Source organism: Methylobacterium sp. OAE515, assembly GCF_041806315.1.
Lineage (GTDB): Bacteria > Pseudomonadota > Alphaproteobacteria > Rhizobiales > Beijerinckiaceae > Methylobacterium > Methylobacterium tardum.
This window is the reverse complement of record NZ_JBGMUV010000001.1, coordinates 4357785-4414201: the sequence shown is the minus strand read 5'-3', so window position 1 is coordinate 4414201 and position 56417 is coordinate 4357785. Positions and strand designations below refer to the sequence as shown.

General features: G+C 68.8%; 52 protein-coding genes, 1 tRNA gene and 4 pseudogenes (2 of these 57 cut by a window edge). 29 read left to right on the top strand and 28 right to left on the bottom strand.

The annotated features are described in order from the left end of the window. A protein-coding gene (locus ABIE45_RS21465) for an MFS transporter (RefSeq protein WP_192708420.1) crosses the window boundary here: on the bottom strand, window positions 1–554 show its 5' end (the start). It extends 769 nt beyond the left edge of the window; only the first 554 of its 1323 coding nucleotides appear in the window; it begins with the start codon at window positions 552–554; the stop codon falls past the left edge of the window. 349 nt (window positions 555–903) lie between these two features. Between ABIE45_RS21465 and ABIE45_RS21460 the strand changes: the two genes are divergently transcribed. Continuing rightward, complete coding sequence (locus ABIE45_RS21460; RefSeq protein WP_192708421.1) at window positions 904–1911, top strand: LacI family DNA-binding transcriptional regulator; 1008 nt, start codon at window positions 904–906, stop codon at window positions 1909–1911. Continuing rightward, the gene (locus ABIE45_RS21455) at window positions 1908–2588 is read left to right on the top strand and encodes an aldolase (RefSeq protein WP_192708422.1); all 681 of its coding nucleotides are present in this window, start codon (window positions 1908–1910) and stop codon (window positions 2586–2588) included. The genes ABIE45_RS21460 and ABIE45_RS21455 overlap by 4 nt, the downstream gene beginning before the upstream one ends. Window positions 2589–2625: 37 nt before the next feature. Here the strand turns inward: ABIE45_RS21455 and ABIE45_RS21450 are convergent, their stop codons facing one another. The 3 genes from ABIE45_RS21450 to ABIE45_RS21440 all read right to left on the bottom strand — a co-directional run bounded on the left by ABIE45_RS21450 (window position 2626) and on the right by ABIE45_RS21440 (window position 4558). Then, window positions 2626–3138 (bottom strand): MmcB family DNA repair protein, encoded by a 513-nt coding sequence (locus ABIE45_RS21450; RefSeq protein WP_192708423.1) that lies wholly within the window; start codon window positions 3136–3138, stop codon window positions 2626–2628. A gap of 105 nt (window positions 3139–3243) precedes the next feature. Further along, window positions 3244–4020, bottom strand: coding sequence for a cobalamin-binding protein (locus ABIE45_RS21445; RefSeq protein WP_192708424.1), 777 nt, complete (start codon window positions 4018–4020; stop codon window positions 3244–3246). 16 nt (window positions 4021–4036) lie between these two features. Next, window positions 4037–4558: a DedA family protein gene (locus ABIE45_RS21440; protein WP_192708425.1), complete on the bottom strand. Its 522-nt coding sequence runs from the start codon at window positions 4556–4558 to the stop codon at window positions 4037–4039. A 123-nt stretch (window positions 4559–4681) separates the two neighbouring features. On the opposite strand from ABIE45_RS21440, the gene pdxY reads away from it, so the two are divergent. From pdxY to ABIE45_RS21400, 8 genes and pseudogenes are all read left to right on the top strand, one after another. After that, complete coding sequence (gene pdxY / locus ABIE45_RS21435; RefSeq protein WP_192708426.1) at window positions 4682–5530, top strand: pyridoxal kinase PdxY; 849 nt, start codon at window positions 4682–4684, stop codon at window positions 5528–5530. Between the two features lie 62 nt (window positions 5531–5592). After that, window positions 5593–6478, top strand: a pseudogene (locus ABIE45_RS21430) (PhzF family phenazine biosynthesis protein). Then, window positions 6471–7181, top strand: coding sequence for an NUDIX hydrolase (locus ABIE45_RS21425; RefSeq protein ID WP_192708428.1), 711 nt, complete (start codon window positions 6471–6473; stop codon window positions 7179–7181). Before ABIE45_RS21430 ends, ABIE45_RS21425 begins: the two are co-directional and overlap by 8 nt. Window positions 7182–7401: 220 nt before the next feature. Then, the gene (locus tag ABIE45_RS21420; protein ID WP_192708429.1) at window positions 7402–8376 is read left to right on the top strand and encodes an ABC transporter substrate-binding protein; all 975 of its coding nucleotides are present in this window, start codon (window positions 7402–7404) and stop codon (window positions 8374–8376) included. 121 nt (window positions 8377–8497) lie between these two features. Then, window positions 8498–10765, top strand: coding sequence for a glycogen debranching protein GlgX (gene glgX / locus ABIE45_RS21415; protein WP_192708430.1), 2268 nt, complete (start codon window positions 8498–8500; stop codon window positions 10763–10765). Window positions 10766–10906: 141 nt separating this feature from the next. Next, window positions 10907–10996 (top strand) — tRNA-Ser (locus ABIE45_RS21410). A 1097-nt stretch (window positions 10997–12093) separates the two neighbouring features. Next, on the top strand, window positions 12094–12411 hold the full coding sequence (locus ABIE45_RS21405; RefSeq protein WP_192708431.1) for a hypothetical protein: 318 nt from the start codon (window positions 12094–12096) through the stop codon (window positions 12409–12411). Between the two features lie 161 nt (window positions 12412–12572). Continuing rightward, window positions 12573–12779 carry a hypothetical protein gene (locus ABIE45_RS21400; protein WP_192708490.1) on the top strand — a complete coding sequence of 69 codons (207 nt, stop codon included), beginning with the start codon at window positions 12573–12575 and terminating at the stop codon, window positions 12777–12779. 76 nt (window positions 12780–12855) lie between these two features. Here the strand turns inward: ABIE45_RS21400 and ABIE45_RS21395 are convergent, their stop codons facing one another. After that, window positions 12856–13218, bottom strand: a complete 363-nt coding sequence (locus ABIE45_RS21395) for a hypothetical protein (protein WP_192708432.1) — start codon at window positions 13216–13218, stop codon at window positions 12856–12858. Between the two features lie 157 nt (window positions 13219–13375). Next, the gene (locus ABIE45_RS21390) at window positions 13376–13693 is read right to left on the bottom strand and encodes a hypothetical protein (RefSeq protein ID WP_192708433.1); all 318 of its coding nucleotides are present in this window, start codon (window positions 13691–13693) and stop codon (window positions 13376–13378) included. A gap of 241 nt (window positions 13694–13934) precedes the next feature. Between ABIE45_RS21390 and ABIE45_RS21385 the strand changes: the two genes are divergently transcribed. Beyond that, window positions 13935–14198, top strand: coding sequence for a hypothetical protein (locus ABIE45_RS21385; protein ID WP_192708434.1), 264 nt, complete (start codon window positions 13935–13937; stop codon window positions 14196–14198). Between the two features lie 452 nt (window positions 14199–14650). On the opposite strand, the gene ABIE45_RS21380 is transcribed toward ABIE45_RS21385, so the two are convergent. After that, entirely contained in the window at window positions 14651–15025 is a 375-nt protein-coding gene (locus tag ABIE45_RS21380; RefSeq protein WP_192708435.1) for a hypothetical protein, read from the bottom strand. A gap of 86 nt (window positions 15026–15111) precedes the next feature. Here ABIE45_RS21380 and ABIE45_RS21375 point away from each other — a divergent pair. The 3 genes and pseudogenes from ABIE45_RS21375 to ABIE45_RS21365 form a co-directional block, all read left to right on the top strand. After that, window positions 15112–15267: pseudogene (locus tag ABIE45_RS21375) on the top strand (rhodanese family protein); the annotation flags it as partial. A 163-nt stretch (window positions 15268–15430) separates the two neighbouring features. After that, window positions 15431–17194 (top strand): PAS domain-containing protein, encoded by a 1764-nt coding sequence (locus ABIE45_RS21370; protein WP_373622522.1) that lies wholly within the window; start codon window positions 15431–15433, stop codon window positions 17192–17194. 72 nt (window positions 17195–17266) lie between these two features. Then, window positions 17267–17488: pseudogene (locus ABIE45_RS21365) on the top strand (DUF2252 family protein); the annotation flags it as partial. Between the two features lie 18 nt (window positions 17489–17506). Here ABIE45_RS21365 and ABIE45_RS21360 read toward each other — a convergent pair. From ABIE45_RS21360 to ABIE45_RS21345, 4 genes and pseudogenes are all read right to left on the bottom strand, one after another. Further along, window positions 17507–18436, bottom strand: a complete 930-nt coding sequence (locus tag ABIE45_RS21360) for a DUF6328 family protein (protein ID WP_192708436.1) — start codon at window positions 18434–18436, stop codon at window positions 17507–17509. A 175-nt stretch (window positions 18437–18611) separates the two neighbouring features. After that, window positions 18612–18857 (bottom strand): annotated as a pseudogene (locus tag ABIE45_RS21355) (histidine kinase dimerization/phospho-acceptor domain-containing protein); the annotation flags it as partial. Window positions 18858–18860: 3 nt separating this feature from the next. After that, window positions 18861–22013, bottom strand: coding sequence for a PAS domain S-box protein (locus ABIE45_RS21350; protein ID WP_192708437.1), 3153 nt, complete (start codon window positions 22011–22013; stop codon window positions 18861–18863). Between the two features lie 4 nt (window positions 22014–22017). Continuing rightward, the gene (locus ABIE45_RS21345; protein ID WP_192708438.1) at window positions 22018–22206 is read right to left on the bottom strand and encodes a type II toxin-antitoxin system ParD family antitoxin; all 189 of its coding nucleotides are present in this window, start codon (window positions 22204–22206) and stop codon (window positions 22018–22020) included. Between the two features lie 224 nt (window positions 22207–22430). On the opposite strand from ABIE45_RS21345, the gene ABIE45_RS21340 reads away from it, so the two are divergent. Continuing rightward, window positions 22431–22931, top strand: coding sequence for an inorganic diphosphatase (locus ABIE45_RS21340; RefSeq protein ID WP_373622521.1), 501 nt, complete (start codon window positions 22431–22433; stop codon window positions 22929–22931). A 283-nt stretch (window positions 22932–23214) separates the two neighbouring features. Here ABIE45_RS21340 and ABIE45_RS21335 read toward each other — a convergent pair whose 3' ends face one another. The 3 genes from ABIE45_RS21335 to ABIE45_RS21325 form a co-directional block, all read right to left on the bottom strand. Then, on the bottom strand, window positions 23215–24099 hold the full coding sequence (locus ABIE45_RS21335) for an NAD(P)H-hydrate dehydratase (protein ID WP_192708440.1): 885 nt from the start codon (window positions 24097–24099) through the stop codon (window positions 23215–23217). Further along, window positions 24096–24860, bottom strand: a complete 765-nt coding sequence (locus tag ABIE45_RS21330) for a histidine phosphatase family protein (RefSeq protein WP_192708441.1) — start codon at window positions 24858–24860, stop codon at window positions 24096–24098. The genes ABIE45_RS21335 and ABIE45_RS21330 overlap by 4 nt, the downstream gene beginning before the upstream one ends. A gap of 245 nt (window positions 24861–25105) precedes the next feature. Continuing rightward, the gene (locus ABIE45_RS21325) at window positions 25106–28342 is read right to left on the bottom strand and encodes a PAS domain-containing protein (protein WP_373622520.1); all 3237 of its coding nucleotides are present in this window, start codon (window positions 28340–28342) and stop codon (window positions 25106–25108) included. Between the two features lie 249 nt (window positions 28343–28591). On the opposite strand from ABIE45_RS21325, the gene ABIE45_RS21320 reads away from it, so the two are divergent. After that, window positions 28592–29038, top strand: coding sequence for a response regulator (locus tag ABIE45_RS21320; RefSeq protein ID WP_373622519.1), 447 nt, complete (start codon window positions 28592–28594; stop codon window positions 29036–29038). A 40-nt stretch (window positions 29039–29078) separates the two neighbouring features. On the opposite strand, the gene ABIE45_RS21315 is transcribed toward ABIE45_RS21320, so the two are convergent. Beyond that, complete coding sequence (locus ABIE45_RS21315) at window positions 29079–31250, bottom strand: PAS domain-containing protein (protein WP_192708442.1); 2172 nt, start codon at window positions 31248–31250, stop codon at window positions 29079–29081. 1306 nt (window positions 31251–32556) lie between these two features. Here ABIE45_RS21315 and ABIE45_RS21310 point away from each other — a divergent pair. Further along, on the top strand, window positions 32557–33543 hold the full coding sequence (locus ABIE45_RS21310; RefSeq protein ID WP_192708443.1) for a hypothetical protein: 987 nt from the start codon (window positions 32557–32559) through the stop codon (window positions 33541–33543). Between the two features lie 761 nt (window positions 33544–34304). Then, the gene (locus ABIE45_RS21305) at window positions 34305–34490 is read left to right on the top strand and encodes a hypothetical protein (RefSeq protein ID WP_192708444.1); all 186 of its coding nucleotides are present in this window, start codon (window positions 34305–34307) and stop codon (window positions 34488–34490) included. 31 nt (window positions 34491–34521) lie between these two features. Here ABIE45_RS21305 and ABIE45_RS21300 read toward each other — a convergent pair whose 3' ends face one another. Further along, window positions 34522–34785 (bottom strand): hypothetical protein, encoded by a 264-nt coding sequence (locus ABIE45_RS21300; RefSeq protein ID WP_192708445.1) that lies wholly within the window; start codon window positions 34783–34785, stop codon window positions 34522–34524. Between the two features lie 141 nt (window positions 34786–34926). On the opposite strand from ABIE45_RS21300, the gene ABIE45_RS21295 reads away from it, so the two are divergent. From ABIE45_RS21295 to ABIE45_RS21260, 8 genes are all read left to right on the top strand, one after another. Continuing rightward, the gene (locus ABIE45_RS21295) at window positions 34927–36213 is read left to right on the top strand and encodes a nucleotide sugar dehydrogenase (RefSeq protein ID WP_192708446.1); all 1287 of its coding nucleotides are present in this window, start codon (window positions 34927–34929) and stop codon (window positions 36211–36213) included. A 26-nt stretch (window positions 36214–36239) separates the two neighbouring features. Beyond that, window positions 36240–36830, top strand: a complete 591-nt coding sequence (locus ABIE45_RS21290; RefSeq protein WP_192708447.1) for a CoA-binding protein — start codon at window positions 36240–36242, stop codon at window positions 36828–36830. A 237-nt stretch (window positions 36831–37067) separates the two neighbouring features. Further along, complete coding sequence (gene rplM, locus ABIE45_RS21285; RefSeq protein WP_160534646.1) at window positions 37068–37529, top strand: 50S ribosomal protein L13; 462 nt, start codon at window positions 37068–37070, stop codon at window positions 37527–37529. A 2-nt stretch (window positions 37530–37531) separates the two neighbouring features. Further along, on the top strand, window positions 37532–38017 hold the full coding sequence (gene rpsI, locus ABIE45_RS21280; protein WP_192708448.1) for a 30S ribosomal protein S9: 486 nt from the start codon (window positions 37532–37534) through the stop codon (window positions 38015–38017). A 176-nt stretch (window positions 38018–38193) separates the two neighbouring features. After that, window positions 38194–39144, top strand: a complete 951-nt coding sequence (gene argC / locus ABIE45_RS21275) for an N-acetyl-gamma-glutamyl-phosphate reductase (protein WP_192708449.1) — start codon at window positions 38194–38196, stop codon at window positions 39142–39144. A 265-nt stretch (window positions 39145–39409) separates the two neighbouring features. Beyond that, window positions 39410–40792 carry a coagulation factor 5 8 type domain-containing protein gene (locus ABIE45_RS21270; protein ID WP_192708450.1) on the top strand — a complete coding sequence of 461 codons (1383 nt, stop codon included), beginning with the start codon at window positions 39410–39412 and terminating at the stop codon, window positions 40790–40792. Window positions 40793–40868: 76 nt separating this feature from the next. Next, the gene (locus tag ABIE45_RS21265) at window positions 40869–42113 is read left to right on the top strand and encodes a hypothetical protein (protein WP_192708451.1); all 1245 of its coding nucleotides are present in this window, start codon (window positions 40869–40871) and stop codon (window positions 42111–42113) included. A 34-nt stretch (window positions 42114–42147) separates the two neighbouring features. Beyond that, window positions 42148–43788: a GDSL-type esterase/lipase family protein gene (locus ABIE45_RS21260; protein ID WP_373622518.1), complete on the top strand. Its 1641-nt coding sequence runs from the start codon at window positions 42148–42150 to the stop codon at window positions 43786–43788. 183 nt (window positions 43789–43971) lie between these two features. Here the strand turns inward: ABIE45_RS21260 and ABIE45_RS21255 are convergent, their stop codons facing one another. The 5 genes from ABIE45_RS21255 to ABIE45_RS21235 all read right to left on the bottom strand — a co-directional run bounded on the left by ABIE45_RS21255 (window position 43972) and on the right by ABIE45_RS21235 (window position 47631). Next, complete coding sequence (locus ABIE45_RS21255) at window positions 43972–44268, bottom strand: hypothetical protein (RefSeq protein WP_373622517.1); 297 nt, start codon at window positions 44266–44268, stop codon at window positions 43972–43974. A gap of 50 nt (window positions 44269–44318) precedes the next feature. Beyond that, window positions 44319–45071 carry an FkbM family methyltransferase gene (locus ABIE45_RS21250; protein ID WP_192708454.1) on the bottom strand — a complete coding sequence of 251 codons (753 nt, stop codon included), beginning with the start codon at window positions 45069–45071 and terminating at the stop codon, window positions 44319–44321. Window positions 45072–45131: 60 nt separating this feature from the next. After that, window positions 45132–45467, bottom strand: a complete 336-nt coding sequence (locus ABIE45_RS21245) for a hypothetical protein (RefSeq protein ID WP_192708455.1) — start codon at window positions 45465–45467, stop codon at window positions 45132–45134. 219 nt (window positions 45468–45686) lie between these two features. Next, entirely contained in the window at window positions 45687–47114 is a 1428-nt protein-coding gene (locus ABIE45_RS21240; protein WP_192708456.1) for a phosphomannomutase, read from the bottom strand. Window positions 47115–47340: 226 nt separating this feature from the next. Continuing rightward, the gene (locus ABIE45_RS21235) at window positions 47341–47631 is read right to left on the bottom strand and encodes a hypothetical protein (RefSeq protein ID WP_192708457.1); all 291 of its coding nucleotides are present in this window, start codon (window positions 47629–47631) and stop codon (window positions 47341–47343) included. Between the two features lie 252 nt (window positions 47632–47883). On the opposite strand from ABIE45_RS21235, the gene ABIE45_RS21230 reads away from it, so the two are divergent. Beyond that, a complete protein-coding gene (locus tag ABIE45_RS21230; protein WP_192708458.1) occupies window positions 47884–48150 on the top strand; it encodes a hypothetical protein in 267 nt (88 codons plus the stop codon). Window positions 48151–49052: 902 nt separating this feature from the next. On the opposite strand, the gene ABIE45_RS21225 is transcribed toward ABIE45_RS21230, so the two are convergent. The 6 genes from ABIE45_RS21225 to ABIE45_RS21200 are packed head-to-tail and all read right to left on the bottom strand — an operon-like array spanning window position 49053 to window position 53600. After that, on the bottom strand, window positions 49053–49712 hold the full coding sequence (locus tag ABIE45_RS21225) for an acetyltransferase (protein ID WP_192708459.1): 660 nt from the start codon (window positions 49710–49712) through the stop codon (window positions 49053–49055). Between the two features lie 13 nt (window positions 49713–49725). After that, on the bottom strand, window positions 49726–50448 hold the full coding sequence (locus ABIE45_RS21220) for an SDR family oxidoreductase (RefSeq protein WP_192708460.1): 723 nt from the start codon (window positions 50446–50448) through the stop codon (window positions 49726–49728). 10 nt (window positions 50449–50458) lie between these two features. After that, the gene (locus ABIE45_RS21215) at window positions 50459–50686 is read right to left on the bottom strand and encodes a hypothetical protein (RefSeq protein ID WP_192708461.1); all 228 of its coding nucleotides are present in this window, start codon (window positions 50684–50686) and stop codon (window positions 50459–50461) included. After that, window positions 50686–51723, bottom strand: a complete 1038-nt coding sequence (locus ABIE45_RS21210) for a ketoacyl-ACP synthase III (RefSeq protein WP_192708462.1) — start codon at window positions 51721–51723, stop codon at window positions 50686–50688. Before ABIE45_RS21210 ends, ABIE45_RS21215 begins: the two co-directional genes overlap by 1 nt. After that, window positions 51716–52027 carry a hypothetical protein gene (locus tag ABIE45_RS21205; protein WP_192708491.1) on the bottom strand — a complete coding sequence of 104 codons (312 nt, stop codon included), beginning with the start codon at window positions 52025–52027 and terminating at the stop codon, window positions 51716–51718. The genes ABIE45_RS21210 and ABIE45_RS21205 overlap by 8 nt, the downstream gene beginning before the upstream one ends. After that, a complete protein-coding gene (locus ABIE45_RS21200; protein WP_192708463.1) occupies window positions 51993–53600 on the bottom strand; it encodes an HAD-IIIC family phosphatase in 1608 nt (535 codons plus the stop codon). The genes ABIE45_RS21205 and ABIE45_RS21200 overlap by 35 nt, the downstream gene beginning before the upstream one ends. A 208-nt stretch (window positions 53601–53808) precedes the next feature. On the opposite strand from ABIE45_RS21200, the gene ABIE45_RS21195 reads away from it, so the two are divergent. Then, window positions 53809–55242: a MaoC/PaaZ C-terminal domain-containing protein gene (locus ABIE45_RS21195; RefSeq protein ID WP_192708464.1), complete on the top strand. Its 1434-nt coding sequence runs from the start codon at window positions 53809–53811 to the stop codon at window positions 55240–55242. 36 nt (window positions 55243–55278) lie between these two features. On the opposite strand, the gene ABIE45_RS21190 is transcribed toward ABIE45_RS21195, so the two are convergent. Beyond that, window positions 55279–55815, bottom strand: a complete 537-nt coding sequence (locus ABIE45_RS21190) for a hypothetical protein (protein ID WP_192708465.1) — start codon at window positions 55813–55815, stop codon at window positions 55279–55281. 351 nt (window positions 55816–56166) lie between these two features. Here ABIE45_RS21190 and ABIE45_RS21185 point away from each other — a divergent pair, with 351 nt between their 5' ends. After that, window positions 56167–56417, top strand: the 5' end (the start) of a protein-coding gene (locus tag ABIE45_RS21185; protein WP_192708489.1) for an acyltransferase. Its footprint extends 352 nt past the window's final position; 251 of the gene's 603 nt are visible here — the first part of the coding sequence; its start codon is at window positions 56167–56169; its stop codon lies beyond the right edge, outside the window.

Below are 56417 nucleotides of genomic sequence, written 5' to 3'. Positions count from 1 at the left end.
GCGCCGTTGAGCGCATCCATGATCCAGCCCGACAGGGGATTGCCGAAGATGCCCGAGATCGGGATCGCCGCCATGAACACCGCGATCACCTTGGCCCGGCGATGGGCCGGGAACCACGAGGTCGTGTAGAGGATGACGCCCGGGTAGAAGCCGGCCTCGGCCAGCCCCAGCAGGAAGCGCATCCCGTAGAAGCTCCACTCGGAGTTCACGAACAGGAACGCGCCGGAGATCACCCCCCAGGTGATCATGATCCGGGCGATCCAGACCCGGGCGCCGACCCGGTGCAGGATCACGTTCGAGGGCACCTCGAACAGGAAGTAGCCGAGGAAGAAGATGCCGGCGCCGAGTCCGTAGACCGTCTCGGAGAACTTCAGCTCCTGGGACATCTGGAGCTTGGCGAACCCGACATTCACCCGGTCGAGATACGCCACCACGTAGCAGAGCATCAGGAACGGCACGAGGCGCCAGAACACCTTCGCGTAGGTGCGGTCGGCGAAAGACTTCTCGTCCGCGGGTGCGGTGGCGCCCCCCAGCGGGGCGGCTTGGACCGGCATGGGCGTTCTCCCTGGTCCGGGCTCTAGGCCCCTGGACATTGGTCTTCACCGCTCGTCGGGCGGCGCTGGGGCGGTGCCATATCGCCTTTTGGCAGCGCTGCCAATCCGGTTGTGCGAGATAATGCAGGCCGCTATGTCAGTCGTCGGTCGCCGAGGACGGTCTTCCCATCGATCCCCCTCATCTTGAGGTGCCGGAGCGCAGCGCAGGCCTCGTAAGAGGCCTCCAGAGGTTGCAGCGCTTTCTGGAGCTCTCCTTCGAGGTCCGCTTTGTGGTCACCTCAGGTTGAGGGGGGATCGATGGGAGGTTCGACGGGCGTCATGAAAAAATCCGCGTCGGGAGAGCGGGGCCATGGACGACATCCAGCCGCCGGGGCGGCTCGTCACCCTCACCGATGTCGCCCGCGCGGCGGGCGTCGGCGAGAGCACGGTCTCGCGGGTCCTGCGCAATCACGGATCCTATTCCAAGCGCGCCGGCGAGCGGGTGGCGGAAGCCGTGGCCCGGCTCGGCTACGTGCCGAACCGTCTCGCCGGCAGCCTCGCGGGGCAGGGGGCGAGCGCGCGGCTCGTCGGCGTCGTCATCCCGTCACTCGCCAACGTGGTCTTCCCCGACCTGCTGCGCGGCCTGACCGCCGCCCTCGACGCCGAGGGTATCCCCTGCGTGATCGGGGTGAGCGACTACGATCCCGACCGCGAGGAGGCGCTCGCCGCCGCGCTCCTGTCCTGGCGCCCCGCTGCGCTGCTGCTCACCGGGCTGGAGCACAATCCCGGGACGGTGGCCCTCGCGAGGGCCGGGGGCGTGCGCGTGATCGAGATGATCGACACGGATGGCGATGGGATCGACACCGTTGTCGGCTTCTCCAACCGGGCGGTAGGCGCGGCGAGCGCCCGCCACCTCGTGGCGCGCGGCTACCGCCGCATCGCCTATCTCGGCCACGACCTGCGCGTCGATCTGCGCGCGGGCAAACGGCTCGCCGGGTTCGAGGCCGCGCTCGGGGAAGCGGGGCTGACGCTCCAGGCCAAGGAGATCCGACCGGGCCCGTCCTCGCCGACCTCGGGCCGCGCCGGGCTGGAGGCGCTACTGGCGCGCGTGCCCGATCTCGACGCGGTCTACTTCTCCAACGACGACATGGCGCTCGGCGGCTACTTCGCCTGCCTGTCGGCGGGGCTGGTGGTGCCGGAACGGATCGCCCTGTTCGGCTTCAACGGGCTCGACTTCGCCGCCGCGATGCCCCAGCCCCTGTCGACGGTGCGCACGCCGCGCCTGGAGATCGGCCGGCAGGCCGCCGCCTGCCTGACCGGCGAAAGCCCGAAAAAAATCGATCTCGGATTCGAGCTGATCGAGGGAGCGACCGCATGAGCGACGAGAGCCGGCTGCGCGAGGAGATCTGCCGCTACGGCCGCTCGCTGTTCGAGCGCGGCCTGACGCCGGGCTCGTCCGGCAACATCTCGCTGCGCCTGCCCGACGGCGGCTGGCTGGTGACGCCGACCAACGCGTCGCTCGGCTTCCTCGACCCGGCCCGGATCTCGCGGCTAGACGAGGCCGGCCGGCTCGTCTCAGGCGACAAGCCCACCAAGGAGATCCCGCTGCACAGCGCGCTCTACGAGAGCCGGATCGAGGCGAAGGCCATCGTCCACCTGCACTCGACCCACGCGGTGGCGGTGTCGATGCTGCCGGAGGTCGACCCGCGGCAGGTGCTGCCGCCGCTGACGCCCTACTACCTGATGCGCACCGGCGGCACGGCGCTGGTGCCCTATTACCGCCCGGGCGACCCGGCCGTGGCGGATGCGATCCGAGGGCTCGCGGGCCGGTACAGCTCGGTGCTGCTCGCCAATCACGGCCCGGTGGTGGCGGGCGACAGCCTGGAGGGTGCGGTCTTCGCCACCGAGGAGTTGGAGGAGACCGCCAAGCTCTATCTGCTCCTTCGCAACCTCAACCCGCGGCAATTGAGCCCCGGGCAGGTGGCCGATCTGGTGCGCCATTTCGGGCTGACCCTGCCGGATCCGGACGACCATGCCGAGCACGATCACGGGTGAGGCGCGGACGCCAATTTTCTCCCGCTCCATCCCCAGCCTACAGCGCTCCCTCCCGCACGGCCCCCGGATCCGCCAGCGCGTGGAGGATGCGGGCGGCGCTGTGGGCGAAGCGCAGCGTCACGGCCTTGCGGCGGGCACCGCTCAGCGGGTGGTCGGGCGGCTCCCGCAGGATCCCAGCACCGTAGGCGTCGGCGACGATCAGGCCGCATTCCTCCGGGATCAGCGATTCCGGGACCTCCTCGGGGATCGCGAAGAAGAACCGGTCGCAGAAGTCGCGGTAATCTGGCCATTTCCGGTCGGCGCGGAAATCCGCCACGCTCGACTTGATCTCCACGATGGTGAGCTTGCCCGCCCCGCACAGCGCGATCACGTCGGCCCGGCGCCCATTCGCCAGCGAGAATTCCGGCAGTGTGACGCAGCCCATCTCGGAGAACAGCCGGCGCACGCCGCGCTGGATGCGCAGGGCCGTGGGCGATTGCCGCCGGTCGACAGGCAGGAGCGCCTCGGCGATCGGGGGCGCGGAATCAGGCAAGCTGAGGGAAGCGGACATCAATCAGGGGGATGCGTCTGTGCCGAATCGGGACATCCTGCCAAGTTGCGCCCGGTCCGTCACCTGCGGCGCGGGATCACTCCGTTGGCCGCCACCCCGAAACACTCATCCCAGGCAGGCCTGGATCGCGTCGAACCCGTCGGTGAGCGCGGCCGGGCCGGGTTGAAGGATCAGCGGCGCCTTGATCTCGTGGATGCGCCCGTCGCGCACCGCCGGGATCGCCGCCCAGCCGGGGCGGGACCGGATGCGCTCGATGTTGACCCGCTTCCCGCACCACGAGGCGAGGATCACCTCGGGCGCTGCCGCGATCACCTGCTCGGACGTGACGATCCGGTCCTTGGCGGCCGCCTGCCGGCTCAGATCGGGGAAGACGTCCCGGCCGCCCGCGAGGTCGATCAGGTCCGAGACCCAGCCGATGCCGGAGATCATCGGTGCGTCCCACTCCTCGAAGTACACGTGCACCGGTCGGCGCTGCCGCGCCGCCGCGGCGGCCTCCGCGAGCCGGGCCTCGAAGCCGGCCGCCAGGATCTCGGCCCGCTCCGGCACGCCGACAAGGGCGCCGAGGGTGCGGATCATCGCGAGGCAGCCCGCCACGTCGCGCTGGTTGAACAGGTGGACCGCCACGCCCGCCCGGGCGAGGTCGGCGACGATGTCGGCCTGGAGGTCCGAGAAGGCCAGGACGAGATCCGGCGCCAGGGCCAGGATCTTCGGGATGTCGGCGCTGGTGAAGGCCGAGACGCGCGGCTTCTCCCGCCGGACCCGGGGCGGCCGCACCGCGTAGCCCGAGACGCCGACGATCCTGTCCTCCTGGCCAAGCAGGTACAGGGTCTCGACCGTCTCCTCGGTGAGGCAGACGATGCGCTCCGGGGGGAAGCGGCGCATCAGCGGTCGAGCCAAGTCATCGGTCGAGCCAAGTCAGCAGCCCGGCTCCGGGCGCCAGCAGCACGAAGGCCCAGACCAGCGCCGATGCGAGGTTGGCGAGCTGGAACGGCAGCCGCGCCAGGCCGAGGATGCCGGCGAAGAGCGGGACCAGCGCCCGGGCCGGCCCGAAGAACCGTCCGAGCGCCACCGCGGCGATGCCCCAGCGGCCGATGAAGGCCTCGGCCTTCGCCATGAGTTCGGGATAGCGCCGCAGCGGCCACTTGGTCTTGGCGCCGGGGCCGAGCCAGCGCCCGGCCTCGTAGGAGATCCAGTCCCCGAGCGCAGCACCCAGCGCCGCGGCGATCACCACCGGCCAGAACGGGATGTCGGCCCCGCCCACCAGGGCGCCGATCCCGACCAGGATCACGGTCGCCGGCACGAACAGCGACAGGACCGCGATCGATTCGCAGAAGGCGAGCCCCCCCGCGATCAGCGGCGTCCAGACCTTGTGCGCCTCGACGAAGGCGAGGGTCGAGGTGCGCAGGGCTTCGATGTCCATGGGGCTCAGCGTGTGACCGGGGATCGGTCCCATCTGAGGTGCACGGGGGAGGTCGGCAAGGGATGGGGGTGCGGGCGGGGCGGGAACCGGCTAACCGTAGCGTGACCACGAGCGAGTCGCGCGTTGAACGTCCTGTCGATCCAGTCCCACGTCGCCTACGGCCATGTCGGCAACGCCTCGGCGGTGTTCCCCATGCAGCGGCTCGGGGTCGAGGTCTGGCCGGTGCACACGGTGCAGTTCTCCAACCACACCGGCTACGGCGCGTGGCGCGGCCCGGTCTTCGATGCGGCGATGATCCGCGACGTGGTGCGCGGCATCGGCGAGCGCGGCGTGCTCGGAACCTGCGACGCGGTGCTGTCGGGCTATATGGGCTCGCCCGAGATCGGGGCCGCGATCCTGGAGGGGGTGGCCGCCGTGCGGGCGGCGAATCCCGCGGCGCTCTATTGCTGCGACCCGGTGATCGGCGACGTGGAGGAAGGCGTCTACGTCCGGCCCGGCATCGAGGCGTTCCTGCGCGAGCGCGCGGTGCCGCAGGCCGACATCCTCACCCCCAACCAGTTCGAGCTGGGCCTCCTCACCGGCCTGCCGAGCCGGACGCTCGCCGAGGCCGGAACGGCGATCGCCGCCCTCCAGGCATCCGGGCCCCGCGTAGTGCTGGTGACCTCGGCGCTCTGCGCCGACACGCCGCCGGACAGGATCGACCTGCTCGCGGGGGCGGAGGGGCAGCTCTTCCGGGTGCGCACCCCGCGCCTCGCGATCGCGGTCAACGGTGCGGGCGACTGCATCGCGGCCCTGTTCTTGGTCCACTACGCCCGCACCGGTTCGGCCGCCGCGGCGCTCGGCGCGGCGGCGGCCTCGGTCTACGGGCTCCTGAAGCGAACCGCCGAGGCGGGGTCTCGAGAGATCCTGACGGTGTCCGCGCAGGACGAGTACGTGAATCCGAGCGAGACCTTCTCGGTCGAGGCGGTCTGAGACACGGTCCGGCCGCGCTGCGCGGCCGGACCGGCACAGCGAGAGCAGGAAGGTCCGACACGATGGCGCGCCGCTTCGTCACCCTGGACGTGTTCACCGAGCAGCGGCTCGCGGGCAATCCGCTCGCGGTGGTGGTCGAGTCCGAGGGGCTCGACGACGCGGCCATGCAGGCCATCGCGCGGGAGTTCAACCTGTCCGAGACGGTGTTCGTGCTGCCGCCCGCGGAGGCCCGGCACCGGGCGCGGCTGCGCATCTTCACCCCAAGTCGGGAACTGCCTTTTGCCGGCCACCCGACGGTCGGCGCCGCGGTGCTGCTGGCGCTGCAGGATCCGGCCCGGGGCGATGCCCGCGCCTTCGGCCTGGAGGAGGGCATCGGGATCGTCCCCTGCGTGGTCGAGACCCTGGCCGACGGCACGGGCGGCCGGGCGCGGTTCCGGCTGCCGACCCTGCCGGAGTTCCTCGGCCCCGGTCCCGAGCCCGACATTCTGGCGCCGCTCCTCGGCCTGACGCCCGGGGACATCGGCACCGGCCGACACGTGCCGAGCCGCCACGGGGTCGGCCCAAGCTTCACCTGCGTGCCGGTCGCCTCGGTGGCGGCCCTCGACGCCGCCCGGCCGGCCCAGGCGCCGGATCCCGCGGACGGGCTCTACCTCTACACGCCCCGATCCCGAGGGGACCGGCCAGAGCTGGCGGGTGCGGATGTTCGCGCCGAATTTCGGCGTCCCGGAGGACCCCGCCACCGGCGCGGCGGCCTCCGCCTTCGCGGGAGTCCTGATGCAGTTCGAGACCCTGGGGGAGGGCACCCACGACGTGGCGATCCGCCAGGGACAGGCGATGGGCCGGCCGAGCACGATCGCGCTCCAGATCACCATCGCGGCGGGTGCCCTGCGGGGCGTCGAGATCGGCGGCGCGGCCGTGATCGTCTCGGACGGCGTCCTGCATGTCTGAGGGCTTCCGCATCACGCGCCTGACCGGTGTCACGGCGCGGATCGTGGCCTACGACTGGGCCTTTCCCCGCGAGAACGCTGCCGCCATCGCCGCGCATTGGCAGGACCGGATCCGGCGGAGCCCCGGATTGTTCGACGGCACTGTCCTCCTGAGCTGCGGCCACAGCGTCGCGGACGGGACCGCCCGGGTCGATCTGTTCGCCGTCCGCTATTCCACCTTCACGGCGTACCGGAACTTCAGGGTCGCGGACCCGCAGGTCGCCAACGCCTTCGCGGCGATCGTGCCCTGGACGGCGGACGGCGCGGTCCTCCTCGGCGAGATGGGCGCCCACACGGCCAATGCCGGCCAGCTCTACTTCCCGTGCGGCACGCCGGACCCGGACGACGTGCGGGGCGACCGCGTCGACCTCGCCGGCAGCGCCGCCCGGGAACTCGCCGAGGAGACCGGCCTGGCGCTGCCCGAGGGCGCCGCCACCGAGTGGGTGCTGCTGGACGGGGAGGGCCAACTCGCCTTCCTGCGTCCGGTGCGCTTCCCGGCTTCGGCCGCGGCGCTCGACGCGCGCATCGGCGCCCATCTCCGCGGCCAGGCCGAGCCGGAACTCGCCAGCCTGCACAGCGCGCGGAGCACCGCGGATATCGACGCCGCGCGGATGCCGGGCTTCGTGCGCGCCTATCTCGCGGACGCGTTCGCGTCCCGATCCTGAGGCGCAACCGCGCCCGGCCCGGCGCGGTTGCGCCGACATGGTCCGCTGGCATCTGCGGGGAGAGACCTAGATCGTCTCGTGCACGTCGGTTCGACGCGATGTTCTTGTACGATGCGCGTGCAATACAGAATCCCATTTCATTGATCGCCGCTGACGCAACCATAAACTCGGCCGTCCCGAAAGGCTCGCGCGTCGCGGGCCGCAGACGGCGACAGGCTTCATGCGCACCGGATCTCACGCTCGTCCCGCCGGCCGCCGGCTCGCGGCCGTCCTGCTGGCCGCCGCCGTCACCGTGGCCTCGGCGGCGGTATCGCTCGCGGCCGACACGGTTGTCCTGCGCGTCGGCGATCAGAAGGGCGGGAACCGGTCGCTCCTGGAGATCGCCGGCGCCGCGAAGGATCTGCCCTACCGGATCGAGTGGTCGGAATTCCCGGCCGCGGCACCGATCCTGGAGGCGCTCAACGCCGGCGCCCTCGACGTCGGCTATACCGGCGACCTCTCCTTCCTCACGGTCTACGCGGCCGGGGCGCCGATCAAGGCGATCGGCGGCACCAAGTCGGATCCCCGGACCCAAGCGATCCTGGTCCGGGCGGATTCGCCGATCCGCTCGGCCGCCGATCTCAAGGGCAAGCGGCTCGCCGGCACCCGCGGCGGCTGGGGCCAGTTCCTGATCAGCGCGACCCTGGAGAAGGCCGGGATCGCGCCGTCCGAGGCCATCTTCGCACCGCTCAACCCGGTCGACGCCAAGGTCGCGCTGATGGCCGGCTCGGTGGATGCCTGGGCGGTCTGGGACCCCTACGTCTCGTTCGCGACGCTCAAGGACAAGGCCCGCCCGATCGCCGACGGCGCAGGCCTGACGCCGACCATCACGTTCATCGTCGCGTCGGACAGCGCCATCGCCACCAAGCGCGCCGCCCTGCAGGACTTCCTGACCCGCCTGAACAAGGCGCGGCTGTGGTCGCTGGACCACCTCGATGCCTATGCCCGGAACACGGCCGAGCTGACCAAGCTGCCCGAGGACGTCCTGCGCGCAGCCTACACGGCGCAGCGGACCAGCCCGGTCGCGATCGACGACGCCGTCGTGAAGGAGGTCCAGGAGGCCTCGGACCGGGCGACCCGGTACGGCATCCTGTCGAAAACGCTCGATGTTGGCCGGGCCGTCGACCGCAGCTTCACGGCCGCGGCCTCGAACTGAGGCGCTGGCGTGCGGCGTCGGTGATTTTTGCGGCAGCGCGGGAGCTTCGCTGTTTTCGGCACGTTCACCAGGGGCTCCCCGCAACGGCACGTGGCCGGGCGGGTCGCGTTCCGGAGTGTTCATGTCCGATACCCGTCGTCCCGCATCGCAGGCCCGCGCGACCCGCTCGCGCATCCAGGAAGGCCAACCCTATCCCCTCGGCGCCACCTGGGACGGGCTCGGCGTCAACTTCGCGCTGTTCTCCGCCTACGCCACCAAGGTCGAGCTCTGCCTGTTCGACGACCAGGGCGAGCAGGAGATCGAGCGGATCGAGCTGCCCGAGTACACCGACGAGATCTGGCACGGCTACCTGCCCGATGCCCGGCCCGGCACGATCTACGGCTACCGGGTCCACGGCCCCTACGAGCCGAAGGCCGGCCACCGGTTCAACCCCAACAAGCTGCTGATCGACCCCTACGCCAAGGGGCTCGTCGGCTCGATCACCTGGAACCCGGCCCTGTTCGGCTACCAGATGGAATCGGGAGACGACCTGACCTTCGACGAGCGCGACAGCGCCCCCTACACCCGCCGCTCGCGGGTGATCGACCCGGCCTTCACCTGGGGGCGGCACCAGAAGCCGCTGATCCCGTGGGAGAAGACCATCGTCTACGAGACCCACGTCAAGGGCATGACCAAGCTCGACCCGCGGGTGCCCGAGAAGCTGCGCGGCACCTATGCCGGCCTCGGCACGCGCGACGTGCTCGACTACATCAAGAGCCTTGGCGTCACCTCGGTGGAGCTGCTGCCGGTCCACGCCTTCGTGCAGGACGATTACCTCGAGCAGAAGGGGCTGGTGAATTACTGGGGCTACAACACGATTTCGTTCTTCACCCCCGCCCGGCGCTACGCGGCGGTGCCGGATTTCGCCTTCTCCGAGTTCAAGGAGATGGTCTCGCGCTTCCACGGCGCCGGCCTCGAGGTGATCCTCGACGTGGTCTACAACCACACCGCCGAGGGCAACGAGAAGGGCCCGACCCTGTCGTTCAAGGGGATCGACAACGCCTCCTACTACCGGCTGCTCCCCAACGAGCCGCGCTACTACATCAACGACACCGGCACCGGGAACACCTTCAACCTGTCGCATCCGCGGGTGCTGCAGCTCGTCACCGATTCACTGCGCTACTGGGCGCAGGAGATGCAGGTGGACGGCTTCCGCTTCGACCTCGCCACGATTCTGGGCCGCGAGCCCTACGGGTTCGACGAGGGCGGCGGCTTCCTCGACACCTGCCGGCAGGATCCGGTCCTGAATTCGGTGAAGCTGATCGCCGAGCCGTGGGATTGCGGCCCGGGCGGCTACCAGGTCGGCGGCTTCCCGCCGGGCTGGGCCGAGTGGAACGACCGGTTCCGCGACGACGTCCGGGCCTACTGGAAGGGCGATGCCGGGCTCCTGCCGGACCTCGCCGCGCGGATCGCCGGCTCGGCCGACAAGTTCAACAAGCGTGGGCGCAAGCCCTGGGCCTCGGTGAACTTCCTCACCGCCCATGACGGCTTCACCCTGCACGACACGGTCTCGTACAACGACAAGCACAACGAGGCGAACGGCGAGGGCAACCGCGACGGCCACTCGCACAACCTCTCGTACAATTACGGCGTCGAGGGTCCGACCGACGACCCGGAGATCCGGGCGGTGCGCCTGCGCCAGATGCGCAACATGCTGGCGACCCTGTTCCTGTCCCGCGGCACGCCGATGCTGCTCGCCGGCGACGAGTTCGCCCGGACCCAGCAGGGCAACAACAACGCCTATTGCCAGGACAACGAGGTCTCCTGGCTGGACTGGGGGGCGATCGGGGAGGAGGAGCAGGACCTCGCCGAGTTCACCCAGCGCCTGGTCATCCTGCGCAACGCCCTGCCGATCCTGAGCCGCGGGCGGTTCCTCACCGGGCAGTACGACGAGGAGTTCGGCGTCAAGGACGTGGCGTGGCTGCGCCCGGACGGGAGCGAGATGACGCCCGAGAACTGGACCGACGGCGGCGCCCGCGCCTTCGCGGTTCAGCTCGACGGCCGCGCCCAGGCCACCGGCCTGCACCGCCGCGGCGGCGACGCGACCCTGCTGATCATGTTCAACGCCCACCACGACCTCGTGACGTTCACGCTGCCCGAATCCGTGGGCGGCGTGGCCTGGACGCGCCTCCTCGACACCAACCTGCCCGACAGCCAGGATGTGGAGAGCTTCAAGTTCGGCATCGGCTACGACGTGACCGGGCGCTCGCTGCTGATGTTCGTGCTGAAGCCCGAGGACAGCCCCGGCGACGGCGACAACGCCATGGAGCGCTCATACCAGCACGTGATGCAGGCCTTCGAGCGGGCGAACGTGGAGCATGTCCGGTTCCACCTCGACGCGGAAGGCTGAAACCCACGGCCGGGCGGTTTTCGCACCGCCCGGCCGTCTCCGCCTTGCGCGCGGCGGCGCACCCGGCTAACAGCACGGCACCGCGCGGCCCTGGCTGCGCCCGGCGCCCCACTTGCGCGCCCGGGTGGCCTGTCCGCGGCTGGAGGGGTGGCCGAGTGGTTGAAGGCGCACGCCTGGAAAGTGTGTATACCGGAAACGGTATCGCGGGTTCGAATCCCGCTCCCTCCGCCAGCCATTATTGATCAGACAAGCTTTTTTGAACTGACAGGGGCTTACCCCCCATTCACCCCACCAGCAGTGGAAGGTCGGGGCAGCGAAGGCCTCCGATATATGAACGGCACGCTCGGGCCGTCATCGACGTGAAGGCATGGCGCTCGACTCGAAAGGCCCCCGAGGAGCGTTCGATTAGTGGTTCGCGATAGCCCGGGCTATGCCAAGATCCCTACACGCTGCGGCGCCTGACAGGGCTGGAATATCCGCCAGCGCATCTTGGACGCCTGAGTCTGATACCGCGACCGAACTCGCTGAACAGGCTGGCCTGCCAGGTTGAAAGCCAACGAGCCCCGCATTCGGGACGCGATGAGTGACCAGCGGCAGCATAGCTAGGTCTCGCTGACGGTGATGTCCGTTTATGGGTCGGCACTCGCCCAGAGCCGACGGGCAGGAAACCACCCATCTGAGACGGTTATGTGCCCAGCGGCACCAGTACCCGCCCGGCCGCCTAAGACTTCACGGCAGCCAAATCCTGCAGGGAGAGATTGATCGCACGGATGAGCCGCTCGGCAGTATCGGTTACGGCCGGGTCCTGCGACATTGCCATTGCGGCTTGCTGCAGCGCGCGGAACTCCCGAAGACGTGCGCCAGGATCAGCTCCTCGGACGATAGCTGACTGTATGAGGCCCTGGACCAGCTTCCGTGACAAGCGCTCATCGACGCCTCACGCCATCCACTCCGAAGGCCGCGGAGAGGTCGTGTTCGTACATTTCTTAGCTGTCGAGCGGGCTGGCCTGCGCCACTTGAAGGGATGCCGGCCACCCACGCGCTCGACCAAGCCTTCCCCCTCCAGAACGTTGCTCGCTAGTTTGACGACCTCGCCCCGCCGCCGCGCCGTGATGCCAACCCGATCCGCAAGTTGCGGATTGCAGCTCGGCTGGTCGGTCAGGACGCGGGCACGAAGTGAGGGTGATCGGCTCATGGTCACACGGACCCCGTTCGACACGATAACGGCGGGCTGCCGTCCAACGTCGCTGCCCCCGCAACGGTTTAGCCGCCTGGACCGTTCATGGACCCATCGAGGAACACCTGCAGCCTGCCGGATGCCTGAGCCGATGCTGACGAAGCGATCTCAAGGAGAGAGCGAGACAGAGGCCCCGACCGGAGCAGGTCAGGCGCTGATGATGGGGGAGGCCGTTGCTGGTGCTTTCGTGGAGAACGGCGGCGAGTTGGGTAAGCTCTGTCGCGAGACGCTTGCCCGCGACCTTGCAGACGTCGTGCAGCCGCTCCTGAGCACGTGCACCAACGCGGAGTGGATTGAGGCCATCAACGCGCGTCTCGACTTGCTGGAACGCGATACCGGCAAGCCGGGCCCCAGGCTTGTACGCTTCGAGGCAAACGGCGTCGCGGAGATGACCGCACCGGCGCGCTGAGATCCGTGTCGGGCAGACTTGGTTCGACCCTCCGGCCTGGCGACATGATGCCGGGCGAGCGGAAACGCGCATCTCAAACCCAAGCTGACCGCATCCATGCATTCATCGCACGGGTGGTATCTGGCACTTGGTATGCCAACGAACGCGGTTCGATGTCATAAATGCTGCACCGCAAACGCCAGCACGGATTGTCCGCCATGATCGCTCTCGCTGTTACCGCTCTCGTCGCCGCCCTTGCCGCTAATGTCGCGCTGGTCCCCTTCGTGGCCGACCGTCTGAGCCCGAAGAGCAGCGCCCCGGCCGCAGTTGGTTCCACGCTCCTGGCGAGCAACGAAAACTATGCTGCCGTGGCGAAGATCGCCGCGTAACCGCGCTATTCCTCGCTGCACTGCAAGCAGATCAGCCCCGCCCGGCCCAGTGCCCGACGGGGCTTTTCATGTCCGCTCAATAATGGCGTTCGCTGCTCTCGCTCATCCGCCTCGGGATGTAATCGCCGGAGCGGGACTGCTGACCGAACACCAGCCAGCCGAGGCCAAAGCCGATCGCACCCGCGATGAACAGGCCGGTCATCGTCCCGGTGTCCATGTCGCTGACTGCGCGACTGCCCTGGCGGTAGTAGCGGGAACCGTACTCAGAGGCGTTGTCCCAAGCGTCTGAGGCCCTGCTGGTGGCGTCCCGCAGCGTCTCCTTGGCCTGGTCCGCGACGCCAGCACCGCCGCCGGATGAGCCGCCCGCACTGCTGCCGCCCGATTTACCCGCTGACGCGCCGGATAGGCCGCCCGTCTGTCCTGATTGGTTGTCTGCCATGGTCAGCTTTCCTCCTACACTCTGAGTGGCTCATGAGGGGGAACCACTCAGAGGCGGAGGTGATCCCCCGTAGGGATTCAGACCGTATGTTGTGTTGGGCGGCTACGTCGTGGAGCCGAGCCTCATGCGGATGGCCGATCTCAGTCGGCAGCGTCACTTACGGGACCTCATCAGGATCATCTGAGTGACCGGCATGGGCGCTCTGCAGCCGGCCGGCCCTGGCCGAAACCAGAACAGCTGCTTCGGAGGCCCGCCGCGAAAGCGGACGGGCTACTGAGCTGGCCGACGACGCAGGGCCCCGGCCGACGCCGGCACGAACGAACAGGCACTCGCCCGCGTGGTGGATCTCCAAGACCTTGGCGCGGCCGGTGCCGAGCACCTCGTCCAGGTTCTGGCACGTCAAGGCGAACTCGCCGACGTCGGCCAGCATCCTCTGACGCTTGAGCATCTCTCGGATCCGGTCGGCATCGGACATCGCCGCTCCCCATCGCTGGAAGTCTCCGCGCCTCGGCGATGAACTGCGAGTTCAGCCCCTGCTCGGCACCTCGGCTCTTTGGGGAACACACGAAGTCATGTTGCGTGCATGATGAGCGCTGGCGCGTCATGAGTGGACATTTGCCCGAGCGCCAAGGGCCTGTGCGACGACGCGGCTGGGCTTGTGCGTGGATGAGCATGCGGTTTGGAACCGTCCAGGCGCCCACGGCGCTACTGACGGCATGGACCATCTCAAACACACCGTGCGCTCCATCCTCGCACACGCGGGGTCCTACACGCCCGGCACCATCATTGAGGCCGAGCGGATCGTGGACGCTTACCTCGATGATTTCGCGGGCTATCGGGCGCGTCGCGCCGCGATGGATGCGCTGCTCCATGAACTCGCCTTGCCGGAGCACCACGCGCGCAACCGTGGTGGCCTGTTCGAGCTGATCGGGCTCCACCTGAAACGTCGGCATCGCGAAGCGGCACGGCTGTTCCAGTAGCCGCCTGCCGTCCATCGGCCGGCGTGAACAACCCTAAGCCGCGCCCGAGTGGGCTGCGGACGCCCGGAAGGACGGCCCTGAATGCCTTCCCGGCCGTCCGTCCCGCGTGAGGGGAGAGCCTCTTGCGGGTCCGGGAGATCTGCTCGACCGACTGGGTGTCGGAGCATGACACCGCACCTTCGCCCCGAAGCCCGCGGTCGCCGGGCCCGGCGTCGCGCTCCGGGGCCTGCACGTGGGCTTCAGCCGACGTTTCGAGCAAGCCCCAAGGTGCCACCTCGTCGTTGCTGCTGGCTTTCCTCGACTTCGCCACGTCGACCGTCGGCATCGTGGGGCTCATGACTGCGCTCGGCACACTCGCCTGAAGCATCCGGCCTACGCGAGACGGGGCGACCGTTCCTCATCATGTCCCGTCCGGATCTGCTCCTTGTCGAGCACGTGAGGGAAGGTCACCGTCACGACCGTTCCGAGTTGGCCTTCATCCGGCTCGACGGTGAGGCTTCCATCGCATGACCGAGGCCGCCCGGGTCTGGTTCATTCTGCAGCACTTCGGGGTGCCGGCCGCCGTGCTCGACGGCGGCTGGCCGGCCTTGGCTGCGCAGCCGGCGTTCCGGTCCGAAACCAGGCAGGTGGTACCGACGCCGGTCACGCTCATTGCGACCCTGGGCGAGCATGGCCCCGTAGGCCTCGTGACCCGTCGGGAACTCCGGGACGAACTTGGCACGGGCACGCAAGTGTTCGACGCGCGCAGACCCGCCGAGCTCACGGGGGAGGACTTGCGCAAGAACGCCCGCGGCGGGCACCTGCCCGAGGCCCGCCGCGTCGGCCACGCCGACCTGCTGACCGCTGAAGGCCGCTTAAGGCAGCCGCAGGAGTTGCGCGCCATGCTGGAGAGCGCCGGGTTCAGACCGGGAGGCGGATCGTCACCCACTGCGACGGAGGCGGTCGCGCGGCTCTGGCGGCGCTCGCCGCGGTGCAGGCTGGGTTCAGCCGGGTGGACACCTACTACCTCAGCTTCTCCGACTGGGCGAAGGACGAGAGCTGCCCCATCGTGCGGGATGGCGAGAGCTGAGACCCTGCCGGAAGGTCTATGGACCGCTCAACTCAATGGCTGCGTGAGTTGGACCAAGTGCAAAGGCGATAGGTTCAGAAGGCAAAGGCACCTGGGTTACACAGTCCTCGGCGAAACCGCCGCGGCTGCGGACCCGACTGAGAAGACACGCGTTACTGACCTCATGGCGCACATGAACGATGATCAGGGACCGCCGGAACACGCCGGCGGTGGACACGAGAGCTCGGGCGAGCCTGCACGCGGCAGCATGGACCAGGGGGCGCTTGAGCCCCTCGGCCGTCCAGGTCTGCGCCACTGGCAGCAGAGCACCATCACCGATCCGGACCTGAGCGACCGCGGTGGCGTCTTCTTCGCCGCCGTCGAGATGACCCGGATGCCGATGATCCTGGCCGACCCTCGCCAGGACGACACACCCATCGTGTTCGCCAACAACGCCTTCTTGGACCTGACCGGCTACGAGGAAGGCGAAGTCCTCGGCCGCAACTGCCGCTTCCTGCAGGGCGCGGGCACCGACCCGGATCACGTCCGGCAACTCCGGGAAGCCCTCCTTGAAGGCAGGGCCACCGCACTGGAGATCCTGAACTACCGCCGGGACGGCACGCCGTTCTGGAACGCGGTGTTCATGGGTCCGGTACACAACCCCGAAGGCGAGATCATCTACTTCTTCGCCAGCCAACTCGACGTAACGAACCGGCGCGAGAGCGAGCAGCAGTTTCGGCAGGCGCAGAAGATGGAAGCCATCGGCCAGCTCACGGCAGGGCTGGCCCACGACTTCAACAACCTGTTGCACGTGATCAACGGTAGCCTCGAGCGGATGGCGGCCAAGCGGCACGATGAGCAAGCCTTCGAGCGCTATCTCGTAGCAGCCACGACGGCGGCTGATCGCGGAGCCAAGCTCACCCATCAGCTTCTCGCCTTCGCCCGGCGTGGGCGCCTGGAGCCGAAGGGCATCGACTTGAGCGAACTCGTCAACTCCGTTGCCGAGTTGCTGGAGAGCTCGGTCGGCAGCAAGGCCACTCTGCACCTGAACCTGCAGCGGCGCCTGCCGCAGGTGCGGGTGGACGCCACGCATCTGGAGATGGCTCTCCTGAACGTCGTCGTGAACGCCCGCGACGCCTCGCCGAATGGCGGCGCCATCACGGTCACCACGAAACGGGTTCACCTCAACGGCGACGCCGCCTCGCGGCAGCTGGAGCCAGGAGATTACGCGCTGCTCTGCGTCTCGGACGAGGGCACCGGCATGGCGCCGCACATCGTGGCCCGGGCGACGGAGCCCTTCTTCACCACCAAGCCGCGCGGCGAGGGAACGGGCCTGGGCCTCGCCATGGCGTCAGGCTTCGTGCAGCAATCGGGCGGGAGACTGGAGATCGACAGCGGGGTCGGACGCGGCACGACGGTCCGTATGCTGTTCCCTATCCTTGAGCGACAGGCGGACGAATTCTCGCCGGGAACGGCTCCGACCGGCTACCAAACGCGCCCGCTCGATAATCCGACGGCGCCGCCTTTGGTGCTCGTAGTCGACGACAGTCGCGAGGCTGCCGCGATGGCTGGTGAGGCCTTGCAGGACATCGGTTACCGCGTCGTCGTTGCCCACAGCGCCGAGGAGGCCCTGCAGCGCTTCGACGAGGCGCACGGTGGCGGTGACGCGTTCAAGCTGGTGTTCTCGGACGTCATCATGCCGGGCGGAGCAAACGGCCTGGTCTTGGCCAAGCATGTCGCCGACCGCGACCCGACCGTGCCGGTCCTGCTCACGACGGGTTACAACGACGAGATGGCCATCGACGGTCCCCAGCCTCACGCAATGGACGTACTCGGCAAACCGTATCGGCGCAGCGAGCTGATCGACCGCGTTCAGGCGGCCTTGCGAAGGGGCGCACGCACGGGACCGGGTCGAACGACGTCCGATTTCGGGCACGCCCAAGCCTGAGCGGTAAGATCCGCCACCGACCCCGCAGACCCGCGCCCGCTCAGCTGCCCTGGGCGAACCGGGCGCACCCGGCTTCTACTCGGGTGCCGAGGCGACGGGGCCGACGTCCGCCTGATTGACGCGGCTTACCGGATGAAGGGCTGCTCGTCGCTCGGCGTCCTGCGCTACGCCGCGCTCGTGCGCATCGAGGAGAACGGCAAGCGCCGTCTGGCGCTCGTCGACCTGGAGGAGGCGATCGAGCCCGCGGCGCCGACGGCCCCTGGCGCAGAAATGCCGGTGGACCCGGATGCGCAGGCCGCCTGGAGGTGCGCCTCAGGATGTGGGCGTTGTGTCCTTGCGCGCCCGCAATATGAGCGGGTGCACGTGCCAGAGCCCGACCAGCAGCGCGAGGGAGGCGAGGGCCGCAATCAGCCCGGCCAAGTTCGATGCGACGACCTTCGCAACGACGACGCCGAGATCGACCGAGATGCCGAGGGCGAGTGTCACGCTTGCGGCAAGGAGGAATCGGGTGCCGAGCGCGTGGAATTCGGGTGTGTCCTCGCCAGCGTAGACGATGCGGTGGAAGGCCGCCGGCGCCATCAGCCAGACCACCGTCAGGGCCAGCAGGGCCAGCGCGACAAGGTGCACGACCTTCGCCGCGAAGGTCAGCTTCTCGAACGCCTCCGAGAAGGTGATCACCAGCTGGAAGCCGAGGAGCGCTTGGGCGCCGGGCAGGACGACCCGGGCCTCGGTCAGCATCTGCTCGATCTTGGTTTCCAGCGGGGTGTGCTCGTGCTCGGGTTCGCGGTCGGTCATGGTGCGCTCCCGTTGTCCGGCGGTTCGTGTCATCAGCGCCTCCAACCCGTACCAGAACAGGAGGGCGAGGCCGCAGAAGAAGAGGCCGACGGCAGCGCCGGGGCCGAGCCCCAGGACCGGATTGACGGCGAGGTACAGGTCGGCCCCGAGCGCCAGCGCGAAGGGCCCGAGTGCGAGGCCGGCGTAGCGCCCGATCACGCCGAGCAGGCGCTTGGTGTCCCGTCCGCCCTCGACCACGCGGTGCTGGACCGACGGCGTGATGAGGAGCGCGATGGTCAGGGTGATGAGGGCAAGCGCCGCGACCCAGATCACGCGGTCATGGAATGGCAGGCGCTCGAAGGTTGGGCGGAAGGCGCCTTGGAACTGGAAGCCCAGCAGGATCTGCGAGCCGAGGATCAGGATGCGGGTCTCGTCGAGGCCGACCTTCACCTTCTTCGACAGGGACATTCGCAACGAGGTCCAATTGAGCCGGGATGCAGCAATCGACCACCGCCACGTCGGGTTCCGAAGGCTGACCCGGGGCGCGTACGACGCACTTTTGGAGCTCGCAGCGACAGGCTCGCCCAGGCGCATGATGGTTTCCATGCCCTGCGGCGTGTGCTCCAGGATGTCACCTGCTGGCCGCCACGCGCCGGGCGAAGGCGAGGAGTTGCGCCGTCAGCTCGGCGGCATGCTCCACGGGGTCGGACACTGCGTCCATGTAGCGGGTGCGGCGTTCCGCCGGCAGGTTCGGGTGGCGCAGGAAGTCGATGGATGAACGGATGATGGTCAGCAGGTTGTTGAAGTCGTGCGCGACGCCGCCGGTGAGCTGGCCGATGGCCTCCACCTTCTGGGCGGACGGCGCCGCCTCGGCGAGGCTGGCCGTTCGGCATCAGCCATTTGCGATCATCTCGCGAATGCGCACGCCGAGGGTCTCGACCACGAAAGGCTTGGTCAGCACCGCCATGCCGGGCTCCAGGTGGCCGTTGCCCACGACCGCATTCTCGGCGTAGCCCGTGATGAACAGCACCTTCAGGTCGGGCCGACGCTCGCGGCCGGCATCGGCCATCTGCCGCCCGTTCATGCCGCCGGGCAACCCCACGTCGGTGATCAGCAGGTCGACGCGCACGTCCGATTGCAGAACCTTCAGTCCCGAGGCGCTGTCGGCCGCCTCGATGGCGGCGTAGCCGAGCTCCTCCAGGACCTCGGTGACCAGCATGCGCACGGTCGGCTCATCGTCGACCACCAGCACCGTCTCGCCCTGCTCGGCACGCTGGACCTCACTGAGGGCGGCCAGCGGGTCGATCTCCTCGACCGTGCCATGGTGGCGGGGCAGGTAGATGCAAACGGTCGTGCCCTCGCCGACCTCGGAGTAGATCCGCACCTGCCCGCCCGACTGCTTGGCGAAGCCGTAGATCATGCTCAGCCCGAGCCCCGTGCCCTGGCCGATGGGCTTGGTCGTAAAGAACGGATCGAACGCCTTGGCGATGACGTCGCCGCTCATCCCCGTGCCGGTGTCGGTCACGCAGAGCGACAGGTACTGCCCCGGCGGGATGTCGTGCTTCCGGGCCGCGTACGCGTCGAGCCACTTGTTGGCGGTCTCGACCGTGATGCGACCGCCCCTCGGCATGGCGTCGCGGGCGTTGATGCACAGGTTGAGGAGCGCGTTCTCAAGCTGGTGCGGATCGACCAGGGCCGGCCACAGCCCGGAGGCGCCGACCACCTCGACTTCGATCTCGGGGCCGACCGTCCGCCGGATGAGCTCTTCCATGCCGTGGACGAGGGCGTTCACGTTGGTGGGCTTGGGATCGAGGGTCTGACGGCGGGAGAAGGCGAGCAGACGGTGCGTTAGCGCGGCGGCCCGCTTCGAGGCGCCCTGGGCCGCGGTCATGTAGCGGTCGAGATCGGTCAGCCGACCCTGGGCCATCCGGGTCTGCATCAGCTCCAGCGAGCCCGAGATGCCGGCAAGCAGGTTGTTGAAGTCGTGCGCGAGGCCGCCGGTGAGCTGGCCGACCGCCTCCATCTTCTGCGCCTGCCGCAGTTGCTCTTCGAGCCGCGCCTTCTCCTCGGCTGCCGCCCTCTCGGCGGTGACATCGCGCCCAATGCCCGCCAGCCGCTCGCCGCCGGGCTCGGGCGCGAGCTTCCACGCGATCCAGCGCCAAGTCCCGTCGGCCGCCTTGACCCGGTCCTCGAACCGAACCGGCTTGCCCGTGGCCCGCATATCGAGCAGCGCCTCCATCACGACCGGGAAGTCGTCGGGGTGGACGATCTCGGCGTAGGGCCGCGTCAGCAGGGTTTCCTCGTCATGGCCGAGCAGGGCCGTCCAGGATGGGCTCACCCGCAGGAGACGGCCCTCGTAGTCGGCGTTGACGAGCAGGTCCTCGCTGAGGTCCCACAGCCGGTCGCGCTCGGCGGCGAGCCCGGCCTCTGCGTCACGCTGGGCGGTGACGTCCTGCACGAACACGTAGAAGCCGTCGACCTCGCCCCGGGCATCCTGCCGCGGCTCGTAGCGGATATCGGCGATGCGGCGCCTTCCGTCCGGCCAAGGCCAGGGCAGGTCGAGGCGGACCGGCGTGCCGGCGAGCGCCCGCTCCATGTACGGCAGGCGCGCCTGGAAGCCGGCCTCGTCGACAAGGTCGGGGACCTTTCGACCGACCACCTCCTCCGGCGTGCGGTCGAACCAGTCGCGGTAGGCGGCGTTCGCGAACCGGTAAGTCAGGCTGCGGTCGACGAAGGACACCAGCAGGGGCAGCGCGTCGGCGACGAGCCGCAGTTGGGCCTCGCTCGCGCGCCGTGCCTCCTCGGCCGTGATGCGGCCGGTCTCGTCGCGGGCGACCTTCAGGAAGCCGCGCGGCCGGTTCTGGGCGTCATGCGGCAGCGGGTGAACCGAGCCGTTCAGGAAGACGCGCCGGCCATCTTTGGTGACGTGCCAGCGCTCGTCGGCGGCGCAGCCCTCTCGGGCCGCCGTGGCTATCTCCCGGAGGTCGGCACCCCGCTCGCGGTCCTCGGGGGTGAACGTGATGGCGGCTGGCTGCCCGACCGCCTCCCCGGGCGACCAGCCCAGCACCGCCTGCGCGCCGGCCGACCAGCGCGTGATGACGCCGTCCGTGTCGGTGGTGAGGATGACGTGGTCCCGGGCGCTCTCGACGACGAGGCGCAACTCCTCCTCGCTCTCGCGCAGGGCCGCCTCGGCGAGCCTGCGGTCGTGCACATCCTCGACGACGCCGTACCAGCGGATGACCGTGCCGGCCGCATCCCGGCGCGGATAGGCGCGGGCCCGCTGCCAGCGGTACTCGCCGGTGGCGGCGATGCGGATGCGGTAGTCGACGTCCACGGGCTCGCCCGACCCCAGGCGGGCCGCGAACACCGCCGCCGTCGGCTCCAGGTCGTCCGGGTGCAGCGCCTTGGTCCAGCCCGTGCCGTCCGGCTCGCCGGGTGCCTGGCCCGTGAGTTCGAGCCAACGGTGCGAGTAGGAGGTGATGTTGCCTTGCGGGTCGCAGGTCCAGGGCACCTGCGGGTTGAGCTCGACTGTGTGTCGAAGGTGGTCCTCGCTCTCGCGCAGCGCGCGGTCCGCCAGCACGCGCGCGGTGGTCTCGTTGGTGAGGACGAAGAGACCGGTGACGCGGCCCTCGCCGTCGAGCACGCGCGAGTAGGAGAACGAGAACCAAGTCTCGGCTGGGCCGCGGTCGGTGCCGAGCTTCCAGGGCAGGTTATCGAAGCGTCGGCTGCGCCCCGCGAAGGCGTCGTCGATAATGGGCTTGGCCTGGTCCCAGGCGTCGGCCCAGACCACGTCGAAGCGCTCGCCCATGGCCCAGGCGAGCCGTGGCCCGAGCAGGGGCGCGTAGGCGTCGTTGAAGAAGAAGTGGAGCTCGGGGCCCCAGGCGAGGATCATCGATTCCGGCGAGTTCAGCACCAGGCTGAGCGCGGTGCGGAGCTCCACCGGCCAAGTCTCGGGCCGACCGAGGGGATGGTCCGACCAGTTGCGCGCGCGAATCTGGCGGGCGGCCTCGCCGCCGCCGGCGAGGAAAGCCAGTTTGTCGCTCACTGGATCAGGCCTCGCCGGGCGTCAGCGCCCCTTCGCGATAGGCCTGGAAGGCGACCTCGCGCTCTTCGAGAAGGCGCAACGCCGTGCGCATGACCTCGCTCATGTTGCCGGAGCGGCCCGAGGCGAGCAGCCGCTCGGCGACGGCCAGGAGCTCGGGGCTGAGCGAGATCGTGACGGACCTTCGGACGGGCATGAGGGCCTGTGGCCTATGGGATCAGGTCGTACAACGCGGCGGCGCGCCGCAAAGATGCCGCCGCACGATGCCCGCACCGCCCCCAGAACCGGTACGATCGTGGCCGCGTGCGTCTCCATGGCCGCCTACGGGGCGCCGACGCAGGCCGAGGGGCCGGCTCTTCCGGACAGCCAGCGGAGCGGCGTCGGCGCGGATGCCGGCCAACGCCGCCGGCCGCATCCGGCATGCGGACCGTTCTCAGCCCGGGACGACCCGTAGCTTGTTCGCGAACTCGTCGCGCAGGGCTTTGGAGCCGGATACCTCGCCCAGGTGGCGGCGTCTGCCCAAGCCCGTCTCGGACCCCACGAAGCACCTCGCAGCCTCACCCAATCCACGGCTCCACCGGGACGCCGCGCCTGAGCCCGCCCTTGTCCAGGCACTCCCTCAACCGCCTTCCCACCTTCGGCGAGGACGACCATGTCCACGTCGTCGAGACGCCAAAGGGCAGCCCGAACACGTACGCGTTCTCGGGGTCGTTCGGGGCATTCCCGTTCAAGATGATCCTGCCGGAGGGCACCAGCTTCCCGTACGACTTCGGCATGATTTCCTCGACCAGGGGCGCCGACGCCGACCCGCTCGACCTCCTCCTGGATGCGCCTGCCTTTCCGGTTGCGTATCGGAGGCGCGTCTTGTCGAGGCCGAGCAGCGCGAGCGCGACGGCACCTGGGAGCATAACGACCGGCTGATCGGCGCGACCGTGAAGGCACGCGCGCGCATGCACGTTGACGCGCTCCCCGACCTGCAACCAGGCATGCTGGACGAGGTCGCGGCGTTCTTCGGCCACGACAACCAGCGCGCCGACAAGGACTTCAGGCTGCTCCGGAGCGGCGACGCAGACCGCACGCGCATTCGTCCGGCACGGGAACAAGGCATCGGGCGGGGCCTAGTCCCGGCGTCCCGTGTCTCTGGCCCGGTCCAGGGAGCCGCCGAGGTGGCGTCCATGGCGCCGTCCATGGCGGCGGAACGGCCCTAGGAGCCCGTCTCGCGCAGCAGGCGCGGCACCTCGCCGGCGATCTCGCGGGCGAGAAACCCGACTGGCCCGATCGAGGCTGCCAGGCGCTTTCCGGCCTCCCCGTGCAGGAACACGCCCCATAGCGCCGCGGCCAACGGCGCCAGACCGCGCGCGAGCAGCCCGACGACGATGCCGGCCAAGGCGTCCCCCGAACCGGAGGTCGCCAGGCCGACGCCACCGCCCTCGTAGAGCCAGCGCGCGCCCTGCGGGTCCACGATCCAGGTCTCCGCCCCCTTCATCACCACGACCGCGTGCAGCAGGTTGGCCGCCGCGAGCGCCGCGTCGAGCGGGTCCGCCTCCACCGCCTCACGGCTCCGGTCCAGCAACTGCGCCATCTCGCCAGCATGCGGCGTGATCACCACCCGTTCCCCGTGCCGGCAGACGTCGCCGGCATGCGGGGCGAGCCCGCAGATCGCTGCCGCGTCGAGGATGAAGGATGCGTCAGGCAGCGCCTCCAGCAGTTCTACGGCCAGCTTCGTGGTCGGACCGTCCTCGACCAGGCCGGGACCGATCAGAAGGCCGTCGCAGCCCTTCGTCACCTTGAGCAGGCAATCCTTGGCGCGCGCGCCGTCGACGCCGCCCTCCGGTGTCTCGGGAAGGCCGACGACCATGGCCTCGGGCACCGCGAGCCCCATGCCGGCGGCCCCGCTCTCGACGGTCGCGATCTTCAGCTTGCCCGCGCCCGCGCGCAGGGCGGCGATTCCGGCCAGCAGGGCAGCGCCAGGAACCGAACGAGAGCCCCCGAGCACCAGCGCGCTACCGCGCTCGTCCTTGCTGCCCTCGTGCGGCATGGGGAGGGGGAACGCCTTGAGGCTGTCCGCGGTGAGGATCTCGTGCGTCATCGGGCGGCCACGTTCGCGTCGGGCTCGGAGGTGATCGGCGCCCCGGCCTCGGCGACGGGCGCGACGAAGTTGTAGCGCACCAGCGCCAACCTGCCGGTGGTGCCGACGCTTGGCCGGAACGCGTACTCCGTCACCGAACAGTTCACGACGTCACCCGCGGCGTCGACGGCCAGGATCTCTGACTCGGTCATCTCCTCGATCAAGTAGCGCAGGCACAGCACGACGACCTGATGCGCGACGATGAGAACCCGCTTGCCGCCATGGTGCAGCGAGACCGTGTCCAGCGCGCTCCTCAGGCGCAGGATCACGTCGCACCAACTCTCGCCGGATGGCGGGCGGTGGTAGAACTTGCCGAGGCGCCGGCGCATCTCGGCCTGCTCGGGATGCAGTTGCTCGACGCCAGTCCACGTCAGCCGGTCGAGGATGCCGAGTTCCTTCTCGCGCAATCGCTCGTCGACCACGTGTGCCGGCGCGTCCTCCGTCAAGCCGCCTGCGGCGCGGATGCGGTCGGAGGTCTGCCTGGCCCGCAGATACGGCGAGGTCAGAATGGTTTCAGGGCGCTCGCCCGCCGGGAGGTCTGCGAACCAACTCCCAACGGCGTCGGCCTGCCGTTCGCCGCGCGGGCTGAGTGGCACGTCGACGTCCCGCTCGGCTATGTCGATCCGCGCCAGGCTCGCGCCGTTCGCCGCCTCGGCGGCGACGTTGCCGGCGCTCTCGCCGTGCCGCACGATCCACAATCGGCTCGGCCATCGCTGCTGCATGTGTCGGCCGTCCTCTCTCGGTGTTCGGCAACGTCCGTCGCGCCAGACGGTTCGCACGACGCCCGCGGCCTCACCGCCTCGCGACCGCCACTTGCTGGAGCGGCCCCGGTGCGGGGTCCCGCGATCCCACCCGACCGGGACGAGGGGCCGAGAACCCCTGGCCCGCTCATCCGCCACTCGCCGCCCGGAGGTCCCACCCCCGCATCCGCATTGTCGGTCATGCGGCCTCCGATCCCCCTCGGGGTTCAGTTTTCCGTCACGCGGGCAGCGTCCCGCCGGCGCCTGCCACCGGCCACCTTGCGAAGCATGCGCGAGACCTGGTCGGCCGAGTACGGCTTCTGCAAGAGTTCGAAGTCGTTCGAGCTCTCCTGTGCCAGGACGTGGCTGTAACCGGAGGCCAGGACCACCGGCAGGTGCGGCAGCCGCCGCTGCAGGATGCGGGCGAACTCGATCCCACCCATACCCGGCATGACGACGTCCGAGAACACGACGTCGAAGCCGGCGCCGTCGGAGCCGAGCTTGTCGAGCGCCTCTTCGGCGTTGGTCGCCCATGTGGTGATGTAGCCCAGGTCCTCCAGGATCTGGGTGGCGAAGCGTCCGACCTCGACGTTGTCCTCGACCACCAGCACCCGTTGGCCTGCCCCGCCCGGATCCACGTATGCCGCCTCCCCGGCATCCCCGCGAACGGCGAACTCCGCCTCGACCTCGGGCAGGTAGAGCGTGAAGGTGGTGCCCTGGTCCGGTGTGCTGTGCACGACGACATCGCCGCCCGACTGCTTGGCGAAGCCGAAGACCTGGCTGAGGCCGAGGCCGGTGCCCTTGCCGACCTCCTTCGTGGTGAAGAACGGCTCGAAGACGCGGGACAACAGGTCCGCTGGTATTCCCGAGCCGGTGTCGCTGAGAGAGACAGCCGCGAAGGGGCCTTCCGCGCCGGCATGGCCGCGGATCGGTGGCAGCGGTGCGCCGCATCGAAGGCGCAGCGTCAGCGATCCCGAGCCGTCCATGGCGTCGCGTGCATTCACCGCCATGTTCACCAGCGCCGTCTCGAACTGGCTGGCGTCCACACGGACGAAGCACGGGTGATCCGGTAGCTCGGTCACCACTCGGATGCGAGCGCCCGTGACTGTGTCGAGCAGGTCTCCGACGACGGCCAGGCGTGCGCCGACGTCGAGCGTCTCGGGCTTCAGGGTCTGCCGCCGGGCGAAGGCGAGGAGCTGGCCGGTCAGTTTGGCCGCGCGATCCACCGTCTCCGAGACGGCGTTGAGGTACCGGCCCCTGCGCTCCTCGGCGAGGTCCGGCCGTCGCAGGAAGTCCACCGACGAGCGGATGATGGTCAGCAGGTTGTTGAAGTCGTGGGCCACGCCCCCGGTCAGTTGCCCAACCGCCTCCAGCTTCTGCGATTGCCGGAGCGCCTCCTCGGCGTCCCGGAGCGCCTCCGCCTGCACCTTCTCGGCGGTGACGTCGCGCCCATAGGCGTAGACGAGATCGCCCTCGATGGCGGTGCGCCATGAGATCCAGCGCGGGGTGCCATCCTTGTGCCGGTAGCGGTTCTCGAAGTCGGTGAGCGGCCCCGACGTCACGGCCCGTTCCAGGGCCGACTGGGTCGACTCGGCATCGTCAGGCCAGATGAATTCGCCGAAGTGCCGGCCCGTGACCTCCGCGGGGCCGTAGCCCAGAATGGCCTCCCAGGCCGGGTTCACCGCCTTGAACACGCCGTCGGCGCCCACCACGACCAGCAGGTCGCGCGAGTTGCGCCAGACCCGGTCGTGCTCGGCGGTGCGCTCGGCGACCCGCTGCTCCAAGGCCTCGTTGAAGCGCACGAGCTCGGCCATCACGCGCTTCTGGTCGTCGATGTCGGTGCTGGTGCCGACCCAGCGCACGACCGCGTTGTCGCCCGCCAGCACCGGCTGCGCCCGGGCCAGGAACCAGCGGTAGGTCCCATCGGCGCGCCGCAGGCGATACTCGCACTCGTAGTTGGTGAGGCTCCCGACCGCCGCCAGCCACTCCCTGGCCACGCGCTCTCCATCGTCAGGGTGGATGATGGCCCGCCAACCGTTCGCGTCGAGCTCGCCCGGCTCGACACCCGCATAGGCGTAGACACGCTCGTTGAACCAGTAAGCGCGGCCATCCGGGTCGGTGACCCAGACGAAATTCGGCAAGACCTGGGAGAGAACGCGGAACTGCTCCTCGCTGTCGCGCAGTGCCGCCTCGGCCTGCTTGCGGGCGGTGATGTCGATGGCCGTGCCGATCACCCGGATGCAGCGCCCGCCCTCGAAGACGCCGCGGCCCTTGGCGGCCACCCAGCGCACGACGCCGTCCTCCTTGCCCACCGTGCGATACTCGACGTCGTAGACGGCGCGCCGGTCCGGGTCCGCGGCGGCGGCATAGGCCGCACCGGTGACCTCCCGGTCCTCCGGGTGCAGCCCCGCATAGTAATCGGCCATGGAGACCGGCACATCCGGCGAGATCCCGAACATCGCCTTCACGCGAGCCGGCCAGAACATCGTACCGTTGACCTCGTCCACGTCCCATAAGCCGACCTCGGCGGCATCGGTAGCCAGTCGCAGGCGCGCCTCGCTCTCGCGCAACTGCTCCTCGGTGTTCCTGCGGGCGGTGTCGTCGAGGTGCAGGCCGTCCCATATGACTTGGTTGTCGACCACGCGCGGCGCGGAGATGATGCGGGTCCAGACGAGGCTGCCGTCGGGACGGCGCATGGGCGCCTCGACGTCGAAATGCGCAAGGTCCCGCACGGCGGCTGCCTCGGCCTCGGCGATGCGGGGGCGGTGCTCGGGCAGGATCAGGTCGTAGGCCGCGGCCGGATCGGTCAGCACGGCCTCGGCCGGGACGCCGGTCATGCGCTCGAAGCCCTGCGAGACGTACAGAAAGCGCCGGCTCGAACCGTCGCGAGGCGTGGCGATCTGGTAGACGTAGCCGCCCGGCAGGTGGTCGGTCACGGCCCTGAGGCGTGCCTCCGCCTCCCGCAGCCCGGTCTCGGCCAGAACGCGCCCTGTGGTCTCGGTGCAGGCGCAGAACATGCCGGCAACGCGCCCGCTCTCGTCGCGCACCGGCGAGTAGGAGAAGGTGAACCAAGTCTGCTCGTCGAAGCCGCGCCGGTTCATGGTCAGCGGCATGTCGTCGGACCAGGTCGGCTCGCCCGCGAGCGCCGTCTCCACGAGCGGCGCGATGTCGGGCCAGATCTCCGACCAGATGTCTTGGAAGCGAGCACCGAGCGCAGCGGGATGCTTGCCGCCGAGAATCTCCGCATAGGCGTCGTTGTAGAGGAAGCCGAGTTCAGACCCGAAGGCCACGAACATCGGGAAGCGCGAACCGAGCAGCAGGCTCACGGTTGAGCGGAGGCATGGCGGCCAGGTCGCGGGCGGTCCCAGCGTTGAGCCGGACCAATCGTGGCAGCGCATCATCGCGCCCATCTGACCGCCCCCTGCGAGGAAGAGCGGGAACTCGGAGGTGGCGCTTACTGGCATGCGGCGTCGGTCGGTTTTAGCCGGTTAGCAGGACCCGCGCAGACGCAGCACCCGGTTTCCGGCGAGAAGCGATTGTTTAGCGGAGACCTGAGGGTAGATCCCGGGCGGTGGCAAGCTGGCGACGTTGCCTGGGAGCAGCGCCGCCTTCGGCCTGCCACCGACGGCGACCTTGCCCGAGCATACCCAATCCGAGCCGCGATAGGCACGCGCGGAACCACGCAGGCCAGGGTGGCGCCAGAGGCCTCGCACGTGACCGAGAGGCTCGCAGATGCGGCTCTGCGGAAGCGCGGCACCGCGCTGCTGGTCGACGACGGGGAACGCGTGCGCCCGGGCACGGCCGACTTGCTGGGCGAGCTCGGATCTTCCGTGGTCAAGGCAATCTCGGGCGAGGCGGCGTTGGGCATGGTCGACCGCGGCGAGCGCTTCGACCTGCTCGTGACCGACCACTTCATGACCGGCATCACCGGCACCGATTTGGCACGCCCCGTCCGGGGCCTGCAGCCTGATGGGCCCGTGCTCTTGGTTTCCGGCTACGCGGAGAACGACGGCGTCGCGGCCGTCCTGCCGCAGCTCACCAAACCCTTCCGCAAGGATGAGCTCGCGCCGAGCCTCGCCCGGTTGGATCACGCCTTATCCTCAGCCCGTGTTGCGGGCATTGCTGCTCGTTCTTACCAAGATGTTCATCTAACCGTGTGAGCGGAGGACGCCACGGCACATCTCCCAGACCGAGATCCAGCTATTGCGCTGAAGTCTTCGGAGCTGCGCCCTCGGTGAGCGGTAGATCGACGGTGCAAATCAACTCGGTCTCGCCGAGATTGTAGCTCGTGCGAGCCTGAAGCGCGTAGGGTAGTGCCCGCTCGATCAACTCGCGCCCGTAGCCACCTCGCTTCGTCGGGCTCTGCTCCTCGCGCTGACGCACAAGCCCGATCTCCCGCCAGTCCATCACCAGCCGTCGACCAGTCTCGTCCGTATACGTCCGCCATGCCACCCGCAGCTGACCGCTGTCAGTCGTGAGAGCACCGTACTTCCGCGCGTTGGTGGCCAACTCGTGCAGGGCCAGCGCCAAGGTCTGCACTGTGCCCTTGCGCAGGCGCACCTTCGGTCCCTGCACCGTCACGCGCTCCGGGATGTCAGCCGCACCGAGCGCATCCAGCTCCGAGCGGATAAGCCTGTCCATCGTGATCGGTTCATCCCCTGCTCGGGACAGCAGCCCCTGCACGCGCGAGAGAGCGCCGAGACGTTCGTTGAAGGCCGTCCTGAACTCGTCCAACGACGCGCTTGTGCGCAGTGTCTGTTGCGCCACGGACCGCACCACACCGAGGAGGTTGCGCGTGCGATGCTGCAGCTCCGCGACGAGGATCGCTTGCGTGTCCTCTACCTGCTTCTTCCGCGTCATATCGCGGAAATAGACAGACAGGCCACCATCGGCGGTCGGGTAGATGCTGATATCGACCCAGTGATTGAGGATGGGCGACATGGCCTCAAGCCTGACCACCTCCCGTGTCTCTGCCGCCCGGAGGTGCGCCTTGTGAGATGAGGACCCGATCGCCTGCGGGAACTCTTCCCAGAATACTTTGCCGAGCAGATCCTGGCGGTCACGTCCCCACCACGCTTCGGCTTCACCGTTGACGTAGGTGAACCGCCACTCAGCATCGACCGCATAGAAGGCGTCCGAGATGCTCTCAAGGATCTTCGCGCTTCGGTCGCGCTCCGTGCGTAGCGCATCTTCGACGTGCTTGCGGTCGGTCACGTCGCGCCAGAATACGGCGAGCGTCCCGTCGGACGTCGGGTACGCTCGCATGTCGAGCCAGTACGCTCGGCCATCCGCCCAGATGTAGCGGTGCTCCAGGGCAGCCGGCTCGCGCTCGGACATGGCCCGTTTCAGCAGGCGGCCGATCTCCGAATGTTCGCTGCCAGGGTAGGCCTCCCAGGGCGAATGCCCGACGATCTCGTCACGGCTACGTCCGTCCAGGCGCAGCGCCTCATGATTGTGTTCCAGGATTGTGAAGTCAGGGGCAAGCAGGCCAAAGCCCTCGCCCATACCGTCGAGCACGCGGTGCAGCCGCGCCTCGCCTTCACGCAGTCTTTGTTGCACCAGATGTTGCGCGGTGATGTCGAAGCTGACGCCGTTGATGATCCAGGGCCTGTCGCGCTCGGCGCGCCCGCGCCACTGGATCCAGCGACCCGCATTCGGGCCTATCGCCACCTGCACCTGATCCTGAAATTCCTGTTCAGGGACGATGAGCTTCGCGGTCACGGCTGCGAGAGAGGCCGCGCCCTCCGGGTACATCAAATCGGCATACACCGAGGCCGGGTGCAGCGCGTCGGAGAACGAGACGCCCCATAGGGCTTGGAAGGCGTCGTCCGCCCGAACCAGACCGCTACGCGTGTCCCATCGCCAAGCACCCATCCCGCCGCTCTCAAGCGCGATGCGGCGAAGTTCTTCGCTCTCGCGCAGTGCTGCCTGCGTGCGACGGCGATCGGTGACCTCCACCAGGATCTCCAGAGCGCCCCCGAACCCGTCGGCTCCGTCGGGGATCGGCGACCATGTGGTGTCGAACGCCCGCTCCTCAGGCTGCCTATCCGGACCGAGCAGCGTGACGCAGAGATCAGCGATCCGGGTTGCCCGGCCCGCCAATGCGGCCTCCATCACGGGGGCAAGCACCGCGGCATGGATTTCCGGCCAGCCCTCCGCTGCTGGCCGGCCGAGCAACTCGGGATGCCTGTCCCGAGCGATCGCGATGTAGGCGTCGTTGTACAGCTGAACATGGGCGGGCCCCCACAGGATGTTGGCGGGCCCCGGCATGGCCAGGATCATGTTCACTGCCATGCTCAGGCTCTGTGACCATCCTTCGATCGGTCCGAGCGGTGTCGCAGCCCAGCCGAAGTCGCGGATGCGAGCGGCCATCTCGCCATCACCCCTGGGCCAGAGAACACCGGTCAATGTCATGAACTCCTAGGCGCAGGTGCGATCACGTCCGAAAACCGATGTAGATCAGGTCATCTCCCACGCGTAAGATCCGTGCGCCGCTCCTTCATCTGAAGTCGCATCGACTCAGATCGGCTGAAGCATCCGCTCCGCCCAGATTCGCTGACGGTTGAGCCGGCAGGACAGCCTCACACCTTCTCGGTGTGCCAGATAGCGCTAGGGGCGCTGAGGACCGACAAACCGGCCTGGAAACGCACCATGATCCGGACCGCGATCCTGCTGGCGTATCCGGCGACGGGGTGACCTTCACCTGGGCACACCTGCCCCAGCAACCCCATGGTTCGTGGCGGAGGAGGCGGCCCGGCACGATGGTCGCATCATGCGCATGGACGGCGCTCCGCAGGACAGACGGTGGCCGGGGAGTTGCACCGGCTGCCAGAACGGGCGCGATGCCGAGAGCGCGGGGACGCTCAACGACGTGATGGCGACCCGGGACGCGGCAATCCAGGCGCTCGCCGCGGCATGGATCCGGGCGAAGGCTGGAGCGCGGACTGAACCGCCGCTGGCGAAAGCCGAATTCGACAAGTCAGATACAACCGTGACCTCGACGCGAGCGGCGGGCCTTCGCGGCCAGCCCCCCTTCTCGAACCTAGGGGTCTGGCGGCCCGAGAGGGGCGCCGTGAAATGTCCAGCCTGCTCAACAGCTTGATCAAGCGATAGGTCTCTCCTCAAAGCGCTGAGGAGATCATGTCCCTCCTCGACAGCAACAAGCGGCTTCCGGACCTCAAGCGTCGGAACGAGGTCGACAACCCTGGTTTAAGGACCACAAGTGTTTAATTATAAGTATTGCAGATAATTATGATCTATATATAATCGTTATTCGCTTTTGCATCCACTTGTTTGTTGTTGATAAGATTTACAAGTTTTAAAATGATTTATTCGGTTAGTTAATTACGGTCTTCGTTCTCAGAATTCAATTCTCTTTCCTATTTTGTCTTACTTTCAAAGCAGATGCACCTCATATTGCGGCACTTTCCACGCTGTATTCCGCATCGACGCCTTCGAACAACCAACTTTACCGCGCTTACGTTTGGACGTTACTATGGCCTCCACCACCTACTTCAACAACAACAACGCAAGCGTCGACCTGTGGGGGACAAGGGGGCAAGCCTTCCTCCTCCAGAATCTCGTGAAAAACCATTTGGCCAGCGATAGTCGCCCGTCCTTCCGCATAAATCCTGAGATCAACGGGAGGACGGGACCACCAATGTCGAGGAGATGATGCGTGTTCTTGGGGCAGAGATTGTCGGGATTGACGTTCAGTTCCGGCCGGCACGTGATCTCGCCGTCGCTTTGGAAAAATCTCACTCTCAGTGACGAGAAACTCGCCCATGCGACAGCCGAACTACTGTCTTCTGGTCGCGACGAGTTGCCCACCCCGTCAGCCATCGCGCGGTTCGTGCACGCCAACAGTTGGCACTACTCATGGGACTGGTCCATCGCCAGGGATTGGCGGCGACGGAAGCTGGCCAGATCTCTCTGGAAGCCAGGGGTCGACCACACGCGCTTGCTCGAGGATGCCGGCGAGGCGGTCCCGTCATCGCATCCCACCGAAAATCTCCGGCGACTGGTCTCTGCTGCAGCAGGCGGAGAGATCCCGTACCTGGAATGCGGCCATCGAGCGCTGGCTGCCGCCGCGATCGCCGAGGCTGTCGGCATCCCGGTTCGCTATGTCACCCTCTACTCCAACTTTCCCAAGACAACCGTCCTGACGCACCATCTCCTTGAGCTTGAGGGTGACTACGGATGGGAGATGCATGATCCTGACTACGGATTTTTCTTTACGACAAGCCCAGACCGTATCGCCTCGGTCGAAACCGCTCTGAACCAGCCGGTTCGAGTGGCGGAGTATATCTGGCGCCCAAGGGTGCGGATGGCTCGTCACGTCGCCATGCTCGTCAGAGGCGGATTTTTCCAGGCCGTTTCGACCAGATTATACGATAAAGACGAGACTCTATTTATGAGCGATGGTGATTTGGCTCACGCCATATTTAAGCATGATGACCACATACTTTCCTTCCCCGAATATTGGCAGACCGCTCTGAGCCAGTCGGCCACGAAGGAGGTGATCTTCACGGGCCGGTCGATCTCGATCCGCGGCGCCAAGATGTCGGCGGGCCCAGGGTCGAAACGAAAAAGCTCGCGCCAGCGGAGCAGGCGGGTTGAAACGACGAAAGACGCCCCGGCGGAAGCCGGGGCGCCGAAGCATTGACGGTCGTTAACAGCAGCCGGCCAGTCGGTCCGCCGCATCAGGGCATTCAGCATCGCGGCGCGTGTCTGCTTCATCGTGTCCCGGACTGACGCGACCCTGTCGTCGATACGGCGCTCCGTGCGGGTGCTGACGTCGCCCGTCCCGTAGGTCCGTGCCACCTCGATCTTGGCGGCGGCCATATCGATCGTGGGCGGAGACCTCGCCTCCTTCGTGCCGGTGCGCATCTTCCCGGCGACTTGGTCGACACCTCTGCCGACCGTAAAAAGAAGCGGCGCGAGCGCGATCCGGTGCGCACAGGTGATCGGTCCCGGTGACAGGCAGGAGGTGTCCAGGGCGACGGTCTGTCCACGCCTCTCGCTCTCGGGAGGAGGTGAGGACTATCGCGTGACCATGAGGGGTATCAGTGCGGTGGTCGCGTCCATCGGGCGAGGGTTCAGAGAGGCCGCAATCCACCGGCCCACAGTGCAGCACGAATGACAGCCCCAAGGACGCTGGCATCGCAATGCAGCCCAGCCATCTTGATCGACAGGACCTCCGTCTACGGATCAGCCTGTCTGCCAGACGGTCGCCATGGCCGGGTTGCAATAAGAGCGTAAACAGCTAAGCTCCTCGGCATGGAATACTGAGGAGGGCGGCCATGAAACCAGTCTATCCCCTCGAGGAAAACCGCCCAGGAGCAGCGATTCCGCCCGCGACGGCACGTCACCCGGCGCACGAGGACGAGCTCCGTCAGCAGCAGATGCGCCGCCTGCACAATACCCGTGCCCGCGAGCGCGCCGCCCGGCACCATCGCGCCGGCCGATCTCTGCTCTGAGCGCGCGGCCATGCTGGACGCCCTGCTCCTCGTCTGCGCCGTCGTGGCGATCGTCGGGACGGCGATCCGGATCGGCATCGCGGCGACCGCTCCCTCCGTCCGGCCCCGACGCATCACGTGGGACGATCCCTGAGACGGCGCCGATCCCGCGCGTGCGAGGCGCGCTAACGCGGATCGCCGGTTTCTCGGATGATGCGCACGGGCCGGAAGGCGCGCAAAGCGACCTCGGCCTCGACCCAGGCGCGCGCCGCATCCGTCGAGGGATGATCGGCATAGGCGGGGGGTCGCGGCGGCCATTCCGAGCCGGATTGCACGACGTATCCCCGCATGCCGCCGGCAACGGACCCGACATAGCCGAACACCTTGCCGGTCCCGTCCACGAGGTCGGTGCAGTGAACCGGGCCGTCAGCCCAGCGGAGATCAGGCATCCTCACGCCCCACATGCGCGATTCGGGTTGACCGCGTCATAGCACTCGGCCGATGCCGATCGACGCGGGACCGGGCCGCCCCTATACGCGCATCGCGGGCGCGGCGGTGACCGGTGCCTTCGAACCCACGGGGGATCCGGCGTGGCGGAGAGCGTGGCAATCGTCGGTCTGGGCTATGTCGGGCTCCCGCTCGCCCTGGCCTTCGGCCGGGTCCGGCCCACGATCGGCTACGAGCAATCCGCCGCCAAGGTGGCCGCCTACCGGGCCGGAACCGATCCGACGGGCGAAATCGACGCCGGGGCGTTCCTGGCCGCCACGCATCTCGCGATCACCGACGACCCGACGGCCCTGTCGGCCGCCGACGTGATCATCGTCACGGTCCCGACCCCGGTCGACGCCGCGCAATGCCCGGATTTCGACCTGCTGACCAAGGCTGCCGCGCTGGTCGGGCAGCACATGACGCGCGGGGCGACCGTGGTGTTCGAATCCACGGTCTATCCCGGCGCCACCGAGGAGATCTGCATCCCCGTCCTGGAGCGGCATTCCGGCCTGCGGTGGAAGACGGATTTCTTCGTCGGCTACTCGCCGGAGCGGATCAATCCCGGCGACACGGAGCACGGCCTCGCCCAGGTGGTGAAGATCGTCTCGGGCGACACACCCGAGACGCTGGACCGGCTCAAGGCCCTCTACGGCACGATCGTCCCGGCGGGCCTCCATGCCACCTCGTCGATCCGCGTCGCGGAGGCCGCCAAGGTCATCGAGAACACCCAGCGCGACCTCAACATCGCGCTCATGAACGAGCTGTCGCTGATCTTCGACAAGCTCGACCTCGACACGCAGGAGGTCCTCCGGGCGGCCGGGACCAAGTGGAACTTCCTGCCGTTCCGGCCGGGCCTCGTCGGCGGCCACTGCATCGGGGTCGACCCGTACTACCTCACCCACAAGGCCGCGATGATCGGCTATCACCCGCAAGTGATCCTGGCCGGGCGCCGGATCAACGACAGCATGGCGGCCCACGTGGCCCGCAGCACGGTGAAGCGGATCGTCCGGCGGGGCGGCAGCGCCGGACCCGCCCGGGTCATCGTGCTGGGACTCACCTTCAAGGAGAATTGCGCGGATCTGCGCAATTCGAAGGTGGCCGACCTCATCGCGGAGCTGGAGGCGTTCGGCTGCGCCGTGGCGGTCCACGATCCGCGCGCGGGCCGCGCGGAGGCCCGGGACGCGTACGGCCTCGACCTCCTCGACTGGGCCGACCTGCCCGCGGCGGCGGACGCTGTCGTGATCGCCGTGCCGCACCGGGACTATGCCGAACTCGCGCCGGAGGCGATCGCCGCGCTGGCGAAGCCGGGGGGCCTGATCGTGGACGTGAAGGCGCTTCACGACCGGGCGGCCTTCGAGCGGCTGGGCTACGAGGTCTGGCGGCTGTGACGGAATCGGACATCAGGGCGCACGCCATGAACGAGACGGGCAACGACGCCGCTTCGATTGCGGACCGGCATGCGCGCTACCCCGACGCGCAGATCCGCGCGATCCTGAACAGCACGCGCACGATCGCGCTGGTGGGTGCCTCGGCGAACCCGGCGCGCCCGAGCTGGATCGTGCTCAAATACCTGATCGACCGGGGCTATGCGGTGATTCCGGTCAATCCCGGCCTCGCCGGCCAGGACCTGCTCGGGCGCCGGGTGGCGGGCTCGCTCGCCGAGGTCCAGGGGAGCTTGGGCGGGCAGCCGATCGACATGGTCGAGATCTTCCGCAATGCCGCCGCCGCCGGCCCGCTGGTGGACGAGGCGCTCGCCCTCGATCCCTTGCCGAAGGTGATCTGGATGCAGCTCGGCGTGCGCGACGACGCGGCCGCCGCCCGGGCCGAGGCCCGCGGGCTGACGGTGATCATGAACCGTTGCCCCAAGATCGAGTACGGCCGCCTCTCGGGGGAGATCGGCTGGACGGGGGTGAATTCCCGGATCCTGAGCGCCAGGAAACCGGTCCTCGCGGGCCGGGGGGTCCAGAAGCTCACCATCGCGGAGCGGGGCCGGCGCGGCGACTGAACGCGATTCCGACAGCGTCCCGTAGCGCGGTACTATGATACCTCATCGATCAAGCTGCTCTGATTGCTCGCCTTTTCGCGATCGTCGATTTTGCTGTTGACCCGGCTGCCGGGTCCGGCTATGCACCCGCCACCGCCGCCGCGTGCCCCCCACGCGGCGGCTCGTTTTTCGGCACCCCGATGCCTTCGGATCCCGACGCGTCGGGATCCGGCCCGTCGGAACCCCTGGGATTTGGCTATGAAGACCACCTCGCTGAAGCCCGCCGAGGTCGACAAGAAGTGGATCGTGATCGACGCGGAGGGCCTGGTCGTCGGCCGTCTCGCCTCGATCGTGGCGATGCGCCTGCGCGGCAAGCACAAGGCCGCCTACACGCCCCACGTCGATTGCGGCGACAACGTCATCGTCATCAACGCCGAGAAGGTGAAGTTCACCGGGCGTAAGTACAATCAGAAGAGCTACTTCTACCACACGGGCTATCCGGGCGGCATCAAGGAGCGCACGGCCAAGTTCATCCTCGAGGGCCGGTTCCCCGAGCGCGTGGTCGAGAAGGCTGTCGAGCGCATGCTGCCCCGCGGCCCGCTCTTCCGTCAGATCCTCGGCAACCTCCGCGTCTACAAGGGCGCCGAGCACCCGCACGAGGCCCAGCAGCCGCAGGCGCTCGACGTCGGCGCCCTCAACCGCAAGAACGTGAGCGCTTGATCATGGCGACCCTGCAGTCCCTCGCCGACCTCAACCGGGCGAATACCGGTGCGGTCGACCCCGCCAACGAGGCCCCCATCCACGTCCAGAAGCTGGACGCGCAGGGCCGTGCCTACGCCACCGGCAAGCGCAAGGACGCGGTCGCCCGCGTCTGGATCAAGCCCGGCAAGGGCACGGTCACGGTCAACAAGCGCCCGGTGGAGACCTACTTCGCCCGTCCGGTGCTGCGCATGATCCTGCGCCAGCCGCTGGAGATCGCCGGCCGCGTCGACCAGTACGACATCACCGTCACGGTGGCGGGCGGCGGCCTCTCGGGCCAGGCCGGCGCGGTGCGCCACGGCCTCTCGAAGGCGCTGACCTACTACGAGCCGGAGCTGCGCGGCCCGCTGAAGCGTGAGGGCTTCCTCACCCGCGACGCCCGCGTGGTCGAGCGTAAGAAGTACGGCCGCAAGAAGGCCCGCCGCAGCTTCCAGTTCTCCAAGCGCTAAGACATCCGGTCATACCGGTGTCACGGAGAGGGCGGTTCCTGCGGGGGCCGCCCTTTCGCGTTTCAGGACTCGGTTCAAGGCTCGGCCGTTGACAGGCTGCCGCACGGCGCGCACCTGATCCCCGGCCGCGATGCCCGCCTCGGGCGGCATGCATTTCGGAGAAAGCGAGACGGACGATGGCTGGCCAAGGCGCGACGAAGCCCACCGTGTTCATCGACGGCGAGGCCGGCACCACCGGCCTCGGCATCCGCGAGCGCCTGGAGCGCGACGGGCGGGTCGCCCTGCGCAGCATCGCCCCGGAGCACCGCAAGGACCCGGAGGCGAAGCGCGCGCTGCTGGCCGAGGTCGACCTCGTCGTGCTCTGCCTGCCGGACGAGGCCGCCAAGGAGACGGTGGCGCTCGCCGACAGCCTGCCCGGCGGCGGGCCGCGCGTCCTCGACGCCAGCACCGCCCATCGGGTCGCCCCCGGCTGGACCTACGGCTTCCCGGAGCTGACCCGCGAGCAGGGGGCGGCCGTGGCGCGTGCCCGGCGGGTGGCCAATCCCGGCTGCTACCCGACCGGCGGCGTCGCGCTCCTGCGCCCGCTGGTGGAAGGCGGCCTGATCCCGGCCGATCACCCGATCAGCGTCAACGCGGTCAGCGGCTACAGCGGCGGCGGCAAGAGCATGATCGAGGCCTACGAGCAGGGCACGGCGCCGCCGTTCCAGCTCTACGGCCTGGGCTTCGCCCACAAGCACCTGCCGGAGCTGCAGCTCTACAGCGGTCTCTCCCGGCGGCCGATCTTCGTGCCGTCCGTGGGCAATTTCCGGCAGGGCATGCTGGTGAGCGTGCCGCTTCACCTGGACACGCTGCCGGGCCGGCCCGCGGCCGCCGATCTGGAGGCCGCCCTGCGCGACTGGTACGCCGGCCAGCCGCTGGTGCAGGTGGTGCCGGGCGCCGGAACCGGCGCGCACCGCGAGAAGATCGAGCCGGAGGATCTCAACGACACCGACCGGCTGGAGCTGCGGGTGTTCGGCTCGTCCGAGCACGGGCAGGCGGTGCTGGTGGCGCGGCTCGACAATCTCGGCAAGGGCGCCTCCGGGGCGGCGGTGCAGAATCTCGGCCTGATGCTCGGGCTCGACGGCTGAGGCTCAGGCCGCGCACTGTGGCCCAGCAGACGACGCGCGGCGGACCGAATCCCGTGTCCGCCGCCGCCGCGCGGTGCCTCACGTCGACATCCGACGCCGTCCACGCATGCGCGCGGATCGGAGGATCTGATCCTGTAGGGACTCGTCGTCCCAGGCGGGTGGAGAAGTCGGCTGCGGCCAGCTACACCTCGCGACGCCGACGACCCCGCCCGCGTTTCGGAGGGCTCGGCACGAAATCCTGACGGGAAGGCTCGGGCGCGATTTGATGGGTGCGGACGTCGATCATCATCGGGACTTCGTCGATCTCGCGCAGGGCAGCGCGTGGACACGCGTCGGCCCGGACGGCTCGTCACCGGCCGGAGCCGATGGGGACGCCACAGCGATCGCGATCGACCTCGGCCAGCGCTTTCCCGTTCACAGCCTTCAGATCGGCGCCTCCGGGGACGCGGGCGCGGCCGACATCCGTGTCGCCTTCTCCGACGACGGCACGACGTGGTCGCCGCCCGAGCGCGTGCCGCCGGCCAACGACGCGGTGCCCGCAGCCGAGATCCAGATCGCTCCGGGCGAGGCCGCCTGGGCCCGACACATCCGCGTCTCGACCCCGAGCCCCGCGACCCAAGACGACCCAGCCGTGCAGATCTGGTGCGAGCGTGCCGCGTTCGACCTGATCGTGCTGCGCAAGCTTCTGGACGCCGATTTCGACATCGTGTCCGAGCAGCCGGGCAGCGACGTGTACCGAGCCTACCGGCTCCGGAGCAATCCGGACCAGACGGGCCTCTCCCTCGTCGGCGTCGATCTCTACGAGAACGGAGCCTTCGGGAACTTCATCATCCAGTGCCTGATCGCCATCGGGATCTGCCGCGCGCTCAAGCTCAAGTACCTCAAGCTGTCCATCATGGACAGGAGCGAGGTCCTCGACTTCGTGCAGGCCCGCGAGATCGGCGGCATTACCTTCATACCGGCCAACGATCCCCTGCCGCCGGACGGCTACTTCCTGTCGGGGATGTTCTTCGACGTCCGGGTCCAGAAGCTCGCGGGCGATCTCGACCAGAAAGAGACGCGCCGCATCATCAAGGATTACATCCGTCCCCTCTTCAACCGCATCCCGACGCGCTTCGAGGAGAAGCCGGCGGAGGAGCTCCACATCCACATCCGATCCGGCGACATCTTCAGCACCTGGGTCGCGCCGCACTACCCGCAGCCGCCGCTCGCCTTCTACAAGCTCGTCATCCAGCGCCTGCTCGCGGAGAAGCGCATCACGTCGATCAAGATGGTGTTCGAGAACCGGCTGAACCCGGTGATCCCCGCCCTGGAGGCTTACATCGCCGAGATCGGCGTGCCGCTGACGACGCAGAGCGGGACGCTCGCCGACGATGTCGCGGCGCTCGTCAATGCGCGGTACTTGGTCTTCGGTCTGGGGACGTTCGGGCCGGGCGTGTGCCACCTGTCCGACCATGTCGAGCAGGTGTTCTACTTCGCCTCGGGATGGCCTCAGCATTTCAGGGGCATCTCGACCATCGGGAAGATCACCGAGGTCGTGGACGTGGCCGGCGCCTACACGAAGGTCGGTGAGTGGGACAACTCGCCCGAGCGGCGTGCCCTCATGCTCGATTACCCGGCCGAGAATCTCGCCTTCGACGACGCCTGATCCGCCGGACCGGCCCACCTTGCCGAAGACCGGAAAACCGGTGACAAGCGCCCAGCCGTTCCGCCGGAGGACAGACTTGGCCAGCGCTGACCCGTCAACGGAAGCCCTGCGCGTCAACGCCTTCGCGATGCACCGGGCCGAGGTGCTGATGATGCAGCGGCGCCGGCTGCGACCGCGCCACACCACCCTGGTCAGCTTCGCCGCGAAGTACCACTACGTGGAGAGCCAGCGTCGGCTGGCTGCGGCGGCGGCCGCCACCGGCGATTTCGACACGATCGAGAGCTGGTCGCCCGACCGGCTGCGCGAGACGCCGTTCTACCGGGAGCACCGGGAGATTCTCGACCGGTCCCGGGGCGCCGGGAACTGGGCCTGGAAGCCCTACGTCATCGCCGAGGCGCTGGAGAAGCGCCGCGACGGCGACTTCATCCTCTTCAGCGATACCGGGATGCAGGCGGTCGGCGACGACCCACTGCCGCCGGTGGCGCCGCTCCTGACCTGGCTCGCCGGGTCCGAGCGGCGGGTCGCGGTCGGCGTGCTTCACGGCCGTCCGCAGCGGGTCTGGACCAAGCGCGACTGCTTCGTGCTGATGGAATGCGACGCGGAACGCTACTGGGAGGCCGACCAGATCCAGGCTTCCTGGATCGCCTTCATGGTCAGCCCCGCCACCCGCCATCTCGTCGCCGAGTGGCTGCGCTACGCGGGCGACCCGCGGATCGTCACCGACATGCCGAATGCGATGGGGCTCCCGGATCTCGACGGCTTCATCGACCACCGCTTCGACCAGAGCATCCTGTCGAACCTGATCTACAAGCTCGACCTGGAGATTCCGCCGCTGCGGCAGCCCTCGAAGCAGATCCGGACCCTGATCGAGGAACTCGAGACGGACACGCTGGTGGCGACCCGGCCCTCCGAGAACATCGCCGCAGGCAAGACCTGGACGGCGAGCTCCGCGTCGCCCTGGTCGGGGACGACGGGCGTCTATGGCGCGCGCACGACCGGCGACCCGTCGTTCTTCTTCCACACGGCGCTGGAGCGGAACCCCTGGTTCGTCCTCGACCTCGGTGCGGTGGAGCGAGTCTCGGAGATCCGGATCTACAATCGCTGGGGGCAGCTCAGCGAGCGGGCGCAGCTGATGCGCGTCTGGCTGGGCGAGACCGAGGACAGCTATCGCCTGGTCTTCGACGCCGTGGACGCCCACTGCCATCCCGGCCTGCCCCTCCATCTGCGCTTCGACACCGCGCGGTTCCGCTACCTCAAGATCGATCTCGTCGAGGAGCAGTACCTGCACCTCGACGGCATCGAGATCTTCGCGGCGCGCTGAGGCCCCGGCAGCGCGCGACGGCATGAGCGCAGAGATGTCAGACAAGCCGCTCTTCCCGTTCGGGCCGATCCTGTTCTTCGGCGATTCGGTGACGGCAGGACTGACGGCCGGGGCACCGCAGCTCTTTTCCGGGCCGCAGACGGTCGCGCGCGGGATTGCCGGGCAATCGACCCGGGACATGGTGCGGCGGCTTCGCTCCGACATCGCCCTGTACGGTGCCCGGGGCCTTCACCTGATCGCCGGCCGCGACGACATCCTCAGCGGCGACGGCGCGTCATCGCTGGAGCAGATCACGGCCGACATCGCCACCATGCTGCAGGACGCCCGCGACCTCTATGTGCGGACCTGGGTCGGCTCGATCCCGCCGGTCGATCCGGCCGCCACGGCCGGGCTGCCGGTCGCGCGCATCGGGCAGGTCAATGCGTGGCTGCGCGAGCACGCTCCGGCCTACGGCGCGCAGTTCATCGACTACGATCCCGTCCTGGCCACCGAGACGGGCGCGCTCCGGCCCGCGTTCAGCGACGACGGCGTCCGGCTCAATGCGGCCGGCGAGGCGGCGCTCCGGGCCACGATGATGGCGGCCCTGACCGCCCCGGGCGTCGAGCAGATCTGGGCCCCGCCGGAGAGCGAGGATGCCGCGCGACGGCGCAAGTTCCTGCATCATTTCGGCTATCTCGACTCGAACACGCGCTATCCGAGCCCGTTCATCCAGTTCGCCGGCAAGCCGGGGGCCAGCCATTACGGCGTCCCGTTCGACGCCAACGGCTTCCTGAACGCGGCGCCGATCGTGGAGCGAAAGCCGGCCGGCGAGACCCGGATCCTGGTCGTCGGCGACTCGACCACGATCGACGGCGGCGACATCGCCAAGACCCTCCCGGGGCGCATCGAGCGGATCCTGCGTGCGGACGGGCTGGCGGGCGCGAAGGTCTACAATTTCGGGGTGATGTCGAGCTGCCTCACGCAGATGACGCACCTGATCTGGTCGCGTCTGGTGAACTACAGCCCGGACGCGCTCATCGTGGTCAGCGGCAGCACCGACCTGTTCCAGCCCTGGACCTACGATCCCCGGCCCGGCTACCCCTACAACGCCTTCATCACCGAGCGGCTCTACGACCATTTCTTCGACACGCACGATCCCCGGGCGCGCGAGGACGGTCTGTCCTACGATGCGCTGATCACGCTGATCTACGGGGAGCTGAAGCGGCTGCGCGCGGAGGTCGGCTGGCAGAGCCCGGGCTGGGAGGACGCGGTCGTGCATCAGTACGAGCGCGCCGCGCACCGCCTGACCAAGCTGTCGCACGATCACCGGGTCCCGGTCGTCAGCGTGCTGCAGCCGACGATCCTGCGCAAGCGCCACCTCACCGAGGTCGAGCGCGGCGTCGCCTCGGGGGCGTTCCTGGCCTATCTCGACCGCCAGTACACCAAGCTGGAGGCCTTCACGGCGCAGCTCGCGGCCCGGCGCCCGTACCGGCGCACCTTCACGGCGCTGGACCTCAGCGGCATCTTCCGCGACCGGGAGGAGGGGACCTTCTACGACATCGTCCATTACGACGATCCGGCCCGCGAGATCGTCGCGGCGCGGTTGGCCACCGAGATCCGTGGCGCCCTGGAGCGAGCCCGCCCGCGGACGCCCTTCGCGCGCGCGCTGCGCCTTCTCGGCAGCCGGCGGCGCTGAGACTCCAGCCCGCCGGGGTCATCGCGGGGTCACTCCGGCGACGGGTGCGTCGGGCGGCACCCTTCGCCGCCGGTCTCCCTCGTTCGCCTCTGACGTCCCGCGCCGGACACCATCAACCCTGCCCGGCCTGCAGGTCTGCGCCGTCGGCAGACCCGGCTCGGACATTCCGCCGACCGCGCGGCTCTACGCCGGCCTCTCGCGCCCGCCGGGCTGCTGTTCGAGGTGGGCGCGCAGGATCGCGTATTGCTCCACGACGCGGTCGAGTTTCGCGGCGTTCGCCGCCTTGATCGTCTCCGATCCGAGATCGGGCTCATAGGTGGCCGCAAAATGCGCGGCGTACGCTTTCAGCTTCACGGCGACGAAATCCATGTCCGCCGACCAGACGGCTTCCGCGCGGACTTGCTGGAGGCGCCGGGAGATCGCGAGCCAGTGCAGATCGAGGGCGATGCCGCTGCCCATCTGCCTGAACAGGTCGAACATCGAGTCGAGGATCTCGTTCGCGCTACGGGTCGGCATGGCAGAACGCTCCGTCACGCCTGCGCCGGGAGGAGATCGGGCCGTGCGTACCAATCGTCGAACAGGGAGAGGTGCCGGAACCGTCGGCGGTACCCCAGGCCGGTCAGAAGATCGTAGATCTTCCCGCGGCTGTCCGAGAAATTGTGCTCGACGCTGATCAGGGCGATGTCGCGGCTCGCGAAATCGAAGCTTTGCAGAACATCGAACTCCCCGCCCTCGACGTCGAGGCTCATGTAGTCGATCTGCCGGGGTGCGCGGGCCTCCGACAGGAAACGGTCGAGCGAGATCGTCTTGACTGCGTATTGAACGCCCTGCTGGCGCGCATCCGCGTGGAAATCGCCCGTGATGAGATCCTCGACCCCCGACAGCTCGCCGATGTCGACCTCGTTGAACAGGACCTCAATGCCATCGGTTTTGTAGACGCACTGATCGGTGATGTAGCAGTTGCGATTGCGATACAGCGCCGCGTGCCAGGCGCGGGCCGGCTCCGCCAGAGCCCCCTGCCAGCCGAAGGTCTTCTCGAGCAGGAGCGTGTTGCTGAGGCTGACGCCGTCACAGGCACCGAACTCGACGAAATAGCCGTTCCGCTTCTCCTTCAACTCGTACAGGACCCACAGATCCTGCAGCAGCTGCGCGTTGGAATAGGGGGCCATCCGCGCGGCGAACGACAGGAATTCGAGATCGGACTGGAGGATGTGGGGCTTCTCGTTCAGGTTGTCCCTGAGATGGATCAGCGCGTTGAAGACCGTCAGAAGCTCGGCACTCATGGTCCGCGGTTGCACCTTCTGGCTAGCATTGCTCGATACCGACGGGGCCGTGCGATCGCGTCAGGGATGGACACGGCCGAGGGGCCGGGTGCCCAGGATCCGGTTCGAGCCGTCGAACAGAACGGCGTGCTGGAGCGAGTCAGGCCCCTGGTCGGGGACGGCGCCCGCCGCCTTTCGGATGGCCGACAGGAAGAGCTTCCGGCTGAACCCGTAGGGGCGCAGGCTGCCCAGCAGCGCGTCGACCAGCGTGGCCATGGCGTCGGACCGCGCGCGGGCCTGGTCGCGGTCGCGCAGGGCCGCGTCCCGCTCAGCCCTGATCACCGCCAACGCGATCTGCTGCTGCTGGATCTGACGGATGTAGCGCGTGTCGAGGTCGTGGACGGGGTTCTTCGTCATACGGCAGCCTTGAGGGCCCGGAAGGAGATCAGGCCGGGACACGGACGGCGACCGGCGTTGCCGATCGCACGCCGCGGTGTGCCCCAGATCCGAGGCACCATAGCGACGGTCCGCAGCGCTGTGCAGGCGGTCGAGACGGTTTTGCGCATCACCGCGCGCGAAGGCCCGGTTCGATCCTCGCGTGAGGCGTGTGGCGGATCATACCGTTCCGCCCGGCCGTCAAGCCCCAGCCCCCTCGTCCGCCATGGCTGACGCGGCGGCCTTCAGCCCCCACCGCACGAGGTCCTCGGCGTCCCGGGCCGATCTGGCCTCCGCGTAGCATCGCAGTTCCGGAGCGTTGCCCGAGGCGCGGAAGTGGATCGTCCGTCCACCGTCCAGATTGATCCTGATCCCGTCCTGCTGATCGATGGCCTGCGGCGCACCGATCGGCCGGAGGAAATCGTCCCGGAAGCCCGCCTCGCCGAGACGGGCGAGAAAGGCGCTGCTCCGCTCCGCGGGCGTGTTCGGAAGCCGGTCGCTCGCCATCTCGCCCGCATCGAGCGAGGCGACCAGATCGGCCAGCGACAGGCCGGCCGCGCGCGCCGCCGCGAGCGAGGCCAGGATCGGCAGCATCGCATCGCGGGTCGGCAGGATACCCAGGACGTTTTCGCCGACGCGGACGTCTGACCCCAGCAGGAAGCCGCCGTTGGCCTCGAAGCCGATCACAGCCCGGGCCCCGGCGCGTCGCGCCTGCTCCATGCCGGCGATGACGAAGGGCGAGCCGACCCTGGTGCGGATGACCTGCTTGAAGCCGCCCGATCGCTCGAGGGCCGAGCAGGCCGTCACCGGCACCACGGCCGTATCGGCGCCCAGGTAGCGGGCCGTGATGAGCCCGAGCACGTCGCCCCGCACGATCTGCCCGGTGCCATCCGCCATCAGGGGCCGATCGGCGTCACCGTCGGTGGTCACCAGCGCGTCGTAGTCGCCGGACGCCATGACGCCGCGGATGAACGCGACGTCCTCGGGACGGTGCGCCTCGGTATCGATCGGCACGAAGGTGTCGGACCGGCCGATCGGCGTCGCGCTGGCACCGAAGCCGGCCAGCAAATCCGTCAGCAGATCGCGCGCGACCGAGCTCTGCTGATACACCGCGATGCGCAGACCCTCCAGGATCCGGGGCGCGAAGGCCGCGCGGTAGCGCTGGCGATAGCGCGCGATGGCATCGGGCTCCGGCACGGGCGGGACGGGGGACGTCGTCGCGTCGGACGCTTCGCTATCGCCCAGAGCGGCCAGGATGGCGGCCTCGTCGGCTTTCGTGATCTCGCCGTCGGGGCGGTAGAATTTCAGACCGTTGCGGTCCTCGGGAATGTGGCTGCCGGTGACCATGACGGCGTAGGCGCCGCGCCGCATCGCCTCGAGGGCGAGGGCCGGGGTGGGGAGGGCGCCGCAATCGACCGCCGAGAAGCCGGCTGCCGCAGCCGCATGCGCCACTGTCTCGGCGAGGCCGGGGCTGCTCGCCCGCAGGTCCCGCCCGATCACGACTTCGCGCCTGCCGTTCCCGGCCGGAACCGATCGGAAGAAAGCGCCCGCATAGGCGTAGCACGGGCTGCCCACGAGGTCCGTCACGAGACCCCGCAGCCCGCTCGTCCCGAATTTCAGACTGCTCACGGCATTCCTACCGATGCTGACGCTGCGACATGCGCGTGACCCATGCCCAAAATCGCACGCCGTCACAACGCTCGGCCTGCGGACACGACGCCGGACGCGAACGCCGTCAGGACGATGGCTGGGTTCTCCTGCCGATCTCAGACGCGGCACGGCGCCCGTGTGCGACGGGCGCGGATGTGTCGTTGCGGATCCTGAAGCGGCTGCGGCTGCCCCTCAGCCGCGTCTCTCAAGCCGCGAGCGCCGCCTGACCGTCCCGGCCGTGCGCCTGGTCCATGATCTCGCCGATCCGCTCGCCGACCGCGACCGCGATCGCCACCGAGGCCGGCCCTTCCAAGCCCTGCCGGCAGATCCGGTCGAGGACGTCGGTCACCCGCTGCTCCATCACGCCGAGGATCGCCGCGGCCGCCTGGGGCTGCGCGCCGCGCAGCACCGCCGCGAGGTCGCAATAGGCGTCGTGAAGAAGCCGGAGCGTCAACCGCTCGACCGCTTGCTCGTCCGCCGCCGCCAGTGCCCGCATGTCGCGCCTCTTCACCCCACTGCCGGCAGCCTCGCCCGGACCTGTTAACAACAGGTGAAGACGACAGGCGCAAAGCAAGACTCGGCTAACCTATCGGATCCTGGGGGGTGCTGGCATCCGGCGCGGCGCTTGATGCCCGCGCGTCGATCCCGCGCTGGAGACGGTCTCGGTCACCGAGCGGGCGAGATCGGATGGAACTTGGCGGGCCCCCAGGTGTCGGATCTGCGAGACACTTCACCACGGGAGTTCCTCATGCGCGCGCTTCTCCTGGCTGGCCTCTGCCTGTCGTCAGCCGTCACCACCCCCGTCCTGGCACAGGTGCAGCAGAACAATCCCAATGCCGCCAACCAGTCGATGGGCGTGAACAGCCAGATGCGCACCCTGCAGCAGGAGCAGACGACCCAGAGCAACACGCTCCGGATGAACATCCAGCGGAACGAGGCCGCGACGCCGGCCCCGAACACCGGCCCCAACGCAATCGGCCCTGTCGGTGGCCGGCCGGGCCCCGCGGGGCGCTAGAGCTGTTCCCGGCCCCGTTGAGCCGGTCGACGACGGGGCGCCGGCGTGGTGTTGGATCATCCCACCCTCGTCCTCATCTTGAGTGCGGCTAAGCCGCCTCGAAGAGAGGCCCCAGCCAGCCGGGCGATCCCTGAAGCCATCCTTCGAGGCCCGCTGACGCGGGCACCGCAGGACGAGGAGATTGGACACGGAAACGGCCTGGTCGTCGCGGCTTCAAGACGGCTTCGGTGGTGGCCTCCGCGACCGGCCGAGGGCCGGGTTTCTGGCTGCCGCCTGCGCGGTTGCCTGATCGGGGCAGCTCTAGAGGCGTGCGTCCGGATCGATCAGGACCGGCTACCGGTCCGAAAGGCTCGATCCGACGCTGCCCGAGAGCTGGCTCGGTGTTCCGAGCTGCGTCCCGTTCGGGTTGGTGTCCAGGCTCAATTCTGGGGCGACGAGGCCGCCAGGGGCTGGATTGGACGGCTGGATCGGTTCAGAGGCCGGCCTGCCGCCAGCGAGGGGAATGACAACGCGATCGGGCCGAATCTCGGTCTCACACAGACCCTGACAGATCGGTATCATCACGTCGGTCGGCTGGCAGATCGGTCTCATCGTGCCCTGGACGCACGTGCAGCGGCAGAGGGCTGACGCAGGGGCTGGTAGCAGCAGCAGGGAGACGGCGAGCATCAGTGAGCGCATGGTGACCAGCCCGGCTGCCCGCATTGGGCGATAGGGGCTGATAGCACATCCGGCCCGAAGGCTCGAACACACCCTCCGCGCGCACCGTCGTTGAGACCGGGCCCAGCGTCAGCCGAACCACGGCTTTCATTCCGACCGCAAGCGACCCCGCAAGTCGTCCCGGCTCTGTCCAGTCCTGCGCAACCGGGAGCGCGCCGGAGCGCCGCCAGGCCGATCAGCCGGGTTCAATCAACGGAGCGCCGATCCGCTGCGGCGACCGGGTTGTCGGGCCGGGGCCAGACCGCGGCATCGTCGGGCAGGGTGCGCAGCACCGTGCAGCCCATGCCGATCATGGCCCGCGCGCCGATCTTCAGACCCTGGAGGACTTTGGCCAGGGGACCGACCAGGCTGTCCGCACCGATCGCGCAGCGGCCGCCGATGAAGGCCGCGGGCGAGATCGTCGTGTTGTCGCCGATCGCCGCGTCGTGGCCGATGATCGCGCCGGTGTTGACGACGCAGAACCGGCCCAACCGGGCATCGACGTTGACGATCACCCCATGCGCGACGAACGCACCCGCGCCGAGCGCGACGCCCTGGCTGACGATCGCATGCGGCGACACCAGGGGCGGGCAGGGGAGCGCATGCCGGTCGAGCCAGGCGATGATCTCGGCGCGCGCCTGGATCGCGGTCCGGCTCACGCCGCCCACCGCGAGGGCCACACCGTCGAACTCCGCGCGATCGGCCAGCAGCTCGTCGAGGTAGCCCCGATAGGATCCGACCTGGGCGGTCGGCTGGCTCGAGTAGGTCGCCTCCACCGTATAGCCGCGCATCTGCGCGACTTCGGCGATCTCCTTGGAGAAGCCGCCGCCGCCGATCAGGGCCAAGCGCTTGGTCGCGCGCGTCACCGGACTCTGTCCGTCACAGCGTCGCCCCGCCGTCGACCCGCAGGATCTCGCCGGTCACGTGCCGGGCCTGCGGCGACATCAGGAACGCGATGGCTTCGACCACCGACTCGACGGTCGCGGCGCCCGCGGGGCTGCGCTTCTCCAGCGCCTCCTTGAACTCCGCGCCGTACATGCGGGCATGGGCCTGGGTCATCTCGGTGTCGAGCCAGCCCGGCGCGACGGCGACCGCCCGCCGGGGGGCGAGTTCGCGGGCGAGGCCCCGGATCAGCGCGTCGAGCCCCGCCTTCGAGGCGGAATAGGGGACGATGGCCGGCTCCGGGCGCTGGGCGGCCACCGACGACACGGCGCAGAACACGGCGTCGCGGGTCGAGATCCGGGCGCTGCCGAAGGCGGAGGCGAACAGGGTCGGGGCGATGAGGTTCGTCTTGTAGAGCCGCTCGACCTCGTCCACGCCGAGACTGCGCATCGGCTTGATGATCTGCACTCCGGCGCAGTAGACGAGGCCCGTGAGCGGGCCACGCTCGGCGACGGCCGCCTGCAGCACGCCGCCGATCGCCGCGAGATCGGTCACGTCCGCCGCGATGGTGGCGATCCCGGCCGCCGCGAGTTCGGCCAAGCGGTCCGTCCGACGGGCGAGGGCGGTGACCGCCCCCTGCTTGGCGTACCGCTCGGCCACGGCCCGTCCGATGCCGCTGCTCGCTCCGACGACGAGGATGTGCCCCTCGGCCTCCGCCATGGTCCCGGCCTCAGGCTTGCAGTTTCGTGCCGGCGATGCCGAGGAGATCGTCGGTGGTCGCGGCCTCCGCGATCCGCGACGGCTCGACCTCCAGACCCAGCGTGTCGAACAGCGCCATGATGTTGAGGATGCCGAGGGAGTCGAAGGTCTCGATCTCGCCGAGCTTCTGGCCGCGCGCGAGCGGCCCCGGCCGATCCAGGATCGCGCCGAGCTCGTCCAGGAACCCAGCCTCGGTCATCACGCGGTCTCCTCGAACTTCAGGACGGGCGGTGCGTAGATCCGGTCGGTGGTGATCGCGCACGCACCCCAGCTCAGCCCCACGCCGAATCCGGCCAGCACCGCGCGCAAGGGCCGGTGTGAGAAATCCTCCGCCAGGAACCCCGAGATCGTGCCTGGGATCGAGGCCGAGTTCTGGTTCCCGTAGACGGATTGCGTGCCTGAGGGAAGCTTGCCGTCGTCGAGGCCCAGGCGCCGCTGCAGGTTCTTCAGGATGTACTTGTTCGGCTGGTGCAGGACGTAGAAATCCGGCTCCTCCGGCCGCAGGTCGGCGGCCGCCAGGATGTCGGTGATCAGGGACGGCACGCGCTTCAGCGTGAAGTTGAACACCTGCGCGCCGTCCATCTGCATGGAGGCGGGCTTGTCGCGGTCCTCGGCATCGGCGCGCAGGCCGCTATGCGGGATGAACAGGGCCTTCTCGCCGGACCCGTCGCTGTGGAGCTGGAACACGCTCTCGGTCGCGCGGCGTTCGATCAGCACGGCGGCGCCGGCATCGCCCATGATGGGGGTGATGGCCCGGTCGTCCTTGGCGACCATCCGGCTCGCCACGTCGCCGACGCAGAGCAGGATCCGCTTCAGCCCAGATTCGACGAGGCTGTAGGCGACCGAGAGGCCGTACACGAAGCCGCTGCAGCCCAGCCGCATGTCGAAGCAGAGCGTGTCGGTGCGCATGCCGAGCCGGTGCTGCAGGCCGATCGCCGTCGAAGGTGAGCTGTAATCCGGCGTCTGGGTGACCAGGATCAGCCCGTCGAGATCCTCCGGCCGCAGGCCGAGCCCGTCGAGGAGGTGCCGGGCGGAATGCTGGCAGAGGTCGGCCGTCGTGGTGGTATCGCGCACGACGACGTGGCGCGTGGTGAACCCCATGGCGCGCTTGAGCCGCTCGGCCTCGTCCGGCGCCATCCCGAGATCCGCCGCCTCCGCGTCGAAGGCCAGCGCCCGGCCGCCGACCGTGGTAACGAGGCCGGCGAGGCCCGCGTTCCGGAACCGGAGCTCAGCCACGGTTCACGGCTTCCGCCACGTAGTCGAACCAGCTCTGGATCCGGCGCAGCGGCGAGCGCGTGCTGTCGAGGATGCTCTCATCGGCCAGCGGAACGTAGCGGCCCACGGCCTTCTCGACCTCGGACTCGGTCTCGAGCAGCAACTCGACCACCGCGAAGGAATCGATCTTGTCGAACAGGTCGTCCTCGGGCCCGAGCGCGCCCAGCTCCGGGCGGCCCCAGGTGTCGACGAGGCGAACCAGGGTGGCGCGGGCCGCGGCGGCGGCGCTCTCACTCCGCGACGATGTGGATGTAGGCGGTGTCATCCGGTCCTCGGGTCAGTCGATAGTCCTTGCCCTCGGGGCCAGAGCCGATGAGCGCGAACCCGTTCTCGTCCAGGAAGGTCTCGACCATGCGGTTCTTCGGGCTCGGGCGGTAGTGGGCCCGCAGCGCCGGATCGGCCTCCTGCTGGCAGATGTAGCGCAGGACTTGGCTCTCAATGCGGCGCCCCAGCGCCCGGCAGCTCATCAGGAAGGTCTCGAGCGCGCCGTCCCGGACGATCGCGACCCCGACGACACCCATGTCGCCGAACCGGTCGACCACCCGGGCCGCGTAGACGCTGCCCTCCCGCATCGCGGAGGCGACCTCGTCCTCGGTGTAGCGGCGCGTGGTGAGATTGAACTGGTTGGTCTTGTTGATCAGCTGCGTGACCCGCCGTAACGAGCCCGGATTGTTGCGGGCCATGTGCACGCGGATGTCGAGAGAAGCGAGGTAATCCTCCATCGAGGCGGCCGAGCGCTGCAGCTCCTGCCGCTGCGCCTCGCCCCGGTACTGCTCGGTCTTGGCCAGATCCTCGGCGGTGACGTTCCGGGCTCGCAGGGACGCGATCCCGTCGAGGAGCGCGAGGGCCAGCTCCGGACGCGTCCGGTCGAACAGGTGGCACTCGACGCCGGGCAGCCGCGCCCGGACCTCCTCGATTTCGAAGGGGTTGTCGTCGAGGAAGATGAAGCTGTCGAGGCCGAGATTGAGTGTCTCGGCGAGTTCGCGGATGTTGTCGCTCTTCTCCGACCAGTTGCTGCGGTAGGCCACGAAATCGTCGAGGCGCAGCGGCATCGCGCGCTGCGCGAAGACCGAGCGGAAATCCTCGTCGTTGTTCTTGGTCACCGCACAGAGCAGGATGCCCAGGCTCTTCAGGCGCAGCAGCTGGCGCTGGAGCTGCGTGTGGACGATCCCCGGATAGTCGGTGTCGACCTCGAGGTTCTCCACGCCGTCCTCACCCACGACACCGCCCCAGAGCGTGTTGTCGGCGTCGACCACCACGACCTTCCGACGCGCCCGCAGCCGGACCGCGACGGCGTCCGCGTAGCGCTCGACCAGCGCGTCCACGGCGGCCGGGGCGTAGGGCATCTGGTAGAGGAGGCGGTTCCGCTCGCGGAACGCGTTGGCGAAGCCGAGGATCGCGAGGGCGCCGGCCGCGTCGACGACGCTGACCCGTTCCTGCGACCGGGCGAGGTCGAACAGCACCGCGTTCACCCGGGCCAGGGCTTCGAGCTGATCGTGGAGATCGCTCTCCACCGACGAGACCGGCACGAACGGCACCGTGTTGAGGATGACGGTGCCGGGGCCGCGCCCGAGCCGGGCCGAGACCAGCTCGGCGAGAGCCCGCGCGCGGGCGACCGCGCCGGCATCCGGGGCGACGTCGAAGAACCAGCGATGGTCGAGATGCACGATCAGGACGTCGACGGAGGCCGGCCCCGCCAGGACCTGCTCGATCTGCCCGATGGGGAAGTGTTCGCAGCTCGCGTCCGCGAGGTCCGCGAGGCGGCCGGACACTTTCCCGAACGGGTTGGTGACGACGTTTCCGACGAAGCCGATCGACAGGGCGCGAGCCGTGGTCATCCTCGATACCGGTTCCTGCGGCGTCCCGGTGGATGCCTGCCCTCCGGCGGTTGACCGGCCCCTTTCCGTGCGTGCGCGTGCCGCCCTCTTGCGAGATCCCCTGTCATAAAGCAAGGGGCGAAGCGGTTCGCGCCGGTGCCTCCGTGCTGCACGCGGGCGCTCGGTCGCGGCCCCGTCGGGGCCGAGGCCGCGGATGAGGAGCTTCCCGATGAACGGACCCGGGTCGGACGATCCCCCCGCAATGACGCGGGTCTGGACCGAGGCGCATCAGATCGCCTTCGCGCGGGCCACCGGCGACGTGAACCCGATGCACATGGATGCGCGCGTGGCCCGCCGGACGCTCGCCGGCGACAGGGCCGTTCACGGCGTTCATGCCGCCCTCTGGGCCCTCGATGCCTGTGCGGACAAGCAGCCGCTCGCGCGGCTCGCGACGCTGCAGATGCGGTTCGAGCGCTTCGTGCTGGTCGGAGATCGGGCCGAGGTCACGGTCCACGACGCGGATGCGCGGCAGATGCGCCTGTCGGTGTCGGTGGACGGGGTCCGTACGGTCACGATCCAGGGGACATTCGCGGCCGAGCGGGCGCTGGCCGAGACGGTCGACGCGGCACCGACCGAGATCCCGGACGCGCCGGACGTGATCGATCCGGCGACGATCGCCAGTCTGGCGGGCACGTTCCGGCTTCCCGATCCTGCGGCAATCGCCGCGCTGGCGCCGCGGCTCGCGCAGGCGATCGGCCCCGCCCGCGTCGCGGGGCTGGGTGGCCTCTCGACCCTCGTCGGGATGTTCGTGCCCGGGCTGCATTCGATCCTCTCGAAGATCGACGTGACGGTCACCGACGCGGTGCACGGATCGCGCCTTGCCTACGCGGTCAAGCGGTTCCAGCCGATGCTGCAATCGGTAACCCTCGAGGCGAAGGGGCCGGGCCTCACCGCGCGGGTCGAAGCCTTCGTCCATCCGCGCCCGGTCGAGCAGGAGAGCCTCCAGGAGATCGCCGCGCTGGTGCAGCCGGGCGCGTTCTCCGACGTGTCCGCCCTCGTCATCGGCGGTTCGCGGGGCCTGGGCGCGGCGACGGCCAAGCTGATCGCCGCGGGGGGCGGTGCGGTCTGCATCACCTACGCGTCGGGCGTCGACGAGGCGGAGGCGGTCGCCCGGGAGATCCGGGACGGCGGCGGCCGCTGCCAGGTGCTCCGCTACGACGCCGCGGGTCCGGTCGCCGCGCAGCTCGATGCGCTGGCGATGCGCCCGTCCCAGCTCTACCATTTCGCGACGCCCCGCATCTTCCGCCAGAAGCGCGCGCCGTTCGAGCCGCCCTGCTTCGAGGAGATGATGCGCGTCTACAATTACGCCTTCTACGAGTTGAGCCTGTTCTGCCTCGGACGCCGGGATGCGGTGTCGGCCTTCTATCCCTCGACCACCGCCATCGACGAGCCGCCCCGCGACACGCTCGAATACGTCATGGCGAAGAGTGCCGGCGAAACCCTCGCCGCGACGATGGCGCGGACGATCCCGAACCTGCGGACCGTGATCGAGCGCCTGCCGCGGGTGCGGACGGATCAGACGGCCACGATCTTCCCCGTCCCGGCCGCTTCCCCCGGCGCGCTGATGCTGCCGATCATCCGGCAGATGTCGGCGACGGTCTGACCCGCACGCCAACCGCCCCGGGACGAGCGGCCCCGCTCACTCGGCCGCGGCGTCGCTGTGAGGCTCGTCCTCGGCAGACCTGTCCTCGGCCGGACCAGCCTCGCCCACGGCCTCTTCGGGTTCCCGGTCCGAGCCCGGTGCGGCGGTGAAGAAGTCGCCGTTCCGGACCGCTTCGCCGCCCGTCACCATCATGCTCAGATAGGTGTTGAGGGTGTTGGGTGCGACGTCGGGGAGCCGTTCGGCGATCTCGGCATGCGACAGGCCCTGCGGACCCGCACTGCCGAGCAGCCCCTTCAACCGGCCCTTGGCCGAGTTCGCCCGCGGACCGCGGGCGCCGCGCCGTCCGCCCTGCTGTGGCGCAGCGCGATCACCGGCGGTTGCCCGCGGGGCCTCCGAGGAACGCGGATGCCCCGTCTCCTCGAGCGGAACGCCCTCCACGATCGAGGTCAGCGCGGCCTCTGCCGCGCGGAGCTTCGTCAACTCCGCCGCGATCCGATCGTAATCGCTCTGCAGGGCCGCGCGGCGCGCCCTGACGTCGACCAGAGCCTTTGTCAGCGTGTTGTCTTCAGCCACGGGATGGCCTCATCATCAAGATCGCTCAAGGCCGGCCATACGTCATAGGCCCCTTCGGACGTCAACACGCGGCAGACCTGTTGCCACTCTGTCGGGAGGCAGGATCGGTGGGTGTCAGCGCGAGTTGTGACGCCGGCGCTACATGGCCTAGAGACATCCGGAAACGCCTCTACCGAATTCGAACGCACTCGCGTAGCGTCGTCCGGCAACGGTTCCGATCACAGCGCTCCGATCCCGTGGCTGCCACGGCAGAAGACGGGGCCACTTCCCCGGCCTCGAAGCGCGGCCCTCCGGCCGCCGGCACAGACCGCATCGGGCGGGGACGCAGACGTCAACCCCACAGAGAACAGTATGTCGCTGAACATCTTCGATAAAGGCGAAAATAACGTCATCGATATCGATGTCCGCGACCAGCAAAACCAGGCCGGAAAGATATACATAAACGGCAGCAACAATTACGTCCGCATCGGAAGAGGCTGCGTTTCGGACAAGGATATGCACATCGTCATCGAATCGAATTGCCGGTTCGATGTCGGGGAGGATGTCCGTCTCTCGATGGCCAACATCTATATCGGTCCGGGCTCGGCGCTCAGCATCGGCGA

Bases quoted from the DNA above. Each gene is read 5' to 3' on its own strand.
- ABIE45_RS21460 (WP_192708421.1), top strand. From the start codon at position 904: ATGGACGACATCCAGCCGCCGGGGCGGCTCGTCACCCTCACCGATGTC.
- ABIE45_RS21455 (WP_192708422.1), top strand. From the start codon at position 1,908: ATGAGCGACGAGAGCCGGCTGCGCGAGGAGATCTGCCGCTACGGCCGC.
- ABIE45_RS21450 (WP_192708423.1), bottom strand. From the start codon at position 3,138: ATGTCCGCTTCCCTCAGCTTGCCTGATTCCGCGCCCCCGATCGCCGAG.
- ABIE45_RS21445 (WP_192708424.1), bottom strand. From the start codon at position 4,020: ATGCGCCGCTTCCCCCCGGAGCGCATCGTCTGCCTCACCGAGGAGACG.
- ABIE45_RS21440 (WP_192708425.1), bottom strand. From the start codon at position 4,558: ATGGACATCGAAGCCCTGCGCACCTCGACCCTCGCCTTCGTCGAGGCG.
- ABIE45_RS21425 (WP_192708428.1), top strand. From the start codon at position 6,471: ATGTCTGAGGGCTTCCGCATCACGCGCCTGACCGGTGTCACGGCGCGG.
- ABIE45_RS21420 (WP_192708429.1), top strand. From the start codon at position 7,402: ATGCGCACCGGATCTCACGCTCGTCCCGCCGGCCGCCGGCTCGCGGCC.
- glgX (WP_192708430.1), top strand. From the start codon at position 8,498: ATGTCCGATACCCGTCGTCCCGCATCGCAGGCCCGCGCGACCCGCTCG.
- ABIE45_RS21405 (WP_192708431.1), top strand. From the start codon at position 12,094: ATGCTGACGAAGCGATCTCAAGGAGAGAGCGAGACAGAGGCCCCGACC.
- ABIE45_RS21400 (WP_192708490.1), top strand. From the start codon at position 12,573: ATGCTGCACCGCAAACGCCAGCACGGATTGTCCGCCATGATCGCTCTC.
- ABIE45_RS21395 (WP_192708432.1), bottom strand. From the start codon at position 13,218: ATGGCAGACAACCAATCAGGACAGACGGGCGGCCTATCCGGCGCGTCA.
- ABIE45_RS21390 (WP_192708433.1), bottom strand. From the start codon at position 13,693: ATGTCCGATGCCGACCGGATCCGAGAGATGCTCAAGCGTCAGAGGATG.
- ABIE45_RS21385 (WP_192708434.1), top strand. From the start codon at position 13,935: ATGGACCATCTCAAACACACCGTGCGCTCCATCCTCGCACACGCGGGG.
- ABIE45_RS21370 (WP_373622522.1), top strand. From the start codon at position 15,431: ATGGCGCACATGAACGATGATCAGGGACCGCCGGAACACGCCGGCGGT.
- ABIE45_RS21360 (WP_192708436.1), bottom strand. From the start codon at position 18,436: ATGTCCCTGTCGAAGAAGGTGAAGGTCGGCCTCGACGAGACCCGCATC.
- ABIE45_RS21345 (WP_192708438.1), bottom strand. From the start codon at position 22,206: ATGCCCGTCCGAAGGTCCGTCACGATCTCGCTCAGCCCCGAGCTCCTG.
- ABIE45_RS21340 (WP_373622521.1), top strand. From the start codon at position 22,431: ATGCGGACCGTTCTCAGCCCGGGACGACCCGTAGCTTGTTCGCGAACT.
- ABIE45_RS21335 (WP_192708440.1), bottom strand. From the start codon at position 24,099: ATGACGCACGAGATCCTCACCGCGGACAGCCTCAAGGCGTTCCCCCTC.
- ABIE45_RS21330 (WP_192708441.1), bottom strand. From the start codon at position 24,860: ATGCAGCAGCGATGGCCGAGCCGATTGTGGATCGTGCGGCACGGCGAG.
- ABIE45_RS21325 (WP_373622520.1), bottom strand. From the start codon at position 28,342: ATGCCAGTAAGCGCCACCTCCGAGTTCCCGCTCTTCCTCGCAGGGGGC.
- ABIE45_RS21315 (WP_192708442.1), bottom strand. From the start codon at position 31,250: ATGGCCGCTCGCATCCGCGACTTCGGCTGGGCTGCGACACCGCTCGGA.
- ABIE45_RS21300 (WP_192708445.1), bottom strand. From the start codon at position 34,785: ATGCCTGATCTCCGCTGGGCTGACGGCCCGGTTCACTGCACCGACCTC.
- ABIE45_RS21290 (WP_192708447.1), top strand. From the start codon at position 36,240: ATGAACGAGACGGGCAACGACGCCGCTTCGATTGCGGACCGGCATGCG.
- rplM (WP_160534646.1), top strand. From the start codon at position 37,068: ATGAAGACCACCTCGCTGAAGCCCGCCGAGGTCGACAAGAAGTGGATC.
- rpsI (WP_192708448.1), top strand. From the start codon at position 37,532: ATGGCGACCCTGCAGTCCCTCGCCGACCTCAACCGGGCGAATACCGGT.
- argC (WP_192708449.1), top strand. From the start codon at position 38,194: ATGGCTGGCCAAGGCGCGACGAAGCCCACCGTGTTCATCGACGGCGAG.
- ABIE45_RS21270 (WP_192708450.1), top strand. From the start codon at position 39,410: ATGGGTGCGGACGTCGATCATCATCGGGACTTCGTCGATCTCGCGCAG.
- ABIE45_RS21260 (WP_373622518.1), top strand. From the start codon at position 42,148: ATGTCAGACAAGCCGCTCTTCCCGTTCGGGCCGATCCTGTTCTTCGGC.
- ABIE45_RS21255 (WP_373622517.1), bottom strand. From the start codon at position 44,268: ATGTTCGACCTGTTCAGGCAGATGGGCAGCGGCATCGCCCTCGATCTG.
- ABIE45_RS21250 (WP_192708454.1), bottom strand. From the start codon at position 45,071: ATGAGTGCCGAGCTTCTGACGGTCTTCAACGCGCTGATCCATCTCAGG.
- ABIE45_RS21245 (WP_192708455.1), bottom strand. From the start codon at position 45,467: ATGACGAAGAACCCCGTCCACGACCTCGACACGCGCTACATCCGTCAG.
- ABIE45_RS21235 (WP_192708457.1), bottom strand. From the start codon at position 47,631: ATGCGGGCACTGGCGGCGGCGGACGAGCAAGCGGTCGAGCGGTTGACG.
- ABIE45_RS21230 (WP_192708458.1), top strand. From the start codon at position 47,884: ATGCGCGCGCTTCTCCTGGCTGGCCTCTGCCTGTCGTCAGCCGTCACC.
- ABIE45_RS21220 (WP_192708460.1), bottom strand. From the start codon at position 50,448: ATGGCGGAGGCCGAGGGGCACATCCTCGTCGTCGGAGCGAGCAGCGGC.
- ABIE45_RS21215 (WP_192708461.1), bottom strand. From the start codon at position 50,686: ATGACCGAGGCTGGGTTCCTGGACGAGCTCGGCGCGATCCTGGATCGG.
- ABIE45_RS21205 (WP_192708491.1), bottom strand. From the start codon at position 52,027: ATGACACCGCCTACATCCACATCGTCGCGGAGTGAGAGCGCCGCCGCC.
- ABIE45_RS21200 (WP_192708463.1), bottom strand. From the start codon at position 53,600: ATGACCACGGCTCGCGCCCTGTCGATCGGCTTCGTCGGAAACGTCGTC.
- ABIE45_RS21195 (WP_192708464.1), top strand. From the start codon at position 53,809: ATGAACGGACCCGGGTCGGACGATCCCCCCGCAATGACGCGGGTCTGG.